The following is a 57671-nucleotide window of genomic DNA, read 5'->3' on the forward strand; positions in this document are numbered from 1 at the left end:
GCAGTTCCGCAACGACTTCGCCGCCGGTGGACCGGTCGATGCCGATGCGGTGCTGCGTTGGTTGGGTTCGGAACAGGGCATCGTTGCGACGCCCCACAGCCAGCGCAGCCACGCCGACGTCAAGGTGCGGCTGGCGTCGAGCGTGAGCGAGTTGCCGATCGTCGACCTCGTCGACCGCATCGAAGGCTCGCTCAAGACGCCCGTGCAGACCGCCGTGAAGCGCGAGGACGAGCAGGCCTTCGCCCGCCTCAACGGCCAGAACCTGATGTTCTGCGAGGACGCCGCTCGCCGGATGCAGTCGGCCCTACAGGCCGATGAGCGCATCGCCGACTTCTGGCTGCGTGCCTCGCATTTCGAAAGCCTCCACGCCCACGATGCCGTTGCGGTGGCCGTGAAGGGCGTCGAGGGCGGCTACGGTCCCCGGGGCTGAGGTTCGCGCGGGAAAACGACCCGGGCCGCCTCAGGGCACCGGGTCGATGCCCCCCGGATGCAGCGGGTGGCAGCGGCAGACGCGCTTCGTACCCAACCACACCCCCTTGGCGGTGCCGTGCTTTTGCACCGCCTCGTACATGTACATGGAGCATGTGGGGTGGAAGCGGCAGTGCTGGCCCAGCAAGGGGCTGATGAAGCGCTTGTAGCCGCGCAGGCTGGCGAGGACGAGGCGCTTCAAGATCGGACTTCCGTGAGACGGCGGGTTGCCCCGCTGGGGCCGAAAGGCTATAACACGCCGCCGCAACGGCTCAACGACCCAGAGGAACCTCGTGGCTGCCAAGAAACCCGCGAAAAAAGTTGCCAAGGCCCCGGCCAAGAAGAGCAGTGCGGTCGGAAAAGTGGCGAAGGCGGTCGGCAAGGTCGCCAGCGCGGTAAAGAAGGCGGTCTCGACCCCGGCGAAAAAGGCGCCCGCGAGCAAGGCCAAGCCGGCTGCGAAGCCCGCCGCCAAGCCGGCCAAGGCCCCCGTGAAGGCTCCGGCGAAGAAAACCGCCAAGCCCGCACCGAAGCCCGCTGCCAAGCCCGCACAGAAAACGATCGCCAAGCCGAAGCCCGCGCCCGTGAAGGCCGCCGCCAAGGCGCCGGCGAAGGCCCCGCCCAAGGCGCCCGCGAAGCCCGTGGCCAAGCCGACGGCCAAAGTCCCGGCGAAGGCCCCCACGAAGCCTGCCGCCGCCCCGGCGAAAGCGGCGGCACCGGTCAAGGCTCCCGCCGCCGTCGTGAAGGCCGCAGCGCCTGCGAAAGCGACCGCCGCACCGCCCAAGGCGAACCCGGCCCCCGCACCCAAACCCACCACCCCCACGGCAACCCCGGCGAAGGCCGGCGTGCGTCCTGCGGAAACGAAGCCGAGCGGCAACCGCGCCGGCTACGTGAAGCCGGAGCGCCCCCGTGAAGAACCGAAGCGACCCAACCAAGTGATTGAACGCGTCACCCTCCCGGCCGGCTACAAGCCGAACCCGAAGGAGGAGTACATGAACTCCTTCCAGCTCGAATACTTCCGCCAGAAGCTCCTCGGCTGGCGTAAGGAGCTGGTCGAAGAATCCCAGCAGACCATCGAGAACCTCAAGGAAGAGGTGCGCGACGTCGGCGATGAAGCCGAGCGCGCCACCCGCGAGACGGAGAACGCGCTCGAACTGCGCACCCGCGACCGCTACCGCAAGCTGATCAACAAGATCGACAGCACCATCCGTCGCCTTGACGAGGGCGACTACGGTTTCTGCGTCGACACCGGCGAGCCGATCGGCCTCGACCGCCTCGAGGCGCGCCCCACCGCCGAGCGCACGCTCGATGCCCAGGAGCGCTGGGAACACATGCAGAAGCAGATGGGCGATTGACCTCGCTGCATTGATTGCGATTCCCGAGAAAAAACCCCGCTCTCGCGGGGTTTTTTCTTTTCGGATCAACGCGCGCTGGCGTTCGCCGGGCTGTCCAGGAAGCGCCAGCGTTCGCCCGGCGCCACGTCGCCCACGCGATCGAACAGGCGCTCGCGCAGGAAGCGGATCGGCATCGAGCCTTCGCGCATCACCCGGTCGTGGAACTCGCGCTCGCTCCAGCCGCCGCGGGTCACGCGCTCCTCGTGCAGGGCGCGGAACTGCCATCCGCCCACGAGGTAGGCCACCTGGTAGAGCGGGCCGTAGTCGCCCGCGATCGAACGCCGCACTTCGGCCTTGGCATTCTCAGGCTCGTGGCCGACGCGTTCGACAAGCAGCGCTACAGCCTCGTCCGGCGTCATGCGCCCCGACTGCACGCCCAGCGAGAAGAGGATCCGTGCTGCACGGTGGCTGCGCCAGAACAGCATGCCGACGCGGTCCTCCGGCGTCGCCGCGAAACCCATGTCGTAGAGGCGGAGCTCCCAGTACAGCGCCCAGCCTTCGGTCCAGAACGGGCTGTCGAAGCTCGACCGGTGGGTGCTATGGCGCTGGGCGTACCAATGCTGCAGGTGGTGGCCGGGGATCAGCTCGTGGTGGACCACGGCGCGGGAGAAATGCCGGTTGTTGCCGCGCAGCGCGTTGAGTTTGCGCTCGTGCGGCATGCCGTCGGTGGGGAACGCCACCCAGACGTCCTGGCCGCCGAGGAAGAACGGTGCCTGCAGTTGGTATTCGGGCGTGAGCATCGTCATGCGCCAGTCGCGCTTCGCACCGTCCGGAACGGTGAGCAGCTCGCGGGCTTCGAGGAAGTGCACTGCCTCGTCCGCCAGCTCGACCACCAGGCCGGGTTGTTCGCCCGGCGCGACATGGCGCTGCTTGACGCGCTCCAGCGCCTCCCGCCAGTCGCCTGCGCCCATCTCGCGAGCGGCCTTGTCCATCTCCGCCTGGCACCAGGCCAGTTCCTTCTCGGCCGCGGCCATCAGCTCCGCCGGGCTGTAATCGACGCCTTCTGCGGCCAGCGCCTTGGCAATCGCCGCGTCGCCGATCGGGTCGGCGCGCAGCGTTTCCGGATCGGCGGCACCGCCCAGCGTGTCGCGCAGCAGCGTGCCGTGCGCTTCGAGCTGCTTGTCGAGCGCGGCGTAGGGCGCATCGACCCACCAGCTGAATTGCGGGTCGTAGCCGGACTGGTAGGTGTGCCAATCCTCCAGCCCACGACGCAGGGCGGAGGCACGTTGCGCTGCGCGCAATGCGAGCGTCGGAGAGACGCCCGGCGCGCCACTCGGGGCGGTGAGGCGGCTGGCGCGTGCCTCGAGATCGCGACGCACGCGCTCAAGGGTGTCGGCCGTGCGGCGCGGGTCGGCCTGGCGCAGGTCGCGGCGGTCCTCGAGCAGGGCGACGAGATCGTCATAGCCCGGAAGCAGCCCGCGAACCGCTTCGTAGCGCTCCTTGCCGAACGCTTGTGCCGTTGCGTCGAGGGTGAGTTCGCGCTGCAGCAGCAGGCGGTCCAGTCGGTCGTCCTGATTCAGCTCGGCCGCGTCGATCGCGGCGAGGCGCGCCTGCCAATCGGCGACGAGCCCGGCCCGCAGCTGTGCCCGACGCGGAGCGTAGAGCGGCTCGCGTCCGTCATCGATGAGGGACCGGACGTGCTCCAGCGCCTCGCGGTCGGCACGGTAGCGGGTGATCAGCGGTCGAAGCCGGGATGCCGGCTCCTCCGGAATGGCCGAGATCGGCGGCGGCGCGAAGAGCGCCGGCTCGATGGTGATCGCAGCCGGTGCAGGCCTGGCGGATGCGGCCTCCGCGCTGCGGGCCGAGGAGCCCTGCGGCGAACTCGCGCACAGGGCCGCCAGCACGGCGAGGGTCAAGGGGCGAAGCGTCATGCGGGATCTCCAGCGCGGCGCGCGGTGTCCTGGATGAAAGCGAGCAGGGCGGCCAGCCCGTTGCTGCGCGTGGGCGACAGATGCTTCGCAAGGCCGATCGCCGCGATGTAGTCGGGCGTCGTGGCGAGGATCTCGGCCGCACCTCGCCCCGAGTAGACACGCAGCGCGAGGTGGATCAGCCCGGAGACGATCGAGGAATCGCTGATCGCGTGGAAGTCGAGCTTGGCGGCATTGCCCTGCGCCACGATCCAGACCTTCGACTGGCAGCCGAGCAGCCGGTGCTCCTCGGTCTTCCACGCCTCAGGCAGTTCAGGCAGCTTGCGGCCGAGGTCGATCAGGTACTGGTAGCGCTCGGTCCAGTCACCGAAGAAGCCGAATTCCTCGGCGATGGCCGCCTGCGCCTCGGCCGACGTGGCCTCCATGGGGAAGGGCGAGGCCGGGGCGCTCACGCGCGCTTCCTCGACCAGCGCACGCCTTGGGGCGTGTCCTCGAGCACGATGCCGGCAGCGGCCAGTTCGTCGCGGATCGCATCGGCGCGAGCGAAATCGCGGGCCTTCTTCGCGGCTGCACGCTCGGCGACGAGGGCATCGATGCGCGCGTCGTCGTCGTTGGCCGTGCCTTTGCCGAACCAGGCCTCCGGGTGCTGCTGCAGCAGGCCGAGCGCGGCACCGGCGCCGAGGAGTTGCGCCTTGGCATCGCGGGTTTTTGCGGTGGCCAGCGCCACGGCGGCATCGCCTGAGGCCTGGACGAATTCGCGCTGCGCAGTTCGAACCTCACCGGCCAGTCGAGACAGCTCGGCCAGCGCCGCCGGCGTGTTCAGGTCATCCGCCAAGGCGAACTCGACCGACTCCGGCAACACCGGGGCCGCCTCCACGTCGACAAGATCGCGCAAGGTGCCGTAGAGGCGATCCAGCGTATTGATGCTCTGTTCGATCAGGACCGGCGACCAGTCCAGCGGCTGCCGGTAGTGGGCGGAGAGCAGTGCGTAGCGCAGGGCCTCGGCCGGGTAGTCCTTCAGCAGCTCATGCACGGTGCGGATGTTGCCCACCGATTTCGACATCTTGCTGCCGTCGAAAGTGAGCATGCCGTTGTGCAGCCACCAGCGTGCGAAGGTGGTTCCATTGGCGCATTGGCTCTGGGCGATCTCGTTCTCGTGGTGCGGAAACTGCAGGTCCACGCCGCCGGCATGAATATCGATCGTTTCCCCGAAGTGCGCTTGGCACATGGCCGAGCACTCGATATGCCAACCCGGGCGACCGCGCCCCCACGGCGACTCCCAACCCGGCAGTTCGGGCGTCGAGGGCTTCCACAGCACGAAGTCACCACCCTCGCGCTTGTAGGGAGCCACCTCGACGCGGGCACCGGCCAGCATTTCATCCGTGCTGCGGCGGGAGAGGGCGCCGTACTGGGCGTAGGTCGAGACCTGAAACAGCACGTGGCCATCGGCGGCGTAGGCGTGCCCCTTCGCGATCAGGCGCTCGATCATCGCGATGATGTCGGCGATGTGGTGCGTGGCATGCGGCTCGATGTCCGGGAGCTTCACCCCCAGCGCGCCCATGTCCTCGCGATAGATCGCGGTGAACTTCTCGGTGATCGCGGTGATCGGAACCTGTTGCTCGATCGCCGACTGATTGATCTTGTCGTCGACATCGGTGATGTTCCGGGCGTAGACCACCTTCGGGTAATGCCGGCGCAGCAGGTCGGCCAGCACGCCGAACACCACGGGCCCGCGGGCATTGCCGATGTGGGCGTAGTTGTAGACCGTGGGGCCGCAGACGTACATCGTGACGCGGTCCGGATGGGCGGGCTGGAAGTCCTCGACCTGTCGGGAAAGGCTATTGAAGAGACGGATCGCCACGGGGCCTCGGGGCTGACTGAACACGGCCTTGGAGTGTAGCAACCGCCCCCTTCGGCTTAACGGAAATCTTAGGCCTCGGTTCAGCCGATCGGTGCTGGAATTCGAACTGTCCGACACACCCGGAGCCCTTGATGATCCTCACCCCGCGCCACGCCTTGGTTATTGCCGTCGCTGTCGCCTCGGGCGCCGCTTCGGCCCAGTACCGCGACGATTACGCGCCGGCCTACGCCTCGGGCCAGGAGAACGTGTCGTACGCGTATGCGCAGGTCACCCGTGTCGATCCGATCTACGAAACCGTTCGCACCCGCACGCCGGAAGAGGTCTGTGGCGGCGAGGAGATCCGCGAGGTGCGCCGTTCGAATGGCGGAACCGTGGTGGGCGCCCTCGTCGGCGCCGCCCTCGGCAATACGGTGGGTAGTGGCGATGGCCGCCAGGCGGCGACCGTGGCCGGTGCCGTGATCGGCGGCGCGATCGGCCGCAATTCCGACAAGAACAACGAACGGGTCGTCGCGCGCGACGCCGGTTGCCGCGTGGTCGACGTGGAGCGCGAGCAGCGCCGTGTCGCCTCCTACGACGTCGAGTACGTCCATCAGGGTCAGACCTACATGTCGCGCCTGCCCTACGATCCGGGTGATCGCCTGCGCGTGCGCGTTGCGGTGACGCCCGTGGACGAGGGCACGGCCTACCGCTGAGGCCTGCGCCCCGCGGTCCGGACGAGGCGCCCTTCGGGGCGCTTCGTCGTTTCAGGGCTTGCACCCGCACGCCGGCTCTGCGACCCTTCGTCCCCTATGTTCACCTTCCTGCCCGCTTTCGGCGTCCTGACCTCGGCCTACATGGCCGCCGGGATGACGTCTCGTGCGCGCCGACCGGAATCCCGCCAAGCCGCTGGGTAACCGGTTCGTTTCGTCGTTTTGAAACCACCAACGCCCAGCCTCGAGCTGGGCGTTGGCGTTTTGCGTCCCCGATTTCCGCCTGTCCGATTTGAATCCTTGGAGTCCCCACCGATGAAGCACTTCCTGAACACCCAGGACTGGTCCCGCGCCGAGCTCGACGCCGTGCTCGACGAGGCCGCGGCCTTCAAGGCCTCGAAGTTCGGCCAGCAGATGGCCGGCAAGAGCATCGCCCTGGTGTTCTTCAACCCCTCGTTGCGCACTCGCACCAGCTTCGAGATCGGCGCGACGCAGATGGGCGGCCATGCCGTGGTGCTGGCGCCGGGCAAGGATGCGTGGCCGATCGAGTTCGATCTCGGCACGGTGATGGATGGCGACACCGAGGAGCACATCGCCGAAGTGGCGAAGGTGCTGAGCCGCTACGTCGACCTCATCGGCGTGCGCGCCTTCCCGAAGTTCGTCGACTGGTCGGTGGACCGGCAGGACAAGGTGCTGGCGGGTTTCGCGAAGTACGCCACGGTGCCGGTGATCAACCTCGAAACCATCACCCACCCCTGCCAGGAGCTGGCCCACGCGCTGGCGCTGCGCGAGCGCTTCGGCAAGGACCTCCGCGGCCGCAAGTACGTGCTGACCTGGACCTACCACCCGAAGGCGCTCAACACGGCCGTCGCGAACTCGGCGCTCACCATCGCCACGCGCCTCGGCATGGACGTGACCCTGCTGTGCCCGAACGAGCAGTACCTGCTGGACGAGCGCTACATGGGCTGGGCGGAGCAGAACGTCGCCGAGAGCGGCGGTTCGCTGCAGGTGTCGCATGACATCGATGCGGCCTACCGCGACGCCGACGTCGTCTACGCCAAGAGCTGGGGCGCGCTGCCCTTCTTCGGCCACTGGGCCGACGAGAAGCCCATGCGCGACGAGTACAAGCACTTCATCGTCGACGAACGGAAGATGGCGCTGACCCGCGACGGCGGGAAGGGGCTGTTCTCCCACTGCTTGCCGCTGCGCCGCAACGTCAAGGCCACCGACGGCGTGATGGACTCGCCGAACTGCATCGCCATCGACGAAGCCGAGAACCGCCTGCACGTGCAGAAGGCCGTGATCGCCCGCCTGCTGCGCGGTTGAGCCGCCGATCGTCAAGAACCCCCGTTTTCCTCTCGAGCATCCGAACCATGTCCAAGAAAATCGTCCTTGCCTTCTCCGGCGGCCTCGACACCAGCTTCTGCGTGCCTTATCTGCAGGAACGCGGCTGGGAAGTGCACACCGTGTTCGCCGACACCGGCGGCGTCGACGCCGAGGAAAAGGCCTGGATCGAAGCCCGTGCGCATGAACTGAAGGTGGCGAGCCACGTCACCGTCGACGGTGGCCCGGCCATCTGGGCCGGCTTCGTGAAGCCCTTCGTCTGGGCCGGCGAGCTCTACCAAGGCCAGTACCCGCTGCTGGTCTCCGACCGCTACCTGATCGTCGAGGCCGCGCTGAAGCGCTGCGCCGAGCTGGGCACGAAGGCCATCGCGCACGGCTGCACCGGCATGGGCAATGACCAGGTGCGTTTCGACCTCGCCATCAAGGCGCTGGGCGACTACGAGATCGTTGCGCCGATCCGCGAAATCCAGAAGGAGCACAAGGAGGTTCGCGCCTACGAGCAGGCCTATCTCGAGGCGCGCGGCTTCGCGGTGCGCGCCAAGCAGAAGAGCTACACGATCAACGAGAACCTGCTCGGCGTGACCATGAGCGGCGGCGAGATCGACCGCTGGGAGGCCCCGGGCCCCGGCGCCAAAGGCTGGTGCGCGCCGCGCAGCGAATGGCCGACCGCGCCGCTGGAGCTGACGTTGGGCTTCGAAAAGGGCGAGGCAGTCACCTTGAACGGCGAAGTCCTGCCAGGCCACGTGATCCTGGCCAAGCTCAACGCGGCGCTGGCGCCCTACGGTGTCGGCCGTGGTCTTTACACCGGCGACACGACGATCGGGCTCAAGGGCCGGATCATCTACGAGGCCCCGGGTCTCGCCGCGCTGCTGACCGCGCATCGCGCGCTGGAGGAGGCCGTGCTGACCAAGAACCAGAACCGCTTCAAGCCCGAGATCGGCCGCAAGTGGACCGAGTTAGTCTACGAGGGTTTCTTCCATGATCCGCTGAAGACCGACGTCGAGGCCTTCCTCGCGTCCTCGCAGCGCACGGTCAACGGCACGGTGACGCTGCGCACCGAGGGCGGCCGCGTGGATGCGGTGGCGATCACCTCCAAGCACATCCTCAATGCCAAGGGCGCGACCTACGCGCAGGCCGCAGACTGGGGCGTGGCCGAGGCCGAGGGTTTCATCCGCCTGTACGGCATGAGCAGCACGCTGTGGGCCGAGGTGAACCGGTGAGCGAGGCCCTCGCCAGCACGCTGAAGCATCTCGAAGCCCTCGTCGGCTTCGACACGCGCAACCCGCCGCGGGCCATCGGCACCGGCGGGATGTTCGACTACCTGCAGGCGAACCTTTCGGGCTTCCGTTTCCAGCTGACCGATTTCGGCGCCGGCGCGGTGGCCCTTCTGGCCGTGCGCGGAAACCCGACCCGGGTGTTCAACGTGCACATGGACACCGTGCCGGACTCGCCGGCGTGGACGGCCAGCCCGCACGTGCTTCGGGTGACGGCGGATCGCGCCATCGGCCTCGGCGCTTGCGACATCAAGGGCGCGGCGGCGGCCATGCTGACGGCAGCGTCCCGCACCACCGGCGACGCGGCCTTCCTGTTCACCACGGACGAGGAAGCCAACGACGCCCGCTGCATCGCTGGCTTCCTCGCCCAAGGCCATGGCTTCACCGAGGCCGTGGTCGCGGAACCCACGGGCTGCGAAGCCGTGCTGGCGCATCGCGGCATCGCTTCTGTGCTGATGAAGTTCCAAGGCCAGGCCGGGCACGCCTCGGCGGCGAACGCGCTGAAGCTGTCGGCCCTGCACCAGGCGATCCACTGGGGAGATGCGGCACTGGCCTTCGTCGAATCGCAGGCGCACCAGCGCTTCGGCGGGCTGACCGGCCTGCGCTTCAACATCGGCCGCGTCGAAGGCGGCATCAAGGCCAACATGATCGCGCCCAGCGCCGAGGTACGTTTCGGCTTCCGGCCGCTGCCCTCGATGGACGTCGCGCAGCTGCACGCGCACTTCGAGGGGCTGGCCGACCCGGCCGCGCTGGCGCACTACGAGGCGACGTTCTACGGCCCCTCGCTGCCCGCGGGCGACGTGGCGCAGGCGGAAGGCAAGCGCCTTGCGGCCCGCGACCTCGCGGACGAGCTCGGCCTGCCGATCGGCAACGCCGTCGACTTCTGGACCGAAGCCAGCCTGTTCTCGCAGGCCGGCATGACCGCCTTCGTCTTCGGCCCCGGCGACATCGCCCAGGCCCACACCGCCGACGAGTGGGTCGCGCTCGACCAGCTCGCCTCGTACACCGACCACCTGATCCGACTGTTCTCGCGGCCATGACCGACCTCCGCACAACGATTGTTCGCCTCCTGTCGAATATGGCGAGCGCCAAGGAAATCCAGCAGTACCTGAAGCGCTTCAGCTCGGTGGACGCCGCGCGCTTCGCCGTCGTCAAGGTTGGCGGCGCCATCCTGCGCGACGACATGGAATCGCTGATTTCCTCGCTCAGCTTCCTGCAGCAGGTGGGCCTGACGCCGGTGGTGATCCACGGGGCCGGCCCACAGCTGGACGAGGAAATGGCGGCGGCCGGCATCACCAAGCAGACCGTCGACGGCCTGCGCGTCACTCCACCCGAGGTGCTGGCCGTGGTGCGCCGCGTGCTTGTTCGCGAGAACCTTCGCCTCGTCGATGCGCTGCAGGAGGCGGGCGTCCGCGCTACCTCGATCCAGACCGGCGTGTTCGAGGCCGAGATCGTCGACCGCGAGCGCCTCGGCCTCGTCGGCGACGTGAAGCGCGTCGAGCGCGAGGGCGTCGAGGCGGCGATCCGGGCGAATTCGATCCCGGTGATCTGCTCGCTGGGCGAGACGAAGGACGGCCAGATCGTCAACATCAACGCCGACTGGGCGGCGAACGAGCTGGTGAAGTCGCTGCAGCCCTACAAGATCATCTTCCTCACCGGCACCGGCGGCCTGCTGGACGGGGAGGGCAAGTTGATCGATTCGATCAACCTCAGCACCGACCGCGAACGCCTGATGGCCGCGCCGTGGCTCACCGGCGGCATGCGGGTGAAGATCGAGCAGATCGCCGACCTGCTGGACGCGCTGCCGCCCTCGTCGTCGGTATCGATCACCAAGCCCGACGAGCTGGCCAAGGAGCTGTTCACCCATCGCGGCTCGGGCACGCTCGTGCGTCGCGGTGAAGCCATCCATGTGTTCGAGCGTTGGGACCAGGTGGACCTGCCGCGCCTCAAGCACCTGATCGAATCGGGCTTTGGCCGGGCGCTGACGCTGGATTACTTCGAGAGCACCGTGCCGTGGCGCATCTATGTGTCGGCCAACTACCGCGCCGCGCTGGTGCTCACGGAAGAAAACGGCATCCCGCACCTCGACAAGTTCGCCGTGGCCGACGACGCCAAGGGCGAGGGTCTCGGGCGCGCGGCTTGGGACGTGATGCGTGCGGAGACGCCGCGGCTGTTCTGGCGTTCGCGCAGCACGAATGCGATCAACGATTTCTACTTCGACCAGAGCGAGGGCGCCCTGAAGGGCGACCCGTGGACGGTGTTCTGGTACGGGCTCGAGGGCTTCGAGGACATCCGCTTCGCCGTCGAGCACTGCCGCACCCGGCCCGCCACGCTGAAGCTGGGGGCCGCCGCATGAGCGCGTGGAGTGCGCTACCAACGCTGAAGGGTAAGCACGTGACGCTGGAGCCGCTGGCGCGCGAGCACGTGCCGGCGCTGCAGGACGCGGTGCGCGACGGCGAGTTGTGGAACCTGTGGTACGCCACCGTGCCGGCGCCGGAGGCCATGGCGGACTACGTCGACAAGGCGCTGGCGCTCCGCGAGGCCGGCCAGGCGATTCCGTTCGTCGTGCGCGACGCGTCCGGTGCCTTGGTCGGCAGCACTCGCTTTGGCGACGTCGAAGCAGCGCACCGGCGTGTGCAGATTGGCTGGACGTGGTACGCGAAGCGCGCCCAACGCACTGGACTCAACACCGAAGCGAAGGCCCTGATGCTCGGCCACGCCTTCGAGACCCTGGGCTGCGGTCGCGTGGAGTTCCGCACCCATTTCATGAACCACGCGTCCCGCGCCGCGATCGCGCGCCTCGGCGCGAAGGAGGAGGGCGTCCTGCGCAACCACATGCGCATGCCGGACGGCAGCTGGCGCGACACGGTCGTGTTTTCGATCATCGATGGCGAATGGCCGGCCGTGCGGAGCCATCTCAGGCACCTGATGGCGCGCCGCGGAGACATTGCATGATCCGCATCGGCCTCGTCGGTGCCCGCGGCCATGTCGGTACCGAACTGATCAAGCTGCTCGCGGCGCACCCCGGATTCGAGATCGCCTTCGTGTCCTCGCGCGAGCGCGAGGGTCAGCGTCTCGACGCGCATGAACCGGCCTACACGGGGGGCCTGCGCTACACCGCCCTCGATGCGGCCGGCGTCGCGGCCAGCGGCGTGGATGCCGTGGTGCTCGGCCTGCCGAACGGGCTGGCCGCGCCCTATGTCACCGCCATCGACGCTGTGGCCGCCGGCATGGTGATCGTCGATCTCTCCGCCGACTTCCGCTTCGACGCGGCGTGGACCTACGGCCTTCCCGAGCGGAACCGGGCGGCGCTGGCCGGCGCGACGCGCATCAGCAATCCAGGTTGCTACGCGACGGCGATGCAGTTGGCCCTGGGGCCGGTTCTCGATCTCGTCGACGGCCCGGCCCAATGCTTCGGTGTGTCCGGCTACAGCGGCGCGGGCACCACGCCCAGCGACAAGAACGATCCCGCGAAGCTGCAGGACAACCTGATGCCGTACGCGCTGGTGAACCACGTGCACGAGCGCGAGGTCACGCGGCATCTCGGCCATCCCGTCGAGTTCATGCCGCACGTGGCGCCGCACTTCCGTGGCATCACCATGACCGTGAACGCCCACCTTCGCGAGCCGACGTCGCTCGACGCGCTCCGCGCCAGATATGCGACGGCCTACGCGGACGAGCCGCTGGTTCGGGTGGTCGATGGCGCCCCGTGGGTCTCGCGCATCGCGAACCGCCACGGCGTCGAGATCGGTGGCCTCGCGCTGGCGGACGACGGTCGCCGGCTGGTCGTGGTCAGCACACTCGACAACCTGCTGAAGGGCGCCGCCACGCAGGCCCTCCAGAACCTCAATCTCGCGTTCGGCCAGGCCGAGACGGCGGGCCTCACCGTGGAGTGGTCGGCATGAGCAACGTGTTGTGGGCCAAGCCCGGCATGGACATCGACGCGGACATCCAGCGCTTCCTCGCTGGCGACGACGTCATCCTCGATCGCGAGTTCATCCGGTACGACATCCGCGCCAGTGGCGCGCATGCCGAGGGCCTCGAGCGCATCGGCATCCTCGCGGCCGATGAGCGGGCCGCGATCACGCGCGAATTGGCTGAACTCGATGCCGATGTGGCGGCAGGCCGCTTCGTCCTCGACGATCGCTTCGAGGACATGCATTCCGCCATCGAAGCCCGCCTGATCGAGCGCCTCGGCGATGTCGGCAAGAAGATCCACACCGGCCGCAGCCGCAACGACCAAGTGCTGGTGGCCACGCGCCTGTGGCTGAAGGACCGTCTCGCGCATGCGGCGGCGCTCTGCCATGCCGCCGCCGGTGTCGCTCTGGAACGCGCCGAGAAGGAAGGCGAACTGCCGCTGCCGGGGTACACCCACCTGCAGCGCGCGATGGTGTCGAGCGCGGCGATGTGGTGGGCCGGCTGGGCCGAGGCCTTCCTCGACGATGCCGACCGCCTTCGTGACACCGCACGCTGGATCGATGCGAATCCGCTCGGTTCGGCGGCCGGCTATGGCGTGAACCTCGCCTTGGACCGCGACCACACCACGAGCGCGCTCGGCTTCGGTCGGCTGCAGGTTGCCGCCACGTACGCGCAGCTCTCGCGCGGCAAGTTCGAGCTCGCCGCCTTGGAAGCACTCGGCTCCGGGCTACTCGACCTTCGCCGGCTCGCGTGGGACCTGTCGCTGTTCGCCAGTGCGGAGTACGCCTTCGTGCGCCTTCCGGCCAAGTACACGACGGGCAGCTCGCTGATGCCGAACAAGCGCAACCCCGATGTCATCGAGTTGATGCGTGGCGTGTATGCCTCCGTCGCCGCGGCCAAGATCGAAGTCGAACAGTTGCTGTCGCTTCCTTCCGGATACCACCGCGACCTCCAGTATTCGAAGGGCGCGATCGTGCATGGCTTCGGCCGCGGCCTCGCTGCGCTGGGGCTGCTGCCGGACCTGCTGCGGGCGCTGGAATGGCAGCCAGCGTCCATGCGCGCGGCGATCGAGCCTTCGATGTATGCCACCGATCTGGCCGTCGAACTCTCCTCCCGCGGCATGCCGTTCCGCGACGCCTACAGGCAGGCCGCCGACCCGACGCAATGGGCCGACCGTGATCCGCAGGGCAGCCTCGAGGCTCGGGTGTCGCCGGGCGCGGCGGGCGATCTCCGGCTGGCCGTTCTGGCCACCCGCTGGGCCTCGGTGAACGGCTGAGGCAGCGACCGCGAAGCCTCGCTCAGCGCAGCATCGAGCGGTTGGCGTCGGCCCGGCGCGATTCGAGGGCGCGAAGCACGCGATTCATCGCATCGCCGATGCGGTCATGCGAATCGCGGGGTTCGCGCAGGCCGAGCGCACGCTCAAGGTCTTCGAAGTTGGCATCGGCCGGAAGGGCGTTGAGCGCGTCGATGATCCGGTTCACGGCGTCGAGCGTCGGCTTCAGCTCGACCGCCTTGAGGTTGGCAAGGACGAGGCTTCCGCCCAGCGCCAGCACCAGCGGCGACCAGGCCGGCTGGGCCGGTGCGACGCCGCCATCCGAGTTCGAGCGCAGGGCAAGGGTGTTCACTCGCTTTTCCGCCGCATGCCAGCCGCTGTGCGGTGCAATGCGGCCGCGTGCCGAGATGTCGAATGCGTCAACGCGGGGAATCGGGGCGATCGCGTCCATGGCTCGTCCGGGTGTCAATAACTGTCAATACGCGCAGTCTGTCACGTATTGCCCCCCTCCCGGATGAATGTTTCGTCAGAAATCAGTCGGAGGGCGGGGACGACCTCAGCAAGCGACCCGCAAGTCCACCGACAACCAGTGCCCCGAGGCCCAGGACAGCCCACAGGCCCCACCGTCCGAGGTCGGTCGGTGGCGCCAGGGCCGCGGCTCCGGCCAGGGTCTGGGCCGCGCCGACGCGGGCCAGCGGCGGCTGCCACTCCGCGCCCTGCCGGCGACGGATGGCCTCGAGGGTGTCGTCCATGCCCACCGGCGCCTGCCGGCGGCGGGCACTGCCGGCCAGCATCCGGAAGGGCGGCGTGCCGTTCGCCATCACGATGACGCGGTCCGGGGCGTAGCCGAGCACGAGGCTTGGGGGCGGTGCGCGCTGCGACAGCTGGATCCGCAGTGGGCCCATTCCGCTGCGCCAAAGGGGCGTCGGGGCGGCTTCGAGCGTTTCGCCGCCAATGGAAAGCCGCCAGGCCGTGCCGCTGGCCACCGTTTGCCAGCGTTCGCCAACCTGTTCCTCGATGCGGTACTCGAGAATCCCATCGCCGCCCTCGAGCCGGACCTCGGCCTGCTGCACGGGAAGGGGGCCGAAGCGGGCGAACGTGATACTGAGTCCGTCTTCCGAGACCGCGACGGCCTCGAGGACACGCGAGGCCAAGGGCGCCGGCTCGGCCTCCTGGCGGCGCAATCCCTGCAGCCCGGCCACCGCAGGCAGGGCCGCTTCCCCGGCGGCGGGGCGCAGCGCGAGGTAGCGATGCGTGGTGCGGGCGAAGCGCAGGTCGAGCCGCTCGATGCGGCGGCCGTCGCTGGAAGCGCGGAGCACGGGGAGGGCGGATTGCAGGTCCTGCCAATGCACCAGGTCATCGGAGCCGCGGATATCGACCAGCGTCCGGAAATCCGCGTCGCCCTTCGGACTGAGGCGGAGGCCGTCGAGGCCCTCCCGCGCCGCGGCGCCGACGTCGATCAGCCATTCGGCGGGCGCCGAGCCGACCGCCATACCGTCGGTACTGCGGAGGTCCAGGGCCGCCAGCCCACCCTCGGCGTCGCGACGCACGTGGAGCTCCAGACCGCCGGGCATCGAGGCGGTCTCGACGGGCACGGCAATCGGCATCGCGAGTTCAATCACCTCCGGCGCTTGCGGCGGGGCGGGCGGCGGTGGGCGATGCAGGCTGATCGGCTGCTCCCGCCCTTGCGCGTCCACCACGACCAGGTCGGCCAGGTCGGAGGTCGTCAGCGTCGCGTAGGCCTCGGGAGGGAGTTCGATCGCGAACACCGGCGCGTCCGCGGGCGCGTCGATGGGGAAGGCGAGCGCGAAGTCCGCGTCGCTGGCGAGCAGCGGCGCGGCGGATACCACCGCGGCCATCGCGAGAATCAAAGAGCGAACGGCAGGGCGGGTCATTCGGAAGCCTCCAGACGGCTTGGGGGACGGGGCGCGAGGCGGCCGACGATCACCAGCAGGCCGCCGACGGTCAGGAAGGACACGATGCCGAGCAGGTCGCCGAGGTTCTCGCGGTCGACCAGCAGCAGCTTCAGGAGCACGGCCACCAGCAGCAGTGCGCCGTAGGTCCACAGCGGGCGGCTGCCTCGGCGCGAGCCGAGGACCCAGCACACCACCCCTGCCAGCGACCACACCACGCTCAGCGCGGCTTGCGAGACGGTCCACGACGCGACATCCCACCAATCCACCGAGGTCATCCACGGCGTGCCTGCGAAGCCCTCGGCACCCCAATGCCACGACGCACGCAGGGTCGCCATGGTCATCAACGTGAACACCGCGGCCCCCAATGCCACGGCCGCGATGGGCCGGGTCGGGGCCTGGGGCGCCAGACTCTTCAGCCACGCCGCCAGCCCCAGTACACCGATCAGCTGGAACAGCTCGACCGGGTTGAGCATCGGCACCCAAGGCAGTGGCGCCGCGGTGCCGGCCACCACCTGGGTCACGACCCAGACCGAAGCAAGCACGAGCAACGCAAGGCCAAGCGCGATGCGGCGGTAGCCCTGGGCATCCGCGCCCACCGGCCATGCCGCGAGCGTCGGGCGACGAAGCAGCAATGCCGTGAGCGCGGCGAGTGGCAGCCACGGCAGGATCCAGCGCCAGCCGTCCCCGAGTGCCTCGGCGTTGATCGCTTCCAGCCCTTCGCGGATCCCCAGGCCCAAGGCCAGCGTGATCGCGGCGAGGGCGGCGATGTGGGTCGACGCCTGACGGCCGGTGAGGCCTCGCAACGCGGGGAGCACCACGACCATCGCCACGGCCAGCGCCAGCAGGGTGAAGCCCCGCGGCTCCGACAACCATGACGACGATTCGAGGTAGGCCACGACGACCGCGAAAACGGCCGTGGGCATGGCCAGCGCCGGCAGCCACGCGGGTTTGCGCCAATCGGAGAGACGACGAAGCCCGGCGGCCAGCAGCGCACTGAGCGCGACGAACACTAGCCAACCTGCACCGAGCTCGAGATCCGCCCCGTCGGTGTAGGCGTGGACGTTGTCGAGGCGCTCCACTTCGCGCGCGCCGGCCCAGAACCACCACCCGAGGGCGGTGGCCGCCAGCAGGGCGCCACCCGGCGAACGCTGGTGCTCGTGCTCGCGATCGAGCAGCCATGCGCACGTGCCGGCACCGGCGACGAGCAGCAGCAGGTTCAGTGTGTGCCCATTGAGGATGGCCATGCCGTCGTGGCCCCACTCGAACGAAGCGACATAGGCCAGACCGGCGAGAACCTGCAGGCCGATGCCCGCCGCCTGAGGCCAACGGCGTTGCTGCGTCTGCCCAAGCCACAGCAGGGCCACGCCCTGAAGGGCCCAGGTGGCCGAGGTCCAACGTGCGGAGAGCGCCAGCGGGACGGCCAGCGTGGCGAAGGCCAATCCAAGCGCAGCGGCGCTCTGGCCGAGCACTCGCAACTTCGCCTCGCGGCGCGACCACAGGGCCAGCAACAGGTACACCGCGGCGACGGCCAGGGCCGAGAACGCCAAGGGCATCGTTTCACCGTCCAGCAGCGCCACCTGCATCGGGAACGCGATCAGCGGCGTGCCGAAGAGCAGGGTCGCGTCGACCTTGCCCGGCTCGCGACCCTTCAGCGCGTAGGCCACGGGGATGGTCACGTACATGAGGAAGAACGCGACCAGGAACGGTTCGGTCGTGCTGAACAGTTCGGGGCGAAAGTACTTCGCTCCCCACAGCGCACCGACGCCGAAGGTGAACACGAAGCCCATCAGGTTCATCGCACGCCACGGCCGCACCCACGCCATGGCGAACACGGCGCCATTCAGCAGCGCGTAGTAGCTGAAGAGCGCGACGTGGTTGCCACTGCCGGTCGAGAGCAGGATCGGCGCGAGGTAGCCGCCGAGGAATCCGATGACCGCGAGCCACACCGCGTTCTGGCGGATGGCCAGAACGGCGGCACCGGCGACCAGCACCAGCACGAGGGCGAACGCGAGGCCGGCAGGCAGCAAGTCCGGCACGCGGAAGCTGCCGAATACCGTGAGCAGCAGGATGCCGATCGCGCCGCCCTGCAGGCTGAGGCCGAAGGCCGGACGCTCGCGCGCCTGCTTCAGTCCGTAGACGAGCATCGCGATGGCTGCCAGCGCGATGCCCGCGTAGCGCATCGACACGGGCACGGTGAGCCAGCCCGCGCTCGCGGCATAGCGGATGAGCGCGGCGACACCGAACAGCGACACGAGCAGGCCGAGCTTGACCGGCACGTTCCCTTCGAACAGGAACGCCCGCAGGCGCGCTGCGAAACGCTCGATCGCATCGGGCTCGGCCGCCGGCGCGCGCGAGGCGGCAGGACGTGGGGCAGGGCGCTCGAAGGCGGGCGAGGGGCTTGGCGTGGGCGCTGGCTTCGCGGCCTCCATCGAGGGGATCGGCGGCGGTTCCTCTGGCGCTGCCGCCGCGGGCGCCATCGATTCCGCCACCGTTCGCGAGGGCTCCGGTGGAGGGGCTTCGGCCGGACGGGCCCGCGACTCGGGCTGCGGGCCACGACGCGCCTCGAGATCGCGAAGGCGTGTCGTCAGTGCGTCGATGCGGCTGGACTGGCGATACAGCAAGCCGAGCGCAGCAACGATGAGAAAGCCCGCGCCGAAGCCGAACATGGCCTCCGCTTCGGACGCCAGGACGGCGCCCACGAGGGCCGCAGCGAATGCGAGCACCCAGATCATTGAACGCGTCTCCCCGCGCGTGAGGTCCGCCGCAGTTCATCCGGAATGACGCAGGACGTCAACGCAGCGTCGACGAGGTGCGCATGCGTCGCGGGTGGCGGCACGCGGAAGCGCGGATTCCGCTACCGGGGGTCGCTGCCGAGGGCTGCGACGTCATCGGGCATGCAAACGCAAAACCCGCCTTTCGGCGGGTTCGGCTTGCAACTTTTGGTCGGGGAGACAGGATTCGAACCTGCGACTTCTACGTCCCGAACGTAGCGCTCTACCAGGCTGAGCTACACCCCGACGGGAGCCGCAAAGAATAGTGGGATTCGCCGCTCATCGCAAGTCCCCCGGTCGCATGACGCGGTGGAACCGCCCTGGCCCAGCCCCGGACGTTCGCGGCCCTCGTGCCACTGCGCCGCCTTGCGGTCGATTTGCGACAATCGGCGGTCTTTCGATATCCCCCGGAGAGTCCGCGTGATCAAGCCCCGCACCCCGCCCGGCGTCCTGGAGCTGCTGCCTCGCGACCAGATCGCCTTCCAGCGCGTGCTCGACGTGATCCGTCGCAACTACGAGCGCTTCGGTTTCCTGCCGGTCGAAACGCCGGTGTTCGAACTCACCGATGTGCTGCTGACGAAGAGCGGCGGAGAAACCGAGCGCCAGGTGTACTTCGCCCAATCCACGGGCGCGCTCGAGAAGAAGGACGAGGGCCTGCCGGAACTCGCCCTGCGCTTCGACCTCACGGTGCCGCTGGCGCGCTATGTCGCCGAACACGAGCACGACCTCGCGTTCCCGTTCCGCCGCTACCAGATGCAGCGCGTGTACCGCGGCGAACGCCAGCAGCGCGGGCGCTTCCGCGAGTTCTACCAGTGCGACATCGACGTGATCGGCAAGGACGCGCTGTCGGTGCGCCACGACGCCGAGATGCCCGCGGTGATCCACGCGATCTTCGCCGAACTCGGCATCGGCAAGTTCACCATCCAGATGAACAACCGCAAGCTGATGCGCGGCTTCTTCGAGCGCCTCGGCGTGGCGGATGGCGCCTTGCAGATGTCGGTGCTGCGCGAGGTGGACAAGATCGACAAGCGCGGCGCCGACTACGTGCGCGACACCTTGACCGGCGAGGGCTTCGGGCTGTCCGCCGAGGCGGTGGCGCAGATCCTCGCCTTCGTCTCGGTCCGCTCGAACGGCCACGACGACGCGCTGGCGAAGCTCGATGCCCTCGGCGGCGGCAACGCCACGCTGGAGCAGGGCGTCGCCGAGTTGCGCGAGGTGCTGTCGCTGGTCAAGGCGCTGGGCGTTCCCGAAGCCGACTACGCCATCAATTTCTCCATCGCACGTGGCCTCGACTACTACACCGGCACCGTCTACGAGACGACGCTCGACGCCCACCCGCAGATCGGTTCGATCTGCTCGGGTGGCCGCTACGACAATCTCGCCAGCCATTACACGAAGTCGCATTTGCCGGGCGTGGGCATCTCCATCGGCGTGACCCGGCTGTTCTGGCAGCTGCGCGAAGCGGGGTTGATCGGCACGGCTGAAAGCAGCGTCGAGTGCCTGGTGGCGCTGATGGACGACGCGGGTCTGGCTGACGCGCTAGCCCTCGGCAACCGGCTGCGCACGGGCGGCATCAATGCCGAAGTGCAGCTCGAGCCGAAGAAGCTCGCCAAGCAGTTCCAGTACGCCGACCGCGCCGGCATCCGCTTCGTGCTGCTGCGTGGCGAGGACGAGCTGGCCAAGGGCACCGTCGCGGTGAAGGACCTCCGTCGCAACGAGCAGTTCGAAGTCGCGGAGGGTGAACTTGTCGCGGCCCTCAAGGTCGAGCTCGCGCAGCAGCGCGCGCTCGCGGGTCGCTGACGTGGCGACCACCGTTCCCAATGCCACGGCCGTCCGCCTGGACGGCGCATCGCTCACGCGCGAGCAGGTCGTCGCCGTCGCTCGCGGCGCGTCGGTCGTGCTCGATGCGACGCAGCTCCGCGCCGTGCAGCGCACGGCGGATTTCCTCGCCGAGCAGGTGCGGCGGCAGGAACCGCTCTACGGTGTCTCGACCGGCTTCGGCAGCAACGCCGACCGGCTGCTGGGCGCGCACCGCCTTCGCGGCGACGGCGATGCCGGCACCACGCTGCACGAGGAACTGCAGGAAAACCTGATCACCACGCATGCGGTGTGCATCGGCGAACCGTTCCCCGAGGACGTCGTGCGCGCGATGTTGGTCATCCGCATCAACACGCTGATGAAGGGCCACTCCGGCGTGCGTTCGAGCACGCTCGAGGCCTACGCCGCGATGCTCAACGCCGGCATCGTGCCGGTGGTGCCGAAGCTGGGCTCCGTGGGCGCGAGCGGCGACCTCGCCCCGCTGTCGCACCTCGCCATCGTGCTGCTGGGGCAGGGCGAAGCCTTCTTCCGCGGCGAGCGCCTGCCGGGCGGCGAAGCCTTGAAGCGTGCCGGGCTGGCGCCGATCCGCCTCTCGTACAAGGAGGGCCTGGCGCTGAACAACGGCACGGCGCAGATGCTCGCCACGGCCGTGCTTTGCGCCGAGCGCCTGGAGAAACTCGTCGAGCTCGCCGACCGCTGCGCAGCCATGACGATCGACGCATTCGCCGGTCGCCGTCGCGCCTTCGATGCGCACGTGCATGCATTGCGTCCGCATCCCGGGCAGGTGGCCAGTGCGGCGAACCTGCGGGCGCTACTCGAAGATTCGACGCTTGCCGACATCGCCTACCACCTCGTGCCACGGGCGAAGCCCTGGCTGCCGTCGAGCTGGCCGAACGCCTCGCTCGCCGCACTGAGCTTCGATATCGGCTGGGACTGGGTGCCGGCCGACCAGCGCCATGGGCGCGAACGCTTCTACCAGCGCTTCAAGCCCTTCCGCGGCGGCAAGAAGCACCAGCCGCAGGACAGCTACAGCCTGCGCTGCGCCCCGCAGGTGCATGGCGCGGTGCGCGACGCCTTGGCCCAGCTGCAGCGCGTCGTCGATGTCGAGCTCAACGCCGTCACCGACAATCCGCTGATCTTCCCGGACCTCGAAGGCGCGAAATACATCGAAGACCAGGTGGTCTCCGCCGGCCACTTCCACGGCATGCCGATCGCGCTGGCGATGAGTTACGTCAAGGCGGCGATCCCGGTGCTCGCCTCGATCTCCGAACGCCGGCTCAACAAGCTGGTCGACCCGGCCACCAACGACGGGCTGCCGGCCTTCCTCAGCGGCAACGAGGACGGCACCGATTCGGGCTACATGATCGTGCAGTACACCGCCGCGGCCATCGTCAACGACCTCGCCTCGCGCGCTCATCCGGCCACGGTGTATTCCATACCCACCAGCGCCAACGCCGAGGACCACGTCTCGATGGGCGCGAACGAGGGGCGCCATGTGCTCGACATGAGCGCAGACCTCGCAAAGGTGCTGGCACTGGAATTGATGACGGCCTCCCAAGCCCTCGACTTCCGCCGCGACATGATCGAAGCCTCGCGGCGACTGGCCCGCGAAGCCGACCTGGCGACGTTCGCGTCGAAGGTGGGCAACGCGCCGCCCGATCCGCATCCGCAACGGGCCCAGTTCCTCGCCGAGTGCGATGCGCTCCGTGCCGAACTCGCTTCGTCGCCGGGCTTCGCGCCGGGCCGCGTGGTTTCCGAACTGCACGCATCCTTCAGGGCCAAGGTGGCCTTCCTCGGGAAGGACCGCGCCCTCGACGGCGATGTCGCCGCCGCCGTGGACTTCGTCGAGGCCTTGCTGGGGCGCTGAATCAGCGCGCCAGCAGCTCCACCCTCGCGACCTGCCCGTTGCGGGCGTCGGTCAGGACATAGAGCGCGCCATCCGGGCCCTGCCGCACGTCGCGGATGCGCTCGTTCCATTCGTCGAGCAGCACTTCGGTATCAGCCACGCGCTCGCCGTCCAGCACCAGCCGCTGGAGGTGCGTCAGCGCCAGCGAGCCCACGAAGGCGTTGCCCTTCCACGCGGGGAAGCGCTCGGCGGTGTAGAACGCGAAGCCCGAGGCGCCGATCGACGGCGTCCACTGGTGCAGCGGCTGTTCCATGCCGGCCATCTCCTTCAGGCCGTCGCCGATGGTCGTGCCGTTGTAGTTGATGCCGTAGGTGATTACCGGCCAACCGTAGTTGCGGCCGGCGCGCGGCACGTTGATCTCGTCGCCGCCGCGCGGGCCGTGCTCGTGCGTCCAGACCAGGCCGGTCTGCGGGTGCAGGGCCATGCCCTGGATGTTGCGATGGCCATAGCTGAACACGCCCGGATGCGTGCCGGCCCGTGCGGCCAGCGGTAGCGCCGTCGCGGGCGTGCCATCGTCGTTGAGCTTGAACAGCTTGCCCTGGCCGCGGGTGAGGTCCTGGGCGCTGTCCTGCATGCCGCGATCGCCGCTGCTTACCCAGAGCTGGCCGCTGCGGTCGAACACCAGGCGCGAGCCGTAGTGGAAGCCGGTGTCGACTTTCGGCGACTGCCGGAAGATCACCTGCACGTCCGTCAGGGTCTCGCCTTCGAGGCGGCCGCGCGCCACCGAGGTGCCGGCGCCGCCGCTGCCCGGCTCCGAGAAGCTCAGATAGACCAGCCCGTTCTCGGCGAACTTCGGATGCAGCACGACATCCAGCAGGCCGCCTTGGCCGCGGGCCTGTACGCGCGGCACGCCGGAGATCGGACGCGACAGGGTGCCGTCGGCATTGACGATACGGAGGCGGCCCGGCCGCTCCGTCACCAGCATGCGGCCGTCGGGCAGGAAGGCGAGCCCCCAGGGGTGTTCGAGGCCTTCGGCCACGGTCGTCACCCGGACCGGGCCGTTCTCGCTCGCGAATTCGCGGGATTCCGCGGCGAGCGTCGTCGCGGCGGGAAGGGCCAAAGCAAGGGCAAGGAAAGCGGCGAGCGGGCGTCGGGACATGGTCGGCGTCGTCAGTGAAGGACGCGCGAGTGTCACGGCGACCGCATCAAGGGCGCGTCACTGCGTCACCCGGACCGACTTGGCGGGAACGCGCACTTCGCCGGACGGGGCCGCCGGGGGCAGGATCGCGGGGCGCTTGCCGCGCGGCGTGACCGTCGGCGGCTCGATGCGGAGCACGCGGCCGTTGCTGTCGTCGGTCAGGGCGTAGACATTGCCATCCGCGCCGACGCGCACATCGCGGATGCGCCAATTCAGGCCGGAAAGCAGCTGCTCCTGGACGACGACGCGATTGTTCGAGTCGAGGCGAAGCCGATGGATGCTGCGCGACACGAGCCCGCCCACCAGCACACTGCCCATCCACTCCGGCGATCGCGGGTGGTTGTAGAAGGCGAGGCCGCTGGTGCCGATCGAGGGCACCCAGTAATGCTGCGGTTGCTCGAGGCCGGCCGCACTGGTGCCCGTGGCCTCCGGAATCGGGCGGTCGTCGTAACCGATACCCCAGGTAATCGTGGGCCAGCCGTAATTGAGGCCGCGACCGACGCGGTTGAGTTCGTCGCCACCTTTCGGGCCGTGCTCGTTCATCCACAGCTGGCCGGTGACCGGATGGAAGGCCATGCCCTGCGGGCTGCGGTGGCCGGTGGACCAGATCTCGGGCAGCCAGGCGCTGTTGCCGACGAAGGGGTTGTCGGCCGGCACCGTGCCGTCGGTGCGGATGCGCACGATCTTGCCCTGGTGCTGGTTCTGGCGCTGGGCGGTGGCGTTGTTCTGGTTGTCGCCCGAGGTGACGTAAAGGAAGCCGTCGGGGCCGAACGCGAGGCGCGAACCGAAATGGCCCTGCGTGTTGAGCTTGGGCGTGGCGCGGAAGATCACGCTGCCGTTCACCAGGCCGGTGCTGCCGGCGTTCAATTCAGCCCTGTACACCGCGGTGCCTGCCGTGCCGTTCGTCCCCGGCTCGGCGAAGCTGAGGTAAACGCGGCGGTTGGTGGCGAACCCCGGATCGAGCGCGACGTCGAGCAGGCCGCCTTGCCCTTGGGCGAACACCGCCGGTAAGCCGGTGAGGGCGGTGGAGACGCCGCCCTGTGGCGTGACAACCCTCAGGCGCCCGGGACGTTCGGTGACAAGGAAATTGCCGTCGGGCAGGAAGGCGAGACCCCACGGGTTCTGCAGTCCGGTGGCGACCGTGGTGACGCGCACCGTGCCGAGCTGGCTGGCGGTGTTCTGCGTGTTGGCTTGTGCGGCAGCGGCTGCGGGCCACAGTGCGGCGGCGAGAACGGAAGCGAGGGTGACGGCAAGGGCGGCGCGGCGCATGGGGATGGCCTCCGGGGGAAGGAGCCCAGAGGCTAGCGCGCTCCCGCTTCGGCGGAGTTAACGCGGCGTTGTTGCGGCGCGACACGCCGATGCGGCGGAACGTCCGGCCACCACCCCGCTCGCGAAGCAGGCGGTGAGGAGGTAGCCACCGGTCGGGGCGTCCCAGTCCAGCATCTCGCCGCAGGCGAACCAACCGGTGAGCGCCTTCACGCCGAGGTGCGCGTCGACTGCCCCCATTGCGAGCCCGCCGGCGGTGCTGATGGCCTCGGCGATGGGGCGCGGTGCACCGAGGCGCAAGGGCAGGCGCTTGATGGCCTGCGCCAACCGCCCGGCGTCCGCGAGGTCGGCGGGCGGCAGCACTTCGCGCAGCAGGGCCGCTTTCGCGCCGTCGAGTTTCAGCCGGCGGCGCAAGACCTCGCTGAGCGAGCGGCCTTCGCGGGGCTTGGCGAGGGCATCGCGAACGCGCTCGATCGGGAGCCCGGGGGCGAGGTCCAGCCCGATGTCCACGTGCCCGTCCCGACGCAAGGCGGCCCGCAGGTCCGGGCCGATCGCATACAGGAGGCTGCCTTCGATGCCATGCGCCGAGAGCACGCATTCACCTTGCAACTGGCGCTCGCGTCCCCCGGCGTCACGCCAATGCGCGATGACCGGCTTCAACGGTGCGCCGGCGAACTTCGTGGCGATGAAGGGGCTCCAGGCCACGTCGAAGCCGCAGTTGGACGCCTCCAAGGGCACCGTGGGCACCGCACGCTCCGCCAACCACGGCAGCCACGCGCCGTCCGAACCGAGCTGCGGCCAGCTGCCCCCGCCGAGGGCGAGCACCACGGCTTGTGCGTCCAGCCGTCGTCGCCCATCCGGGCCTTCGAGCACGGCTCGGCCGTCGGCATCGAATCCCGCCCAACGTTGCCGCATGTGCAAGCGGACACCGTCCTGCTTCAGCCGGGCCACCCAGGCGCGGAGCAGCGGCGCGGCCTTCATGTCGTTGGGGAAGACTCGCCCCGAACTGCCGACGAAGGTCTCCACGCCGAGCTCGAGCGCCCAGGCACGGAGCTGTTCGCTATCAAAGGCGTCCAGCCAGTGTCCGACCTCGCCTGCGCCCCGGCTGTAACGCTGATCGAATCGGGGGCGCGGATCGCCATGGGTGAGGTTCAATCCCCCACGGCCGGCGATCAGGAATTTCCGGCCCACCGACGGCTTGGCTTCGAACAGGTCGACCTCGACGCCCGCACGGCGGGCCGCTTCCGCGGCCATGAGCCCCGCCGGCCCGCCGCCGATGATGGCGACGCCGGGGCAGACCCATGCCTCGGTGTTCGCGTCGCTCACGGAACCACTCTCAACGCGCTGGCTCGACGGCCAGCAACTCGACTTCGAAAATCAGGGGCTGGTGCGGCGGAATCACCTCGCCAGCGCCGCGGCTGCCGTAGCCGAGGTCGGCGGGAATCGCGAGCTCGCGCAGCTCGCCGACCTTCATGCCCATGACGCCCTCGTCCCAGCCGCGGATGACTACGCCACGCCCCAAGGGGAAGTCGAAGGCCTCGCCCCGAGGACGCGAGCTGTCGAACTCCGTGCCTTTCCGGCCGGCGACGCGCTCGTCGTACAGCCAGCCGGTGTAGTGCACGCGGACGGTGTCACCGCTGCGCGCCACGGCACCATCGCCTGCGCGCAGCACGGTGATCTCGAGATCGGCCGGGCTGCCACCGGCGGGAGGTCCCTCGGGAGCGTGGCAGCCGGCGAGCAGCGCGGCCGCGAGGGCCAGCGCCGCGAAGGGCAGGGAACGGATCACTGTTCGGTCAGGGTGATCGTGTAGTTGCCGTTCTGGTTGCCGTTCGTTCCGACGAAGATCTGGTACTGGCCCGGCGAGAACATGCCGCTGATCTCCGCGTCGAGATCGCCGTGGCTGTCGTCGTCGCACCAGGTGCGGTTCGGGCCGACCACCACCAGCGTGGAGTCGGTGGTGCTCTCGACGAAGATCTTCAGGTTCAGGGCGGAGGTCACGGTGAGGCGATGGTCGGGCGAGGTGTCGATCGTGCCCACGCAGGCCTTGCCGAAGCTGCGCGCATCGCGCGAGCCGCCGGTTTCGCCGCGGCTGCGCTGTGGGTCCGGGGTGAAGCCGGCACCGAGCGTGAAGTCACGGTAGGCCTCGATGCTGCCGTCGCCTCCCGGGCCCGGCCCCGTGCCACCGACGTTTTCGGTGAGGGTGAGCGTGTACTGGCCCGTCTGGCCAAGGTGGCCGACATACACCTCGTAGCGGCCGGGGCGCAGCACGGCGTTGATCTCGGCATCGAGTTCGCCGCGGCTGTCGTCGTCGCAGAACGTGCCCGAGGGACCGCGCATCACCAGCGTCGAGTCGGTGGTGCTGGTGGTGTAAAGCTTCAAGTTGACCGCGCTGGTGACCGTGATCACGTGGTCGGGCGTGGTGTCGACGCTGCCACTGCACTGGCCACCAAACGCCTGCGACGCATCGCGCGCGCCACCCGTGGTGCCGGTGCCCGTCTGCGGGTCGGGCGTGAATCCGGCGCCGATGCTGAAGTTGCGATAGTCCGAGGCCGTCGCGAGACCGGCAGCGAGAACGGCGCCGAGCGCGAGGGATTGCGTGGCGGCGCGGCGGAGGGCGAGGCGGTTCATGGCGGCTCCCGTGGTGGATGCCGGGAAGTCTGGCAACGAGAGGATCAATGTCAAGCTGTATCGGGCGCGATCGGCACGGCGATAATCCAAGGCCTCGCCGATGCCCGTTCCCGGCGACCGTCGAGCCCGCATGCCTTCGATCCTCAACATCGCCGCCTACCGGTTCGTGCCGATCGACGACACGGCATCCCTCCGCGGGCCGATCGCCGCGCGTGCGGACGCGGCGGGCCTCAAGGGCACCGTGCTGGTGGCGCCCGAGGGCATCAACCTGTTCCTCGCCGGCGAGCCTTCGGCGCTGCGCGGCTTCCTCGCGTGGCTCGAGGACGACGCCCGGTTCGCCGGCCTGGCCGCCAAGGAGAGCTGGAGCGAGGCCGTTCCTTTCGCAAGGCTCAAGGTGAAGCTCAAGCGCGAAATCATCGCGTTCCGTCGGGAAGGCGTGGACCCGATCGGTTCGCCTGCGCCCTTGGTTGACCCGCCCACGCTGAAGCGCTGGCTCGACGCGGGGCACGACGACGATGGCCGTCCGGTTGTCCTGCTCGACACGCGCAATCGCGAAGAAGTGGACTACGGCACCTTCGACGGTGCGCTCACCCTGCCGATCGACGACTTCGTGCAACTGCCGGAGGCCCTCGAGGCCGAACGCCATCGGCTCGCCGGTGCCACCGTGGTGAGCTTCTGCACGGGAGGCATCCGCTGCGAAAAGGCCGCGCCTCTGCTCCGGACGATGGGCTTCGGCGACGTGCGACAGCTCGAAGGCGGCATCCTCGGTTACTTCGAAGCCGTCGGCGGGGCGCATTGGCAGGGCGGCTGTTTCGTCTTCGACGACCGGGTGGCGCTCGCGCCGGACCTGTCGCCGATGGGCAAGGGCGGCGACCCCGCCTAGACTCCTCGCACCCCCCCACCAGGACTCCAAGGACCAAGGAATGTCGAACCGCCCCCACCATCGCCTGACCGCGCGTTTCCCAGTGGCCGCCGCCGCGGCCTTCGCCATGCTGCTTTCCCTTCCGGTCGCGGCCAGCCGCGTCGTCGAGCGGCCGGGCGTAGGCACGGTCCCCGCATTTGTTTGCATTGCCACAACGGTCACTGCGGAAGGCCACACCAAGCAAAGCCGCATCTCGCGCCGTTCCGGCAATGCCGTGACCGACCGTCATGCGCTCCGTTTCGTCAGGACGCTGACGTTCCGGCCGCCGTCCGGCACCAAGTGGGAAGCGCTCGGTATGGATGAGCGTGCGGCCCACGTCCTCGTCCGGATGCACCAGAACGGCCAGATGGCCTTCAAACTCTTCGAGCTCAACGAACCCCTCCCGGCGATCTGCGGCACGCCCTTCGAAAGCGTCGCCCGCGACCGCGAAATCAACGCCGCCTCCGAGTCCAGTCCATGACCGCCACGCCGCTGCTCATCACCTTCGGCCTCTACCTGCTGGTGATGGTGGGCATCGGCGTCTGGGCCTGGTGGCGCACCCGCAGTTTCGACGACTACATCCTCGGTGGCCGCTCGCTGGGCAGCGTGGTCACGGCACTGTCGGCCGGCGCCTCCGACATGAGCGGCTGGCTGCTGATGGGCCTGCCCGGTGCGCTCTACGTCGGCGGCGCGTCGGAAGCCTGGATCGCGATCGGCCTCGTCATCGGGGCTTGGGCGAACTGGAAGTACGTGGCCGGCCCGCTGCGCGTCTATACCGAGCGCACCAGGAACGCGCTCACGCTGCCGGACTACTTCACCCATCGCTTCGAGGACCACGCGAAGCTGCTGCGGGTGTTTTCGGCGACGGTCATCCTGGTCTTCTTCGCGATCTACTGCGCGAGCGGCATCGTCGCCGGCGCCCGGCTGTTCGAGAGCGTGTTCGGCCTCCCGTACGCCGAAGCGATCTGGTGGGGCGCCGCGGCCACCATCCTGTACACGCTGATCGGCGGATTCCTCGCGGTGAGCTGGACCGACACGGTGCAGGCCACGCTGATGATCTTCGCGCTGATCCTCGTGCCGGTGATGATGGTGCTGGGGAGCGGCGGGCTCGAGGCGAGCCTCACCCTCATCGAACAGACCGATCCGGCGAAAACCGACTGGTTCAACGGCGGCGCGCTTGGTCTGGTCGGCATCGTTTCCCTGCTGGCCTGGGGCCTCGGCTACGTGGGGCAGCCGCACATCCTCGCGCGATTCATGGCGGCCGATTCGCTGAAGACCATCCCGATGGCGCGCCGCATCGGCATGACGTGGATGGTTCTTTGCCTGGGCGGCGCGATGGCCGTGGGGTTCTTCGCCAACGCCTACTTCGCCGTGCATCCGGAGCATGTCGGCCCGGTCGCGGCGAACAGCGAGCGCGTCTTCATCCAGCTCTCGACGGTGCTGTTCAATCCGTGGGTGGCCGGCGTGCTGTTGTCGGCCATCCTCGCGGCGATCATGAGCACGCTGTCCTGCCAGCTGCTGGTATGCAGCAGCGCGCTCACCGAAGACTTCTACAAGGGCTTCGTGCGCCCGCAGGCCGGGCAGGGTGAACTGGTGTGGTTCGGCCGGGCGATGGTCGCCGCCGTCGCGCTGCTGGCGATCTGGATCGCCCGCGACCCCGACAGCAAGGTGCTCGGCCTGGTGGCTTACGCGTGGGCCGGATTCGGCGCCGCGTTCGGGCCGGTGGTGATCCTGTCGCTGTTCTGGGGCCGCATGACCCGCAATGGCGCGTTGGCGGGCATGGTCGCTGGTGCCACGACGGTGATCCTTTGGAAGGAACTCGTCGTCGCGGGGGGCCACAGCAGCCTGTATGAGATCGTTCCGGGCTTCATCGCCGCCACCATCGCCATCGTCGTGGTGAGTCGTTTCGGGGCGGGCCCCAGCGAGGCCATGCGCGAGCGCCATGACGGCGTGCGCGAGACGCTCCGGGCCGAAGGCTACTGAGGCTGAAGGCCATGGCGACGAACAAGACCCAGGCAACCGCGGCCAGCGTCGAGGCCTACTTCGACGAGCGCGCGTCGGAGGCTCAGCGGCCGGACTGCGAGGCGCTGGTCGCGATGCTGTCCCGCCTGACTGGCGAACTGGCGGTCCTGTGGGGTCCGAGCATCGTCGGGTTCGGCCGCTACCGTTACCGCTACGAGAGCGGTCGCGAAGGCGAGATGTGCCTGGCCGGCTTTGCCGTGCGCGGCAAGGACCTGGTCGTCTACGTCGATGTGGAAAGCGAGGCTCAGCAGGCGCGCCTCGCCTTGCTGGGGAAACACCGGATCGGCAAGTCCTGCCTGTACGTCAAGCGACTGGCCGATGTGGACGGGGCCGTGCTCGAAGCGTTGGTGGCGGCATCGATCGCCGAAACGCGGCGCCGCTACGGGTGAGCCGGTGGGCCGGGCGCGATGCACCGCGCCCGTGGCGGATCACTCGCCGCGCGGCTTGCCCTTGAAGCCCGGCTTGAAGTTGCCGCCCTTGAAGCCGCCGGGCTTGAAACCGGGCTTCTTCACGAACGGACGCGCCGCGCCTTCCAGCTCGCCGCTGTCGTCCTTCGACGGGTCGTAGGCCTTCAGCATCAGGGCCTGGCCTGCGACGCGCACCTTCTTCAGGTGGGCCATGATCTCCTTGGGCATGCCCTCCGGCAGATCGACGAGCGTGTCGTTGGTGCGGATGTTGATGCGGCCGATGTGCGCGGCTTCGAGGCCGGCCTCGTTGGCGATGGCGCCGACGATGTTGCCCGGCTTCACCTGATGGGCGTGGCCCACGGCGATCCAGTAGGTCGCGAAACCCGGCTCCGGCGCGCGCGGGGCGTCGAACTTGGCCGGACGCGGCTTCGGCGGGCCGTCCTCGCGCGGGGTGCGCATCTCGGGGCGCCAGCTCATCGGCTCGCCGCGCGGCTGGCGCGGCAGCTTGTCGAAGTCCACGCGCTCGCGGCGCTCCGGACGCTCGCCGCGCTCTTCCCGCTCCATGCGCGGCTCGCGGACGTTCGGATCGAGCAGCAAGGACGTATCGCCCTGCACCAGGCGGGCCAGCGCCGCGGCGATCTCGATGGCCGGCACGTTGTGCTCGGTCTCGTAGCGCTCGACGAGGGCGCGGAAGGGCTCGATGCCCTCCAGCTGGCGGGCCTGGGTGATGCGGTCGAGGAAACGGCTGATCCGCGAATCGTTGACGGCCTGCACCGAGGGCAGGGTCATCGGCTCGATCGGCTGGCGCGTGGCGCGCTCGATGGCCTTCAGCATGCCGCGCTCGCGCGGGCTGACGAACAGGATGGCCTCGCCGCTGCGCCCGGCGCGGCCGGTGCGGCCGATGCGGTGGACGTAGCTTTCCGTGTCGTAGGGGATGTCGTAGTTCAGGACGTGGCTGATGCGCTCCACATCGAGGCCGCGGGCCGCGACGTCGGTGGCCACCAGGATGTCGATCTTGCGGTCCTTGAGCTGCTGGATCGTGCGCTCGCGCTGCGCCTGCTGCACGTCGCCGTGGATGGCGGCGGCGGCCAGGCCGCGGGCGGCCAGCTTCTCGGCAAGCTCCTGCGTGGCCTGCTTGGTGCGCGCGAAGATGATCATCGCGTCGTAGGTCTCGGCCTCGAGGATGCGGGTGAGGGCATCGAGCTTGTGCAGGCCGCTGACCATCCACATGCGCTGGCGGATGTTGGTGGCCGTGGTGGTCTTGGCCTTGATGGCCACTTCCACCGGGTCCTTGAGGTAGGTCTGGGCGATGCGCTTGATCGGCGGCGGCATGGTCGCGGAGAACAGCGCGACCTGGCGTTCCGGCGGCGTCTTCTTGAGCACGGCCTCGACGTCGTCGATGAAGCCCATGCGCAGCATTTCGTCGGCTTCGTCGAGGACGAGGGCCTTCAGCTTCGACAGGTCCAGCGAACCGCGCTCAAGGTGGTCGATCACGCGGCCGGGCGTGCCGACGACAACGTGGACACCACGCCTGAGGGCACTCAGCTGCGGCCCATAGGCCTGGCCGCCGTAGATCGGCAGCACCTGGAAGCCGGGGATGAACGCGGCGTACTTCTGGAAGGCCTCGGCGACCTGGATCGCGAGTTCGCGGGTCGGGGCGAGCACCAGCACCTGCGGCGCGCCGGCGGCGCTGCTGCCGATGCGAGTGAGCAGGGGCAGGGCGAAGGCGGCGGTCTTGCCGGTGCCGGTCTGCGCCTGGCCGAGGACGTCGCGGCCATCCAGCAGCGGCGGGATGGTCGCGGCCTGGATGGGCGAGGGCGACTCGTAGCCCACGGCGGCGAGGGCCTTCATCAGGGCATCGGACAGGGCAAGGTCGGCAAAGCGCAGCGAGGGCGCTTCGTTGGAGGTTTCGGTATCGGCGCTCATGGCGGCCTCGAGAGTGCCGGCTGAAGCGCCCGGCGGGAAGGGCGCGGAGTTTACCCGACCTTCGAGCCCGCCACCCCAACGGGAGCCAACCGGCGGTTCAGCCGGGCGGGGAGGTTCTGCGGCCACCGCGTAAACTGCGACCCATGCCTCTGCTCACCTTGAATCGCCTCGACTACGGCGTCGGCGGCCCGCGCCTGCTCGACGGTGTCGACCTCGCCATCGAACCCGGCGAACGCATCGCCCTGATCGGCCGTAACGGCGCCGGGAAGTCCACGCTGCTGAAACTGATCGCGGGGGAGATCGTCCCCGACGACGGTGAGCGCCGCCTCGAAGGCGGGGTGCGCGTGGCCCGGCTCGAGCAGGAGGTGCCCGCGCATCTCGAGGGTTCGATCTACGACGTCGTCGCCGACGGCCTCGGCTCGGTGGGCCACGACATTGCCGAATTCCACCACCTCAGCCATGCCGACGAGATCGACATGGACGCGCTCGGCCGCGTTCAGGCCCGCATCGACGCCGCCGACGGTTGGCGGCTCGAGGCCAAGGTCGACGCCACCCTGACCAAGCTCGGCCTCGACGGCGAACTGCCGTTCTCCGCGCAATCGGGCGGCCTGAAGCGCCGCGTGCTCCTGGCCCGCGCCTTCGTGGCCGAACCCCAGATCCTCCTGCTCGACGAGCCCACCAACCACCTGGACATCGCGGCCATCGAGGCGCTGGAAGCCGCGCTGCTCGACTACAAGGGCACGATCGTCTTCGTCACCCACGATCGGCGCTTCCTCAAGGCGCTGGCCACCCGCATCGTCGAGATCGACCGCGGTTTGTTGTCGAGCTGGCCGGGCGACTGGGCGAACTACCTGCGCCGTCAGGAGGAGCGCGCCCATTCGGAAGCGCAGGAGAACGCCAAGTTCGACAAGCTGCTGGCGCAGGAGGAAGTCTGGATCCGGCAGGGCATCAAGGCCCGCCGCACCCGCGACGAGGGGCGCGTGCGCCGCCTCGAGGCGATGCGCAGCGAGCGCGCCGAGCGCCGCGACAAGACCGGCAACGTGAAGATGGCGCTGGCCGAAGGCCAGCAGAGCGGCCGCAAGGTCATCGAGACCCAAGGACTCACCTTCGGCCACGGCGAGCGGACGCTCGTCCGCGACCTCGACCTCACGGTGATGCGCGGCGACCGCATCGGCCTGATCGGTCCGAACGGCAGCGGCAAGACCACCCTGATCAAGCTGCTGCTGGGCGACCTGCAGGCGCAGGCCGGCGAAGTGAAGCAAGGCACCGGCCTGCAGGTGGCCTATTTCGACCAGTACCGCATGGCGCTGCGCGAAGACTGGAACGCGCTCGACAACGTGTCGCAGGGTGCGGAGTTCGTCGAGGTCGGTGGCCAGCGCAAGCACGTCATGGGCTACCTGCAGGACTTCCTGTTCACGCCGGAGCGTGCCCGCGCACCGATCCACAAACTCAGCGGCGGCGAGCGCAACCGCCTGCTGCTGGCGCGGCTCTTCGCGCAGCCCTCGAACCTGTTGGTGATGGACGAACCCACCAACGACCTCGACGTCGAGACGCTGGAACTGCTGGAGGAACTGCTCGGCGAGTACCCGGGCACCCTGCTGCTGGTCAGCCATGACCGCGACTTCATCGATTCGGTGGTGACGTCAACGCTGGTCATGGAAGGGAACGGCCGCGTCGGCGACTACGTGGGCGGCTACACCGATTGGCTGCGGCAGCGCCCGGCGGCGAGCGTGGTCGCGACCTCGGGGGCCGTGGCCAAGTCCGCACCGCCAGCGCCCGTAGCGCGCGCGGTGCCGGCGCCTGAACCGGCCAAGCCCGCTGCACCGAAGCGCAAGCTCGGCTTCAAGGAGCAGCGCGAACTCGAAGCCTTGCCGGGGCGCATCGACGCCCTCGAGAACGAGATGGCGTCGCTCACTGATGCCCTGACAGCGCCGGGATTCTATGCGAAAGATAGTGCGGCCCAAGCCGCGCACCATTCGCGGATGGCCGCCGCACAGGCGGAACTGGATGCCGCCTTCGCTCGCTGGAGCGAACTCGACGGCTGAGGCGCGGCCGGCCGCCGTCGCGGCGGTTAAGGCTCAGGCCACGCGCTCGAGCACGAGACCAATTGAACGGGGCGGTTCGCCGCGATTGCGCAGCGCGTCGCCGAGCGAGGCCTGTTCCGAATAGGCGTTCGCGGCGGCTTCGCGGCGGGCCAGCTCGGCCCGTGCGCGCTGCTCGATCCGGGCGCCCAGTTTGGCGATGGCCAGGTCGGCCCCCGAAGGTTCGGCTGGAGCGAGCGCGGCGGCTTGGATCCGCTCGCCTTTTTCGAGATTCGCCTCGGGGTCGTCGCTGGTTTCGCTGGTGTCGATCTCGACGCTGCCGCCCACGGCGTAGCGCTTGCCGTCCGGGCCGGTGATGTAGCTGTAGTTGGGGCCGGACTTCAGCAGGCCGCCGGCGGCCGCCATGTGGGCCTGTTCGTGCTGGCGCACTTCGCGGTCGCGGGCCTGGAGCTGCTGGATCGCTACCCGGGTGCGGGCGTCCTCGAGCGGGTTCCGCGGGCTGCCGGCGGTCACCGGGACGGCGGCACGAAGGGTCTGCGGCTGGGTCGATGCCGGCGCCAGGGCCACCGCCGGCAAAGGCGCAGCCACCGCCTCCGTCTTGGACGGGGCGGACGCGGGGGCCGAAGGAGCGATGGACGGGCCGATCAGCATGGGCAGTCCGGTGCGCGGAACCCCGGCACCCTACGCCCGCCGGAGCCCCCGTGTCGTGATGCGGCGCACGATCGGCCGGGGTCAGCCCCCGGCCATGCAGAAGGCGTTGAACTTGTTGCCGTCGAGGTCCCGGAAGTAGGCGGCGTAGAAGCCGCCGCCGCGGGGGCCGGGCGCCCCTTCGTCCGCGCCGCCGAGCGCCAGGGCCTTCGCGTGAACCGCGTCGACGTGGGCCGGGTCGCGGCAGGCCAGGGCCAGCATGCTGCCATTGCCGACCGTCGCCGGCTGGCCATCGAAGGGGTAGAGCACACCGAAGCCGGTGCCGCCGTCCTTGCCCTCCCAGGCCTTGAACTTGCCCGGCTCCTCCATGAACACCTTGGCGTCCATCAGTGCGAGCAGGGCATCGAAGAAAGCGACGGCGCGATGGATGTCGCGTGTGCCAATGGTGGCGTAGCCGATCATGGTGGCGCTCCTCGTTGGGTCGCCCCAGCCTAGCGACGATGCTTGCGGGCCACCACCGCGCGGCGCAGAGTCGGGGCATCTTCCGGGGAGAGCGACGATGGCGAAACGGGCGGCCCGCGCGGCGATGTGGATCGGATGGGCCCTCGTGGCGGCAGGCGCGGCCTCGGCCGCCGAAACGTCGAATCCGCGTCGATGGGTGATCACCGTCGACAACGGCACGGTGGCCGGTGAACAGACGCTCGCCTGCGACGCCGCCGGCGAATGCCGTGGGCGCTTCATCTTCAAGGACAACGGCCGCGGGCCGGAGCTCGACGAAGTGTTCCGGATCGCCGACGACGGCAGCTTGCTCAGCTACCGAGCCACGGGCTCGACGACCTTCGGTTCGAAGGTGGACGAGCGCTTCGACGTGCGGGGCCGGAAGGCGAGCTGGTCGAGCAGCACGGAGCAGGGCGAGAGCGACGCGCCGGGTGGACGCCTGTACGTGCCTTTCAGCCAAAGCGTGGCGCTCGCTGAATTGATGTTCCAGACCGCGGCGCGTCGAGGGAACACCCTCGACCTGCTGCCCTCTGGCCGGATGACCCAGCGGGAGATCACGCGCACCACGGTCGGCGAAGGGGCGAGCCGTCGCGAGGTCGCGCTGATCGCGCAGAGCGGCTTGGGCCTCACGCCCTCGTTCGGCTGGGTCACCACGGGCGACACCCCGACGTTCTTCGGATTCATCATCCCGGGCTACCTCGCCGCGCTGCCCGAGGGCTACCAAGCGGAGGAGAAGCGCCTCGGCGAACTCCAGCTGGCCGCGGAGGCCGAGATCCTCGCCGGACTGAACCAGCGGCTCGCGACGCCGATGCCCGGTCTCTCGGTCATCCGCAATGCCCGCGTGTTCGACAGCGAGGCTGCCAAACTCGGCGAGGAACTGAGCGACGTCTACATTCTTCGGGGTCGCATCGCCGCCGTGCTGCCCGCCGGCAGCGACAGCCGCGGCGCCGCGCGCACGCTCGATGCCGAGGGGCGCGTCCTCCTTCCCGGCCTGTTCGACATGCATGGCCACGTCGGTCGCTGGGAAGGTGGCCTCAACCTCGCGGCCGGCGTCACCACGGTGCGCGACATGGGCAACGACAACGCCACGGTGCAGCGCATCATCGACGAGACCGCGCGCGGCGAGGTGTTCGGCCCGCAGGTCGTACCGGCCGGTTTCCTCGAGGGCGAGAGCCCGTACTCGGCGCGGAACGGCTTCGTGGTGAGCACGCTGGAGGAAGCGAAGTCCGCCGTCGACTGGTACGCCGCCCGCGGCTATCCGCAGATCAAGGTCTACAACAGCTTCCCGCGCCAGCACCTGCGCGAAACCGTGGCTTACGCCCATTCCCGTGGCCTGCGGGTCAGCGGCCACGTGCCGGCCTTCCTGCGCGCGCGCACCGTGGTCGAGTACGGCTTCGACGAGCTGAACCACGTCAACCAGGTGCTGCTCAACTTCCTCGTCAACGACAAGACCGACACGCGCACGCTGGAGCGCTTCTACCTCCCGGCGGCGCGCACCGGCGAGATCGACTTCGACAGTGCGCCGGTCCAGGACTTCATCCGCCTGCTCGTCGAGCAGAAAACCGTCGTCGATCCGACCCTCGCCACCTTCGATTTCCTTCGGCAGAAAGACGGCACCCTTTCGCCGGCCTACGCCGCGGTGGCCGACCACTTCCCGCCGAGCGTGCAGCGCAGCTTCCGAAGCGGCGGCATGGAGATTCCGGACGACGCCACGCAACAACGCTACGAGAAGAGCTACCTGGCGATGATCGACTTCATCGGCCGCCTGCACCGGGCCGGCGTGCCGCTCGTGGCCGGCACCGACGCCATGGCCGGGTTCACCCTGCAGCGCGAGCTCGAGCTGTACACGATGGCTGGCATCCCCTCGAACGAAGTGCTGCAGATCGCCACGCGCAACGCCGCCCGCTACAGCGGACTCGCCAGCGAGCGTGGCCGCATCGCGAAAGGCTTCGTCGCCGACCTTGCCCTCGTCGACGGCGACCCGACCGCGGACATCACCGCACTCCGGCGTATGGTGACCGTGGTGACGCAGGGCAAGCACATCGAACCGACGTCCGTCTACCGAGAATTGGGCATCAAGCCCTTCGTTGATGCCAGTCCCCAATGGGTGGAAACCGGCCCCACGGCGGCTCCGGGAGCATCGGGCCGACGTTGAGACCGCGTACACTTCGAGCTTTCACTCAGTCGCCGGATCGACCGACCCCATGAGCGCCCCGAACGCCGCCCCCAACCCCGAACTTTCCGCCCTGGCCTCGGCTGCAGCGAACTCGGGACCTGACGGGGCGGCGCTGTCGCGCTTCGTCGAACGGTTCTACGCCCGCGTGCCACAGGAAGATCTCGTGCTGCGCCCCGCCGACGCCTGGTTGGCCGTGGCCCGGGACATGCTGGCCTTCGCCGCGGGTCGCGCCGCCGGCGCGCCGAAGCTCCGGATGCTGAATCCGGAGACCTCGCCGCAGGGCTTCGGCAGCTCGCCCACCGTGCTGCAGATCGCCAACGACGACATGCCCTTCCTCGTCGACTCGGTGAGCATGGCGCTGGCCGAGCGCGGCATCGGCATCCACCTGCTGGTGCATCCGGTGATCGACGGCGAATCGTTGATGCACATCGAGATCGACCGCCAGGCCACCGAGGACTTCGCCGGCATCCAGCAGGGCATCGAAGGTGCCCTCGCCGACGTGCGCGCCTGCGTGCAGGACTGGGCGGCGATGCGCGACATCATGGTGCGCGCCGCCGACGAGATGTCGACCCGCGCGCTGCCCGTCAATGACGTCATCCGCGCCGAATCGCAGGACTTCCTGCGCTGGGCTGCGGACAACCACTTCACCTTCCTCGGCTACCGCGAGTACCGGGTCTCGGGCGACGGCGCGGAGCGCACGCTGGCCGCGGTGGAAGGGAGCGGCCTCGGCCTGATGCGTCACGCGTCGGCGCAGCCGCCGCGCGCGGTGAGCGAATTCGTGGCGCCTCGCCAGGCAGGCGAACGCGACGTGCTGATCCTGACCAAGACCAATGCCCGCGCGACGGTCCACCGCCCCGGTTACATGGACTACATCGGCGTGCTGGTTTACGACGAGAACGGCGTGGCGGTCGCCGAACAGCGCTTCCTCGGCCTCTATACCTCGGGCGCCTACAACCGCCGCCCGTGGGAGATCCCGCTGGTGCGCCGCCGGCACGACCAGATCATGGAGCGCTCCGGCCTGTCCGCCGCGAGCCACAGCGGCAAGGCGCTCCGGCATATCCTCGACACGCTGCCGCGCGACGAACTGTTCCAGAGTTCGGCGGATGAGCTCTTCACCACGGTGATGGGCATCCTCGCGCTGCAGGAGCGGGTGCGCAGCCGCCTCTTCCTGCGCCGCGACCGCTACGGTCGTTTCTTCTCGGCGCTCGTGTACATCCCGCGCGACCGCTTCAGCGGCGAAGTGCGCAATCGCATCGAAACGCTGCTGCGCGACGCGCTGCAGGGCGAGCGCATCGATTCGGGCATCAGCATCGGCGAGTCGCCGCTGGCGCAGATGTACCTCGTCATCCGGCCAAAGGCGGGCGCCACCGTCGCCGCCGACGCGACGGCGCTGGAGCAACGCATCGCCGCCATCGTCCGCAATTGGCAGGACGGGCTTCGCGATGCGCTGGTGCGCGCGAAGGGCGAGAGCGATGGCTTGCGTTTGGCCCGCCGCTTCGCCAAGGGCCTGCCGCCGGGCTACATCGACGCGGTCACGCCCGAGATGGCGGCGCAGGACCTCGTTCGCACCGATCAGCTCGCTTCCGAGAAAGACCTCGCGCTCTCGCTGTACCAGAACGAGGAAGGCCTTCGCTTCAAGGCCATGCGCCTCGACCGAGTGATCGCGCTCTCGGACGCGCTGCCGATGCTGGAAAACCTCGGCTTGCGCATCCTGTCCGAACACCCCTTCGAACTCGAAGCCGACGGTCGCCTCGTGGCGATCCAGGACTTCGTGGTGCAGGCCCAGCGCCCGCTCGGCAACCTCGCCGCGGCACGTGCCGATTTCGAGGAAGCCTTCGCCCGCATCTGGTCGGGTGATGCAGAGAACGACGGCTTCAACAAGCTCGTGCTCGCCGCCGGCTTGACGTGGCGCCAGGTGGCGATGCTGCGCGGCTACGCCAAGTACCTGCTGCAGACCGGCGTGCCGTTCTCGCAGACCTACATGGAAGAGACGCTGGTGCGCTACCCGCTGGTGGCTCGCCTTCTGGCGGAGCTCTTCGAGGCGCGCTTCAACCCTGCACGCGGCGACGCCGATGCCGCCCGCAGCGCCGCGGCGCGCGATTCGCTCGGCCGCGTGCTGGCCGGGCTCGCCGAGGCCGACCGCACCGCGCTCACTGCCGCCGTCGACGCCGCAGCACAGGCCACGGGACTGGAACGCAATGCCGCGATGGCGGGCATCGAAGAAGCGATGGGGGCCGTGCTGGAGAAGGTTTCGAGCCTCGACGAAGACCGCATCCTGCGCAGCTTGAAGGCGGTCATCCAGGCCACGCTGCGCACGAGCTTCCACCAGACCAAGGGTCGCGACTACATCAGCTTCAAGTTCGACCCGTCCAAGGTGCCGGACCTGCCGAAGCCCAAGCCCTACCGCGAGATCTTCGTCTATTCGCCGTGGGTCGAAGGCGTGCACTTGCGCTTCGGGCCCGTGGCGCGCGGCGGCCTGCGCTGGTCGGACCGCCGCGAGGACTTCCGCACGGAAGTGCTCGGCCTCGTCAAGGCGCAGATGGTGAAGAACACGGTCATCGTGCCGGTCGGCTCGAAGGGCGGCTTCTTCCCGAAGCGCCTGCCGTCGAGCGCCGATCGCGACGCGTGGATGGCCGAGGGCATCGCCAGCTACAAGCGCTTCATCAACGGCCTGCTGGACATCACCGACAACATCGTCGAAGGCAAGATCGTCCCGCCGCTCGACGTCGTTCGCCATGACGCGGACGATCCGTACCTCGTCGTCGCCGCCGACAAGGGCACGGCCACGTTCTCCGACATCGCCAACGGCATCAGCGCCGAGCACGGCTTCTGGCTGGGCGATGCCTTCGCCTCGGGCGGCTCGGTCGGCTACGACCACAAGGGCATGGGCATCACCGCTCGCGGTGGTTGGGAGTCGGTGAAGCGCCACTTCCGCGCCATGGGGCGCGATTCGCAGACGCAGGACTTCACCTGCGTGGGCGTGGGCGACATGTCGGGCGACGTGTTCGGCAACGGCATGCTGCTGTCGAAGCAAATCCGCCTGCTCGCGGCCTTCGACCACCGCCACATCTTCCTCGACCCGAACCCGGATTCGGCGAAGTCCTTCATCGAGCGCGACCGCCTGTTCAAGCTGCCGCGTTCGAGCTGGGACGACTACGACAAGGCGCTGATCTCGGCCGGTGGTGGTATCTATCCGCGTTCGGCGAAGCACATTCCGGTCAGCCCGGAAGTTCGCGAGGCGCTCGGCATCGAGGGCGACGCCGAGCAGGTGACGCCCGCCCAACTGATGAACGCCATCCTCAAGGCGCCGGTGGACCTGCTGTGGAACGGCGGCATCGGCACCTACGTCAAGGCCAGCACTGAGACGCACGCCGACGCCGGCGACCGCGCCAACAACGGTCTGCGCGTCGACGGCCGCGAGCTGCGCTGCAAGGTGGTGGGCGAGGGCGGCAACCTCGGCATGACGCAGAAGGGCCGCATCGAAGCCTGCCTCGCCGCCGGTGTGCTGCTCAACACCGACTTCATCGACAACTCGGCCGGCGTCGACACCTCGGACCACGAGGTCAACATCAAGATCCTGCTGGGTGGGGTGATGGCGCGCGGTGGCCTGACGCTCGAGCAGCGCAACACGCTGCTGGCGCAGATGACCGACGAGGTCGGCGAGCTGGTGCTGAACGACAACTACCGGCAGAACCAGGCCATCAGCCTGATGGAGCGGATGAGCATTCCGCGCCTCGGCAGCTTCCAGCACCTGATCCGCACGCTGGAATCGCAGGGCCTGCTCGACCGCGCCATCGAGTTCCTGCCGTCCGACGCCGAATTCAGCGACCGCCGTTCGCGCGGGCTCGGCCTGACGCGACCCGAACTGTCGATCCTGCTCAGCTACGACAAGATCGTGATCTTCAACCAGCTGCTCGACAGCGACGTCCCGGAAGATCCCTACCTGTCGCGTGAGCTGCAGCGCTATTTCCCGAAGGCGCTGCAGGAGCGCTACGCGGCCGACATGGAAGGCCACCGCCTGCGCCGCGAGATCATCGCCACGGCGGTGACCAACTCGATGGTGAACCGCATGGGTTCCACCTTCGTGCTGCGCATGCAGGAAGACACCGGTGAACAGCCGGCGCAGATCGCCAAGGCCTACACGATTGCCCGCGAGATCCTCGACGCGCGCCAGTGGTGGTCGGCGATCGACGCCGCGGACCTCAAGGTGCCGGAATCCGCGCAGATCGACGCGCTGATGGCGGTCTGGAACCTGCTGCGCCAGTACACCCGCTGGATGCTCAACCTGCCGGGCGAGCACTTGGTCATCGCTTCGATGGTCGAGCGCTATGCAGCCAGCCTCAACGAACTGCGTGCCGTGCTGCCGAAGGCGCTCCCCGGCGAAGCCAAGGCGCAGTACGAGGCCAGTATCGAGGCTTGGACGCGCAAGGGCTTCTCGCCGGCGCTGGCGGCCGACTTCGCGGCCCTGCCTTTCCTCGCCTACGGGCTTGACGTCGCGCAGATCGCCCTGCAGCGCAAGCTGCCGGTGGCCGACGTGGCGCGCGTCTACTTCTCGCTCTCGGACGCGCTGCACACCAAATGGCTGATGGACCAGGTCGAACTGCTGCCGGTCGAGGGCCGTTGGCACGCCCAGGCCCGCGGCGCGCTGCGTGACGAGCTGCAGCAGCAGCAGAGCACGCTGGTCGGCCAGGTGCTCGCCGGCACGCCGGCCGGAAAGGGCGCCGCCAATGCCGTGGGTGCGTGGCTCTCGCGCGAGGATTCGACCCTGCGCTACACGCTGGCCATGTTCGCCGACATGCGCAACCTGCGCGGTATGGACTACGCGACGTTGCTGGTCGCCGTGCGTCGCCTCGGCCAGATCGCCGCGGCCGGCGGGCGCGTCGGCTGACCGGGCGGGCAGGGATGGCCTTCTCACGGATCGCCTTCCTGGCGAGCCCCACGGCGGAAGCCGAGGCGGCCCGCCAGGCGCTTGAGGCCGCGCACGGCCCCTGCACCCCGGCCGACGCCGAGGTGATCGTGGCGCTCGGTGGCGATGGCTTCATGCTGCAAACCCTGCACCGGCACGGCGGGTTGGGCATCCCGGTCTACGGGATGAAGCTCGGCACGGTCGGGTTCCTGATGAACCAGTACCGTGCCGACGGGCTGCTGGAGCGCCTCGCTTTCGCGCGCCACAACGTGCTCCGGCCTCTTGAAATGGAGGCCGTCACCGAAGGCGGGCAGACGATCACCTCGCTCGCCTACAACGAAGTCTCGCTGCTGCGGCAGACGCGCCAGACGGCGCACCTTCGCATCGCGGTGAATGGCCAGCGCAAGCTCGACGAACTGGTGTGCGACGGCATGCTGGTGGCAACGCCGGCCGGCTCCACGGCCTACAACTACTCCGCGCACGGCCCCATCCTGCCGCTCGGCTCGGAGGTGATCGCCATGACGCCGATCGCCGCGTTCCGCCCACGCCGTTGGCGCGGTGCGTTGCTGCGATCCGACGCCGAGATCGGGATCGAGGTGCTGGACGCGCTGAAGCGCCCGGTCAGCGCCACCGCCGATTCGCATGAGGTCCGCAACGTGGTCGAAGTGCGGATCCGCGAATCGCGCACGCACACCGTGAACCTGCTGTTCGACCCCGAGCACGACCTCGCGGACCGCATCCTCAACGAGCAGTTCGAGAGCTGATGCGTCCTCTGGTCGTCGCCATCACCGCGCGGGCGCTGTTCGACCTCGAGGACGGCCATGCGCTGTTTGAACGCGAGGGCCTCAAGGCCTATGCGGCCTACCAGCGCGAGCGTGAGGACCAACCGCTACAGCCGGGCATCGCCTTCCCGCTGGTGCGAAAGCTGCTGGCGCTGAACGCGCTGCTGCCAGCCGGCGTGCCGCCGGTCGAAGTGATCCTTCTGTCGCGAAATTCCGCCGACACCGGCCTGCGCATCTTCAACGCCATCGAGTATTACGGTCTCGGGATCGTGCGCGCGGTGTTCACCAGCGGCGCCGACACGCACCCCTACATCCAGCCGTTCGGCGCACAGCTGTTCCTCAGCGCGAACCCCGCCAGCGTGCGCAGCGCGCTGGAACATGGCGTGGCTGCGGCGACCATCCTGCCGACCGGCCTCCCGCCGGTGGACCGCCATCCGCAGTTGCGCATCGCCTTCGACGGCGACGCCGTGATCTTCGGCGACGAGAGCGAACGCGTCTCGCAGGAGGAGGGGCTGCAGGCCTTCCACGACCATGAGACCGAACGCGCGCTGGAGCCGCTTTCCGGCGGCCCGTTCCGTGGGTTTCTTTCGGCGCTGCATACCTTGCAACAGGCCCTGCCGGCCGCCGATCCACCGATCCGCATCGCCCTGGTCACCGCGCGTTCGGCACCGGCGCACAAGCGAGTGATCCTCACGCTGCGCGAGTGGGGCATCCGCCTCGACGAGGCCTTGTTCCTCGGGGGACGCCCGAAAGGGCCATTCCTCGACACCTTCGGTGCCGATATCTTCTTTGACGATTCGATGCACAACATCGAAAGCGCGATGCAGCACGTGGCCACCGGCCACGTGCCTCACGGGGTCTCGAACGAGTAACGCCCCACGCGTCAGGGGGCCGCCGGCTTCGCTGCGTTGGGCCGTGGCTCCGTGCGCCGGAGCAAGTGCAATCCGAGGCCGGCCGCCGTGAGTGCCGCGCCCCCCAGGAAGGCCGCGACGCCACCCTGCCATTCCCACAGCACCGCCGCGAGCAGCGCGCCGACCACGCCACCGAGTCCGGACGAAAAGCCATACAGCAGACCTTGGCCCGCGCTCGCTTCGTGGCCGGGGAACAGCGCCGCCATGCGCTGCATCAGGCAGGCATGGAAGAGCGCGAAACCGAGGGCATGCGTCAGTTGCGCCGCGACCATCAGGGCCATCGATGCCGGGAACAGCGCGACCACGATCCAGCGGGCGACGGTGAGCCCGAGGCACAGCGCCATCAATGCATGGACACCGTGGCGGCGGATCAGGCCCGGGGCCCACCAGAACAGCACGATCTCAGCGAACACCCCGACCATCCAGAGCAGGCCGACCGCGAGACCGTCATGGCCGTTGGCCCGCAGGTGCAGGGTATAGAACACATAGAACGCACCGAAGCCGGCTTGAACCAGCAAGGCGAGCAGCAGCAGAGGCCGCGTGCCGGGACGGTTCCACAACTCGCGCATGGCGACGCGAACGGTCCCCGTTGCAGCGCCCGATCGTGCTTCATTCCGGAAGGGCCAGGCCGCCCAGACCATCAACGCGAACCAAGGCAACGTGGCCCACACGAACCAGGCTTCGCCCCAGGCATCGAGCAAGGCGCCGTAGCTCCCGGCAACAACAAGGAAGCCGACCGATCCCCACACGCGCAGTCGGCCATAGCCCTCGGTCTCGCCGGCGATGGCCCCGAGGGTCATGGCCTCGAACTGCGGCATCACTGCGTTGTAGAACGCGCCGAAAAACAGCATGGCAGCGAACAAGCCGGTGACGCTGGACACCGCGCCGAACGACGCGAAGCCCAGGCTGGCCAGCACGCAACCAGCCAAAAGCCAAAGGCCCGGCCGCGCGCTCTGCGCCACCATCCGCGACCACAGCGGGGGTGCCACGATGCGCGACGCGTACCACAGGCCCAGCATGCCGCCCGCTACGAGACCGCTGAAGCCGAGGTGGTCGACGAACCGCGCCACATAGGGCGTGTACGCGCCGAGAGCCGCGTAGAAACAGAAGTAGAAGACAGCGTAGCGACGGAGCGGGGAGGGCATGGGCGGCGGGAGGACGACGGCCCGAGGATGATCGCACCGTCGGCCCTGCCGAGGCGCCACCTTCGGTCCCAACCGCTATTCGGGCTTGAATTGAATTCCATAGTTCTGGAATCATGGAACCAATGAAAGCCCCCGCCGCCCTCGAAACCCTGGACGCATTGGCCCATGCCACGAGGCTGGCTGCCTTCCGCGCGCTTGTCGTGGCCGGTGCCGACGGCTTGGCGGTCGGCGAACTGCGCGAGGCATTGCGCGTGCCACCCGCCACGCTGACGGCGCACCTCAACGTACTGCGGGCCGCGAAGCTCGTGATCGACCGCCGCGAGGGGCGGAGCATCGTGGTTCGCGCCAACTTCGCGCGGATGAACGACCTGGTCGCCTACCTCACCGAGAACTGCTGCGCCGGTGCCACCTCGTGTGGTCCCGGTGTGATCTGCCCACCTGCCCCGAGATCGTCCCCATGAAGAAGCGCGTGCTGTTCGTCTGCGTCGAAAACGCCAATCGCAGCCAGATGGCCGAGGCGTTCGCCCACATCCATGGCGGTGACGCCGTGGAGGCCCTGAGCGCCGGCTCGAAGCCTTCGGGCGTCATCAACCCGAAAGCCATCCGCTTCATGGCCGAGCTGGGCTACGACCTCGCCAGCCACGATTCGAAATCACTCGACGAGATCGACGGCGAGTTCGATGCGGTGATCACCATGGGCTGCGGCGACAACTGCCCGTGGATCCCCGCCAAGCGCCGCGAGGACTGGGGCTTGCCCGATCCGAAACACATGGACGACCCGGAGTACCGCGTGGTCCGCGACGAGATCTCGGCGCGGGTGAAAGCGCTGCTGGATTCGCTGTGAACCTGCTCGATCAACGGCTACTGGCCGAGGGCCTCGGAACGGCGCTGCTGCTCGCGACGGTCGTCGGCTCCGGGGTGATGGGCGTGGCGCTCGCCGACGGCAACGACGCCGTGGCGTTGCTGGCGAATGCCGGAGCGACGGCGGGGATGCTGTACGTGTTGATCACGATCCTCGGGCCGATCTCGGGGGCGCACTTCAACCCTGCGGTGACCCTGGTGATGGCGATGCGCGGCGAGATCGGCGCACGACAGGCCGCGGCCTATGTGTCCGTCCAGCTGCTTGGTGCGCTCGCCGGCGTAGTGCTCGCCCACGCGATGTTCGATCTCGACCTGTTGCAGCCGGGAACGCGCGTGCGCACCGGCGCATCGCAATGGTTGAGCGAAGGCGTGGCCACCTTCGGCCTGCTGCTCACCGTCCTCATTGGGGCGAAGCATCGCGCCGCGGCGCTGCCGGCACTCGTGGCGGCCTACATCTTCGCTGCGTACTGGTTCACGTCGAGCACGTCCTTCGCCAATCCCGCGGTCACCGTGGCACGCGGCTTCACCCAGACTTTCGCCGGCATCCGCCTGCAGGATGTCCTCGGATTCGTGCTCGCGCAGGGCGCGGGCGTGATCGCCGCTGTGGCGATCGCGCGCGCGCTCGGCGTCAAGGAACCGCGGCCCACTTGAGTGCTTGGCAGGATGGGGTGCGGAAGCGAAACTAGAGCCCCCACGTTTCCGCGACACACCCAGCCGATGCCTCTCCAGGCCTTTGCCCAACGCCTCGTCCAGTCGGCGCTGTTCCAGCGCGTCATCACCGGGGTCATCCTGTTCGCGGCGGTTCTTGTCGGCGTGGAAACCGACAAGGCGATGGTGGCCGCACACGGCGACCTCCTGCATGCGCTCGACCGCATCGTGTTGGCGATCTTCTGCGCGGAGATCGTGCTCAAGATGGTCGCCCTCTCGCCGAAGCCATGGCACTACTTCCGCGACCCGTGGAACGTGTTCGACTTCGCCATCGTCGTGGCCTGCCTGCTGCCGCTCGGATCGCAATCGGCCACCGTCCTGCGGCTGCTTCGCCTCCTGCGCGTGCTGCGCCTCGTGCACGCCTTGCCGCGACTGCAGATCCTGGTCGGAACCCTGCTGAAGTCCCTGCCCAGCATGGGATACGTGGGGCTGTTCCTCGCCATGCACTTCTACGTTTATGGCGTGGCCGCGGTGTTCCTGTTCGGCGACAACGACCCGGTGCACTTCGGATCGCTGCCTTTGGCCGTCCTCACTCTCTTCATCGTGGTGACCGGCGAGAACTGGTCGACGACGCTGTACACCCAGATGTACGGCTGCGAGCGCTTCGGTTACGACGGCATGGAGGCGCTCTGCACCGCCTCGAACGCACAGCCCGTGCTCGCTTCGTTGTTCTTCGTATCGTTCATCGTGCTGGGCACCATGGTGATCCTCAACCTCGTCATCGGCGTGGTGATGAACTCGATGCAGGAAGCGCAAATCGAGAACGAGCGCATGGACGAGGCGAACCGTGGCGGCGACGAGCACCATCCCAGCCTTGAGCACGAGCTTTTCGAACTGCGCCAGTCGATGGCCGCCACCTTGGAGCGGATGGAACGGCTCACCGAGCGGGCGAAGGCGGAAGAGCGCTGAGCCCGAAGCCCTGCATCGGGGCCACGTGGGAATCGCGGGTTCAGGGCAGCCGGGCGATCGCGTTGAAGTCGAGAGGGCGATGGAAGAGGAAGCCCTGGAACTCCGGCGCCCCCAGTTCCACCAGCCGCGCGAACTGGCCCTCGGTTTCGACCCCTTCGGCCACCACCTGCATGTCGAGGGCCGAGCACAGGTCGACAACCCCAGCGATGAGCCGGGCTGCGCGCGCGTCCTCGACGACATCCTTCACGAAACTGCGGTCGAGCTTCACTTTGTGGAAGGGCAGGGTCTGGAGGTAGCTCAGGGACGAGTACCCCGTGCCGAAATCATCGAGCGCCAGGGTGAATCCTTCGCTGCGCAGCTGGGTGAGTAGCCGGTGGGCACTTTCGATGTCCTGCACCAGGCCGCTCTCAGTCACTTCGAGTTCGATGTCTTCAGGGCTGGCGCCTCCGGCCGCCAGCTCGGAGAGCAGGATCTCGCCGAGCATCGGGTCCTGCAGTTGCTTCGCCGCCAGGTTGACGCTGACCAAGGCGGGCCGCCCGGATCGACGCAGTTGCGCCGCCAGCGTGACCGCGGCGCGGATGGCCGACCGACCGATGCGATCGATGAGACCGTTGTCTTCCGCCAGGGGGATGAACTGCACCGGGCTGACCCAGCCCAGTTCCGGGGAGTGCCAACGCACCAGCACTTCGTACCCGACGATCCGACGTTCGGCATCGACGCGGGGCTGGGCCACGAAGCGGAAATCTTCGCGATCGCAGGCGCGACGCAGCAGGCTGACCATCGTGAGGCGCTGCAGGCCATGCTCATCGAGGCTGGGCTCGTAGGCCTCCAAGCGCGCCCGTCCGCGGCGCTTGGCGTAGCGCAGCGCGGTTCCGGCGTTGAGCACGAGCACCTCCGCCGACTCACCGTCCTCGGGATACACCGCGAGGCCGGCGCTGGCGGTGAGTGACAGGGACGTGCCCGCCACCGCCAAGGGCTCGGCCAGCGCGGCGAGCAGGGCCCGTCCCACGGAGAATCCTTGCTGGGCATCCTGACCGGGCGGGCCAATGGCCAGCAGTTCGTCGCCGCCCCAGCGCGCCAGCAGCCAACCGGCCGGCATGACGCCCAGCGCGCGTTCGGAACATTGCGTCAGCACGCCGTCCGCCTCGCGGGCGCCGAGCCCGTCGTTCACGACCTTGAATTCATCGAGGTTGAGCCAGAGCGTCGGCACCGGTCGGTCGCCAGCCTCGGCGATCCGCGCCAGAAGGGCTTCCATGGCCGCCGCCCGGTTGATGAGGCCGGTCAGCGCGTCGATGCGTGATGCCGTCGCCAGCTCGATCTCCAGGCGCTTCGCCTCGCGAAGGTCCTTGATCGACACGATCCACTGCGCGGATCGCTGGCCGGATCCCGGGAGCATGGTCGCGGAGACGTCGACCGGAATGCTGGCGCCCGGCAGCTGCAACCGGCAATCCGGCACCCACAAGTGGGTCGCGCCCGCGCCCTCGCGGGCGAAGGCCTCGACGAGCGCCGGAATAGCATGGGCGATCGCGACGCGCCGCGCCGAATCATGGGTGAATCCCGAAAGGGCGTGGAACGCCGCGTTGGATTCGAGCAAACGCCAGGATCCGTCGCACAGGACCAGCGCGTCGCGCGAGTTGGCGAACGCGTGGCCAAGGACACGAAGGGACTCGTCCTGTTCGCGCTGGCGGGTGATGTCCTTGGTGGTGCCGACCATGCGGCGGGCGATGCCGGACGCATCGCGTTCGATGACCCGGCCGCGGCTGCGGCGCCATGACTGGCCGTCGCGCAGCCGGTACTGCATGTCGTACTCGGCCGAACTGCCGGCAAGGTGGAGCCGCCATGCCAGCACGACCGATTCAACATCGGCCGGATGGATCGCATCCAGTACGTCGATCAGGAGGGCCGAGGCCTCCTGGGGCGGCGCATCGAGGGCGACGTAGCGGGCACTGCGCACGAGATCGGTCTCGGCGTCCCACTCCCAGATCGATTCACCGCTTGCCCACAGCGCGAGCTCGAGCCGCCGCTGCGAACGCTCAGACGCCTGCAGCGCCTCGAACAAGGCCAGGCTCTTGCCCTCGAGAAGCCGTTCGGCCTCCTTGCGCGCAGCGCGCTCCCGCGCCAGACGGCGCTCGAGCAATTCATCCGCCTTGCTGGCGTCCTCAGGGAAGGGGACGGACATGGAACACCGAAACCGGGCGGCCTTCGTACGTTCCGTGTTCCCAATCCACCTGCAGCGACTCGCCGAAATGCCGGATGGCGCCGACGATGAGTCCCTGGGCCAGTGCTTCCATGCCACGCGGCGACTCGTACGCCAGATGGAGCGTGTCGCCTTCGCGGGACATCACGTGGAAGCGCGGCAAGCGCGCTTCCGGATAGAGCTTTCGCACGGCGACGTGGATATCGCCATCCAACTGGCAGAGCAAATCAATGGTGCCGCGCCGTCCATCGATCAGGGACGCGTAGCCTTGGGTGAAGCGGCCGAAGAGATGCTCGCCGAAGGCCTGCACCAGCGCCCCGGCGGGAAGGCCGGTCTGCTCGGACAACGCGACCACGAGGGCAACGATCTCCTCGTGCGGGTAGTAACCCACGGCGGTGTAGGCGCCCTGGTTGGCCGGCGCCGCTTGTTCGATGATCCGATCGAGCACCTCGGGCGAGAAGCGCTCTTCCACCATTTCCATGAATTCGGTGAACACGATCCCAAGCATCGACGCGCCTCCTCAGGCAAGGGTGTCGGGAATGTCGATCCCCACTTCGGCCAGTCTCTCGCGGACCCACTGATCGGCCGCACGAAGGGCGGCATTGTCACCGGTGCCAGCGAGCATCGCCTGCGCAGCTTCGCGTTCCGTGAGGTAGCTCGCAAGCGTGCCCTCGGCCGGCGCCGAAGCGTGAAACCGGTCACGGCGCCACGCGTCCCACGCGCGCCGCTGCTCCACGTCCAGGGTCTCCGGCCAGTTCCGTGCCTGGTAGCGGAAGAGCAGGGCCTTGAGCCGGGGATCCTGCAGTTGGGCCTCGAAGGCCGGCAGGCTGGCCGGTGCGGCGGTGCGGATCCGCGGAAACAGCCGGCGATCCGCGTCGCCGATGAAACCGCCGTAGAGATCACCGTCGGCATCGGTCTCACCGAAATCGCGCGATTCCGAAAACAGCGACACGCAGCGTGCGATGAATTGGGGGTGGGCGGCCAGCCATCCTGCGCGCTCCTGTGCCACCGAGGCATCGAGCTGCAGGCGCTCGAGCTCCGCCGGCCGCACGTGGGCCAAGGGCAGCACTGCCGGGCAGCGGTTGGTGTGGATCTCCTTCAGGGGCAGGCGCTGGACGCCCTCGGGCAGTTGGGCGCGCGGCGTGAATAGGCGGGCCTTCAGCGTCGCGTCGTCCAGCAGCGCGAACCCGGCGGGATCGACCCCGAGGTCGTAGGCGATCACGCGCGTGCCGATCACCGGATGCACGGCGAGCGGCGCCACCAGCGCGGCGTGCCGCTGCCCGGGCGGGAAACGCCCCGAGACGTGCAGCATCGGCGTGTGCGCGACGAGGTCGCACAGGCCGCGCACGGTCTTCTTGTCGCGCAGCTTCAGCACGTAATCCCAGAAGCGGGGTTGGGCGTCCTTGAGCTTCCGCGCCAGCGCGATCAGCGCGCGGACGTCGCTGAGCGCTTCGTGGGCCAGGCCTTCGCGGACGCCATTGGCGTTGGCGAGTTCCTCGAGCTTGAAGCTCGCGTGCCCATCCTCGCGAAGCGGCCATTCGAGGCCGTCGGGCCGCAGCGCGCGGGCGAGACGCAGCACGTCCAGCAGGTCCCATCGGCTGTTGCCGTTTCGCCACTCGCGCTCGTAGGCATCGTAGAAGTTGCGATACAGCCCGAAACGGATGAATTCGTCGTCGAATCGAAGGCTGTTGTAGCCCACGGCGCAGGTGCCCGGTTCGGCCATCAGCTCGTGGACACGGGCGAAGAACTCGGCTTCGAGAAGGCCCTCAGCCATGGCCCGCTGCGGCGCGATGCCGGTGATCGCCGTGGCGACCGGGGAGGGCAGCACGTCGCCAGCTGGTTGGCAGAACAATGAAACGGGCGCGTCGACCTCGCGAAGATCGTCGTCGGTGCGGATCGCGGCGAACTGCGCGATGCGCGAGCGGCGCGGATCGCGGCCAAAGGTTTCGAGGTCGTACCAGAGGAAGCTCAACGCGCCAGCTCCAGCCAGTCCTCCGGCAGGGGCTCGAGGCCATCGACGATGCGCGCATCGAGCGCCGCAAGGTCGATCGCGGAGAGGTCATCGATGCCGCGGTTTGCCTCCACCAGCAGTTCGCGCTGCCAGCGGCCGCGGTCCAGCGCAACGGCATAGGGCGTGCGGGTGAAGCTGACCATCGAGTAGCGCGGGACGAAGCGGCCGGGATGGCGCTCGGCGAGTTGCAGTTCCAGCGCCCGCTGGCGCCGCCAGTCCGGGTTGTCCACGGAATCGCGCATCTCGACGTAGTTCTCCAGCGCCATGGTCTGGATCGCTTCCGCGTTCGGCCGGCGGTCGGCCTCGAAGGCGGCGAACCCGTCGGCGCTGTCGTCGTGCTCGGCCATCAGGCGGTCCAGCGATGCCACGTCCTCGAACGCACAGTTCATCCCTTGGCCGTGGAAGGGCACCATGGCGTGGGCCGCATCGCCGATGAGCACGGCGCGCCCGTCGAGATGCCAGCGCTTCAGGCGCAGCGTGGCGAGGCCACTGGTGGGGTTGTCGGCCCAGTCGGCGGCCAGGCCCGGCATCAGCGCCAGCGCATCGGGGAACTCGCGTTCGAAGAATTCGCGCGCCGCGGCCGCGTCGGGCAGCTGCTCGAAGTTCGGCGTGCCGTCGCGGTGGGCGAGGAAGAGCGTGGCGGTGAAGGTGCCCTCGGTGTTCGGCAGCGCGATCAGCATGTAGCCACCGCGCGGCCAGATGTGCAGCGCGTCGCGGGCGATGCGGAAGCCGCCATCTTCGAGCGGCGGGATCTCCAGTTCCTTGTAGCCGTGCCCGAGCGGCTCGAAGTGCTCGTGCAGATCGACATGGCGCTGCATGGCCGCGCGCAACGCGCTCCCCGCGCCGTCGGCGCCGATCAGCGCATCGAAATCGATCCACTGCACGCTGCGGTCGTGGTCGTTGACCAGTTCGGCGCGACGTGCGGCGAAGTCGACGTAGTTCAGGCGCTGGAGGAAATGCAGGCGTGCTCCGGCACGTTCGGCCGCGTCGAGCAGCAAGAGGTTGAGATTGCCCCGATGCACCGACCAGATGCATTCACGATCGACACGGCCATACGGCTGGAAGTTGATCTGCCCTTCGCGCGGATGGACCATGCGACCGCGCATCGCCACCGCCTGCGCCAGTACGGCGTCACCGAGGCCGGCTTCGCGCAGCACGGCAAGGCCACGCGCCGCGAGCGCCAGGTTGATCGAGCGCCCACCCTCGTAGCCCCGCAGCCGCGCGTCCGGACGGCGCTCGAACACATCGACCCGGTGGCCGCGACGGGCGAGCAGGGCGGCGAGCAGCGCACCGGCCAGTCCGCCGCCAACGATCGTGTAGGCGCGGCTCATGAGGGGCTCCAGTCGCGCACGGCGCGGACGAAGGCGAGGACGTCGGTGAAGCGGTTGTAGAGCGGCGCCGGGCTGATACGGATGACGTCCGGCTCGCGCCAGTCGCCGAGCACGCCGTTCGCGGCCAGGTGCTCGAACAGCGCACGCCCCATGGCGCGGCCGCCGACCACGCGCAGCGACAGCTGGCAGCCGCGGCGCGCGGGATCGGCAGGCGTGAGGATCTCGATGCGCCCAGCGAGATGCGCGTTGACCAGCGCTTCGAGGTAGCCCGTCAGCGCCAGTGACTTCGCGCGTAGGGCCGGCATTGTCGCGGCGTCGAACAGTTCGAGCGAGGCCCGGATCGGTGCCATCGCGAGGATCGGTGGATTGCTCATCTGCCAGCCTTCGGCGCCCTCCGCGGGCTCGAACTGCGGCGCCATCAGGAAGCGCGTGTCGGCGCGATGCCCCCACCAGCCCGCGAGTCGCGGCAGGTCGCTGCGGCGGCCGTGGCGCTCGTGGACGAAGGCACCGGCGACCGCACCCGGCCCGCTGTTGAGGTACTTGTAAGTGCACCAGGCGGCGAAGTCGGCACCGCTGTCATGCAGGGCGAGCGGCAGGTTGCCGGCGGCATGGGCGAGGTCGAATCCCACGGCGCAGCCCTGCGCCTTGGCCAGCGCGGTGATCGCCGCGAGGTCGAAAGCCTGGCCGGTGCGGTATTGCACGCCCGGCCACAGCACCAGCGCGATGCGGGAGCCGTGCTCGGCCAGCACGCGCTCGATGGCCGCCATGCTGATGAGGCCGTTGGGCTCGTCGCCCTCGAGCTCGATCAGGTCGGTGGCGGGATCGAAGCCGTGGAAGCGGATCTGCGACTCGACAGCGTGGCGGTCCGACGGAAACGCGCCGGCTTCGATGAGGATGGCCGGCCGTTCGCGCGTCGGGCGGTAGAAGCTCGCCATCAGCAGGTGCAGGTTGACGGTGAGGGTGTTCATCACCACCACTTCCGAGGGCAGCGCTCCGACAACGCGCGCCATCGGCTCGCGGAGCGTGGCGTGGTAGTGCATCCACGGACGCTCGCCGCGGAAGTGCCCTTCCACCGCATTCGTCGCCCAGCTCGCCAGCTCCTCGGCGATGGCCGTGGCCGCGGCGCGCGGCTGCAGGCCAAGCGAATTGCCGACGAAGTAGTGCAGGTCGCGGCCGTCGTGCTGGGGCACATGGAACGCGGCGCGATGGCGCGCCAGCGGGTCGGCGGCATCCTGGGCGAGGGCCCAGGCGTCGTGGTCGAGCGAAAGATCCATCGAAATCCTCAAGCGAATCGTGACGCCGGCAGGCCGAGCCAACGCAGGGCCGTGCCGTGGAAGAGTTGGGCCTGCTCGGCCTCGCAAAGCCCGAGCGCGGCGATGCCCGAGCCGGGCTCCTGCTCGCCGAGCGGGAAGGGGTAGTCGGTGCCCAGCATGACGGTGTCGGCACCGGCGACGTCGATCAGGTAGCGCAGCGCGCGCGGGTCGTGCACGCAGGAGTCGAAGAACAGTCGGCCGAAGTACTCGCGCGGATTGCGCGGGTTGTCGGTGGCGACGAGGTCGGGCCGCATGTGGAAGCCATGCTCGATGCGTCCGATCGTGTACGGGAAGCTGCCGCCGCCATGGGCGAGGCAGACGCGCAGGCGCGGATGGCGTTCAAGCACGCCGCCGAAGATCAGCGCGCAGGCGGCGCGGGACTGCTCGGCCGGCATGCCGACCAGCCACGGCATCCAGTACTTGGGCATCGACTCCGCGCCCATCATGTCCCACGGGTGCACGAGGATGGCGGCGCCGAGGTCCTCCGCCGCCTGCCAGAACTCGGTGAGTTCCGGCGCATCGAGGTTCCATTCGTTGATGTGGGAGCCGATCTGAACGCCCTGCAGTTCGAGGCCATCCATGCAGCGCTCCAGCTCGCGCACCGCGAGGCTGGGCGACTGCAACGGCACCACGCCGAGCCCCGCGTAGTGGCGCGGATGCTCGCGGCAGGCCTCGGCGATGTGGTCGTTCAGCGCGACATGCAGCTCCAGCGCCTGGTGGCCCTTCGCCCAGTAGCTGAACATCACCGGCACCGTGCTGATCACCTGCACCTGCACGTCGAAGCGGGCGTAGTCGGCGATTCGGATGGCCGGGTCCCAGGTCTTCGGCCAGATTTCGCGGAAGAACTTGCCGTCCTTGTAGATGCGGCACCGCCCGTCATCGCCGTGGTGGATCACCGGGAAGCGGGCATCGCCGTACTTGGCCGCGAGATCGGGCCAGCGGTCCGGGAGGTAGTGCGCGTGGGTGTCGATCTTCAGCATGTCAGGCCCCGAGCCAGGCGGCGAAGGCGAAATACAGCGGGATGCCGATCGCAAGGTTGAACGGGAAGGTGATGCCGAGCGCCGCGGTGATGCAGCGGCCCACGTTGGCTTCCGGCAGTGAAGCACGCACCGACGCTGGCGCAGCGATGTAGGACGCGCTGGCGGTCATCGTGCCGAACACGGCGGCGCCGGCCGGCGACAGGCCCGCCAGATGCCCCAGCGCCGTGCCGATGATTCCGTGCAGCAAGGGCAGCGTCACGCCGTAGACGACGAGGCGGAAGGCGCCGCGGCCGATGCCACGCAGCTGCGCGGCGGCCACCATGCCCATGTCGAGCATGAACAGCATCAGCGTGCCCTGGAACAGCTGGCCGTACATGAGGTTCACCGCGTCGGTGCCGTGCTTGGTGGCGATGGCGCCGATGACCATGCCGCCGATCAGCAGCAGGGCGGTCTTGCCGACAAGCACTTCGCGCACCTGGTGCCACTGCAGCCCGGCGTCGCGCTTGGCAAGGGTGAGGCCGAGCAGGATGGCCGGGATCTCCAGCGCCACCACGAGGGCCACCAGAACGCCTTCCGGCGCCTGCCCACTGCGTTCGCCGAACTGCTGCGCGGCGATGAAGGTGACGGCGGACACCGAGCCGAAATGCGCGGCAATGGCGCCGGCCTCCAGCGGGCCGTCCTTGAGCCACAGGCGCGCCATCGCGTAGGCCGACGCGCAGGTGACGATGCCAGCGATGATGGTGACGGCAAGCAGGATCGCCACGTCGCCGAAGGAGGTGCTGCGAAGTGCGACGCCGCCTTTCAGGCCGATCGCGAGCAGCAGGAAGATCGACAGGTAGCTCTGGATGGCGGGCGGGATGGTGAGATCGCTGCGCAAGGCGCGGGCGATCAGGCCCAGCGCGAAGGCCAGCACCACCGGCGAAAGCAGGTTGCTGACGAGGAGTTCCGGGGAAAGGATCACGTCGTCGCCTCGGCATAGCGCGCCGGGGCCGGGTTCACGTTGCCGCATTGGCCGCAGGTGCGGTGCGCGATCGAACGGTAGTACCGATCGAAGACCGCGCCGAACTGCGTTTCGATGTTGTCCAACACGAAGAACTCCTCGTAAACGGCGTGGTTGCAGGCGGCGCAGTACCAGCGCAGCCCGTCCAGCTCACCGGCCGTGCGCTTGCGTTCGATCACCAGGCCGACCGATCCGGGCTTTCGCTGCGGTGAATGCGGCACGCGCGGCGGCAGGTAGAAGCATTCACCGGCACGGATCGGGATGTCGCGCACGCGGCCGTCCTCCTGCACGCGCAGCACCATCTCGCCCTCAAGCTGCTGGAACCACTCGGGGCCCTCCTCGATGTGGAAGTCGTCGCGCTCGTTCGGCCCGCCGACGATCATCACGATGTAGTCGCCTGCGACGATGCACTTGTTGCCCACCGGCGGCTTCAGCAGGTGGCGGTGCTCGTCGATCCAGGCTTGAAGG

At 68.9% G+C, this 57671-nt stretch carries 49 protein-coding genes and 1 tRNA gene (1 of these 50 running past the window's edge); 25 read left to right on the forward strand and 25 right to left on the reverse strand.

The window, feature by feature from the left end:
- Positions 1-430 (forward strand): GTP cyclohydrolase, FolE2/MptA family (locus ACIQ6S_RS05875; protein ID WP_397607540.1); only part of this gene is annotated, 430 nt, incomplete at its 5' end.
- A gap of 30 nt (positions 431-460) precedes the next feature.
- Here ACIQ6S_RS05875 and yidD read toward each other — a convergent pair.
- Positions 461-670 carry a membrane protein insertion efficiency factor YidD gene (yidD, locus tag ACIQ6S_RS05880; RefSeq protein ID WP_397573234.1) on the reverse strand — a complete coding sequence of 70 codons (210 nt, stop codon included), beginning with the start codon at positions 668-670 and terminating at the stop codon, positions 461-463.
- Between the two features lie 91 nt (positions 671-761).
- On the opposite strand from yidD, the gene dksA reads away from it, so the two are divergent.
- Positions 762-1820 (forward strand): RNA polymerase-binding protein DksA, encoded by a 1059-nt coding sequence (dksA, locus tag ACIQ6S_RS05885; protein ID WP_397607541.1) that lies wholly within the window; start codon positions 762-764, stop codon positions 1818-1820.
- A gap of 65 nt (positions 1821-1885) precedes the next feature.
- Here dksA and ACIQ6S_RS05890 read toward each other — a convergent pair whose 3' ends face one another.
- Genes ACIQ6S_RS05890 through cysS form a run of 3 tightly spaced genes read right to left on the reverse strand, consistent with a single transcriptional unit; the run spans position 1886 to position 5588 of the window.
- On the reverse strand, positions 1886-3730 hold the full coding sequence (locus tag ACIQ6S_RS05890) for a DUF885 family protein (RefSeq protein WP_397607542.1): 1845 nt from the start codon (positions 3728-3730) through the stop codon (positions 1886-1888).
- Positions 3727-4152: a SufE family protein gene (locus tag ACIQ6S_RS05895; RefSeq protein WP_397607640.1), complete on the reverse strand. Its 426-nt coding sequence runs from the start codon at positions 4150-4152 to the stop codon at positions 3727-3729. Before ACIQ6S_RS05895 ends, ACIQ6S_RS05890 begins: the two co-directional genes overlap by 4 nt.
- Positions 4153-4175: 23 nt before the next feature.
- Positions 4176-5588, reverse strand: a complete 1413-nt coding sequence (gene cysS / locus ACIQ6S_RS05900; RefSeq protein ID WP_397607543.1) for a cysteine--tRNA ligase — start codon at positions 5586-5588, stop codon at positions 4176-4178.
- Between the two features lie 131 nt (positions 5589-5719).
- Here cysS and ACIQ6S_RS05905 point away from each other — a divergent pair, with 131 nt between their 5' ends.
- The 8 genes from ACIQ6S_RS05905 to argH all read left to right on the forward strand — a co-directional run bounded on the left by ACIQ6S_RS05905 (position 5720) and on the right by argH (position 14089).
- Entirely contained in the window at positions 5720-6280 is a 561-nt protein-coding gene (locus tag ACIQ6S_RS05905; RefSeq protein WP_397607544.1) for a glycine zipper 2TM domain-containing protein, read from the forward strand.
- 312 nt (positions 6281-6592) lie between these two features.
- Entirely contained in the window at positions 6593-7603 is a 1011-nt protein-coding gene (locus ACIQ6S_RS05910) for an N-acetylornithine carbamoyltransferase (RefSeq protein ID WP_397607545.1), read from the forward strand.
- A gap of 47 nt (positions 7604-7650) precedes the next feature.
- Complete coding sequence (locus ACIQ6S_RS05915; protein ID WP_397607546.1) at positions 7651-8841, forward strand: argininosuccinate synthase; 1191 nt, start codon at positions 7651-7653, stop codon at positions 8839-8841.
- Positions 8838-9935: an acetylornithine deacetylase gene (locus ACIQ6S_RS05920; protein ID WP_397607547.1), complete on the forward strand. Its 1098-nt coding sequence runs from the start codon at positions 8838-8840 to the stop codon at positions 9933-9935. Before ACIQ6S_RS05915 ends, ACIQ6S_RS05920 begins: the two co-directional genes overlap by 4 nt.
- Positions 9932-11251: an acetylglutamate kinase gene (locus tag ACIQ6S_RS05925; protein ID WP_397607548.1), complete on the forward strand. Its 1320-nt coding sequence runs from the start codon at positions 9932-9934 to the stop codon at positions 11249-11251. Before ACIQ6S_RS05920 ends, ACIQ6S_RS05925 begins: the two co-directional genes overlap by 4 nt.
- A complete protein-coding gene (locus ACIQ6S_RS05930) occupies positions 11248-11850 on the forward strand; it encodes a GNAT family N-acetyltransferase (protein ID WP_397607549.1) in 603 nt (200 codons plus the stop codon). Before ACIQ6S_RS05925 ends, ACIQ6S_RS05930 begins: the two co-directional genes overlap by 4 nt.
- Positions 11847-12800 carry an N-acetyl-gamma-glutamyl-phosphate reductase gene (argC, locus tag ACIQ6S_RS05935; RefSeq protein ID WP_397607550.1) on the forward strand — a complete coding sequence of 318 codons (954 nt, stop codon included), beginning with the start codon at positions 11847-11849 and terminating at the stop codon, positions 12798-12800. The genes ACIQ6S_RS05930 and argC overlap by 4 nt, the downstream gene beginning before the upstream one ends.
- Positions 12797-14089, forward strand: coding sequence for an argininosuccinate lyase (gene argH / locus ACIQ6S_RS05940; protein ID WP_397607551.1), 1293 nt, complete (start codon positions 12797-12799; stop codon positions 14087-14089). The genes argC and argH overlap by 4 nt, the downstream gene beginning before the upstream one ends.
- Before the next feature lie 22 nt (positions 14090-14111).
- On the opposite strand, the gene ACIQ6S_RS05945 is transcribed toward argH, so the two are convergent.
- The 4 genes from ACIQ6S_RS05945 to ACIQ6S_RS05960 all read right to left on the reverse strand — a co-directional run bounded on the left by ACIQ6S_RS05945 (position 14112) and on the right by ACIQ6S_RS05960 (position 19019).
- The gene (locus ACIQ6S_RS05945) at positions 14112-14537 is read right to left on the reverse strand and encodes a hypothetical protein (RefSeq protein ID WP_397607552.1); all 426 of its coding nucleotides are present in this window, start codon (positions 14535-14537) and stop codon (positions 14112-14114) included.
- A gap of 82 nt (positions 14538-14619) precedes the next feature.
- On the reverse strand, positions 14620-15981 hold the full coding sequence (locus ACIQ6S_RS05950) for a DUF3999 family protein (RefSeq protein WP_397607553.1): 1362 nt from the start codon (positions 15979-15981) through the stop codon (positions 14620-14622).
- Complete coding sequence (locus ACIQ6S_RS05955; RefSeq protein WP_397607554.1) at positions 15978-18734, reverse strand: DUF2339 domain-containing protein; 2757 nt, start codon at positions 18732-18734, stop codon at positions 15978-15980. Before ACIQ6S_RS05955 ends, ACIQ6S_RS05950 begins: the two co-directional genes overlap by 4 nt.
- A gap of 208 nt (positions 18735-18942) precedes the next feature.
- Positions 18943-19019 (reverse strand) — tRNA-Pro (locus ACIQ6S_RS05960).
- A 174-nt stretch (positions 19020-19193) separates the two neighbouring features.
- Between ACIQ6S_RS05960 and hisS the strand changes: the two genes are divergently transcribed.
- Both hisS and hutH read left to right on the forward strand, forming a co-directional pair.
- Positions 19194-20573 (forward strand): histidine--tRNA ligase, encoded by a 1380-nt coding sequence (gene hisS / locus ACIQ6S_RS05965; protein ID WP_397607555.1) that lies wholly within the window; start codon positions 19194-19196, stop codon positions 20571-20573.
- Position 20574: 1 nt separating this feature from the next.
- Complete coding sequence (hutH, locus tag ACIQ6S_RS05970) at positions 20575-22458, forward strand: histidine ammonia-lyase (protein WP_397607556.1); 1884 nt, start codon at positions 20575-20577, stop codon at positions 22456-22458.
- 1 nt (position 22459) lies between these two features.
- Here hutH and ACIQ6S_RS05975 read toward each other — a convergent pair whose 3' ends face one another.
- Genes ACIQ6S_RS05975 through ACIQ6S_RS05995 form a run of 5 tightly spaced genes read right to left on the reverse strand, consistent with a single transcriptional unit; the run spans position 22460 to position 27529 of the window.
- A complete protein-coding gene (locus ACIQ6S_RS05975) occupies positions 22460-23596 on the reverse strand; it encodes a PQQ-dependent sugar dehydrogenase (protein WP_397607557.1) in 1137 nt (378 codons plus the stop codon).
- A 57-nt stretch (positions 23597-23653) separates the two neighbouring features.
- Positions 23654-24904, reverse strand: a complete 1251-nt coding sequence (locus ACIQ6S_RS05980) for a PQQ-dependent sugar dehydrogenase (RefSeq protein WP_397607558.1) — start codon at positions 24902-24904, stop codon at positions 23654-23656.
- A 57-nt stretch (positions 24905-24961) separates the two neighbouring features.
- A complete protein-coding gene (locus tag ACIQ6S_RS05985) occupies positions 24962-26227 on the reverse strand; it encodes a TIGR03862 family flavoprotein (protein WP_397607559.1) in 1266 nt (421 codons plus the stop codon).
- Between the two features lie 10 nt (positions 26228-26237).
- Positions 26238-26675, reverse strand: coding sequence for an FKBP-type peptidyl-prolyl cis-trans isomerase (locus ACIQ6S_RS05990; RefSeq protein WP_397607641.1), 438 nt, complete (start codon positions 26673-26675; stop codon positions 26238-26240).
- An 8-nt stretch (positions 26676-26683) separates the two neighbouring features.
- Entirely contained in the window at positions 26684-27529 is an 846-nt protein-coding gene (locus ACIQ6S_RS05995) for a hypothetical protein (RefSeq protein ID WP_397607560.1), read from the reverse strand.
- 130 nt (positions 27530-27659) lie between these two features.
- On the opposite strand from ACIQ6S_RS05995, the gene ACIQ6S_RS06000 reads away from it, so the two are divergent.
- The 4 genes from ACIQ6S_RS06000 (at position 27660) to ACIQ6S_RS06015 (ending at position 30841) form a co-directional block, all read left to right on the forward strand.
- On the forward strand, positions 27660-28412 hold the full coding sequence (locus tag ACIQ6S_RS06000; protein ID WP_397607561.1) for a sulfurtransferase: 753 nt from the start codon (positions 27660-27662) through the stop codon (positions 28410-28412).
- 82 nt (positions 28413-28494) lie between these two features.
- Entirely contained in the window at positions 28495-28911 is a 417-nt protein-coding gene (locus ACIQ6S_RS06005) for an energy transducer TonB (RefSeq protein ID WP_397607562.1), read from the forward strand.
- On the forward strand, positions 28908-30413 hold the full coding sequence (gene putP / locus ACIQ6S_RS06010; RefSeq protein ID WP_397607563.1) for a sodium/proline symporter PutP: 1506 nt from the start codon (positions 28908-28910) through the stop codon (positions 30411-30413). Before ACIQ6S_RS06005 ends, putP begins: the two co-directional genes overlap by 4 nt.
- Positions 30414-30424: 11 nt before the next feature.
- Entirely contained in the window at positions 30425-30841 is a 417-nt protein-coding gene (locus ACIQ6S_RS06015; protein ID WP_397607564.1) for a DUF1801 domain-containing protein, read from the forward strand.
- A gap of 39 nt (positions 30842-30880) precedes the next feature.
- On the opposite strand, the gene ACIQ6S_RS06020 is transcribed toward ACIQ6S_RS06015, so the two are convergent.
- The gene (locus ACIQ6S_RS06020) at positions 30881-32785 is read right to left on the reverse strand and encodes a DEAD/DEAH box helicase (protein ID WP_397607565.1); all 1905 of its coding nucleotides are present in this window, start codon (positions 32783-32785) and stop codon (positions 30881-30883) included.
- 143 nt (positions 32786-32928) lie between these two features.
- On the opposite strand from ACIQ6S_RS06020, the gene abc-f reads away from it, so the two are divergent.
- Complete coding sequence (abc-f, locus tag ACIQ6S_RS06025; RefSeq protein WP_397607566.1) at positions 32929-34830, forward strand: ribosomal protection-like ABC-F family protein; 1902 nt, start codon at positions 32929-32931, stop codon at positions 34828-34830.
- A 33-nt stretch (positions 34831-34863) separates the two neighbouring features.
- Here abc-f and ACIQ6S_RS06030 read toward each other — a convergent pair whose 3' ends face one another.
- Together ACIQ6S_RS06030 and ACIQ6S_RS06035 are read right to left on the reverse strand one after the other, a co-directional pair.
- Positions 34864-35478, reverse strand: coding sequence for a putative metalloprotease CJM1_0395 family protein (locus ACIQ6S_RS06030; RefSeq protein WP_397607567.1), 615 nt, complete (start codon positions 35476-35478; stop codon positions 34864-34866).
- 81 nt (positions 35479-35559) lie between these two features.
- Positions 35560-35937, reverse strand: a complete 378-nt coding sequence (locus tag ACIQ6S_RS06035) for a VOC family protein (RefSeq protein WP_397607568.1) — start codon at positions 35935-35937, stop codon at positions 35560-35562.
- A 97-nt stretch (positions 35938-36034) separates the two neighbouring features.
- Here ACIQ6S_RS06035 and ACIQ6S_RS06040 point away from each other — a divergent pair, with 97 nt between their 5' ends.
- From ACIQ6S_RS06040 to ACIQ6S_RS06055, 4 genes are read left to right on the forward strand one after another with little or no spacing between them, the layout of a single operon-like run.
- Positions 36035-38128, forward strand: a complete 2094-nt coding sequence (locus ACIQ6S_RS06040) for an amidohydrolase family protein (protein ID WP_397607569.1) — start codon at positions 36035-36037, stop codon at positions 38126-38128.
- A gap of 49 nt (positions 38129-38177) precedes the next feature.
- Positions 38178-43037, forward strand: a complete 4860-nt coding sequence (locus ACIQ6S_RS06045) for an NAD-glutamate dehydrogenase (RefSeq protein WP_397607570.1) — start codon at positions 38178-38180, stop codon at positions 43035-43037.
- Between the two features lie 14 nt (positions 43038-43051).
- The gene (locus tag ACIQ6S_RS06050; protein WP_397607571.1) at positions 43052-43819 is read left to right on the forward strand and encodes an NAD kinase; all 768 of its coding nucleotides are present in this window, start codon (positions 43052-43054) and stop codon (positions 43817-43819) included.
- Positions 43819-44709, forward strand: coding sequence for a 5'-nucleotidase (locus ACIQ6S_RS06055; protein ID WP_397607572.1), 891 nt, complete (start codon positions 43819-43821; stop codon positions 44707-44709). Before ACIQ6S_RS06050 ends, ACIQ6S_RS06055 begins: the two co-directional genes overlap by 1 nt.
- A gap of 11 nt (positions 44710-44720) precedes the next feature.
- Here the strand turns inward: ACIQ6S_RS06055 and ACIQ6S_RS06060 are convergent, their stop codons facing one another.
- Positions 44721-45893: an MFS transporter gene (locus tag ACIQ6S_RS06060; protein WP_397607573.1), complete on the reverse strand. Its 1173-nt coding sequence runs from the start codon at positions 45891-45893 to the stop codon at positions 44721-44723.
- A gap of 122 nt (positions 45894-46015) precedes the next feature.
- Between ACIQ6S_RS06060 and ACIQ6S_RS06065 the strand changes: the two genes are divergently transcribed.
- From ACIQ6S_RS06065 to ACIQ6S_RS06080, 4 genes are all read left to right on the forward strand, one after another.
- Positions 46016-46354 (forward strand): ArsR/SmtB family transcription factor, encoded by a 339-nt coding sequence (locus ACIQ6S_RS06065; RefSeq protein WP_397607574.1) that lies wholly within the window; start codon positions 46016-46018, stop codon positions 46352-46354.
- Positions 46351-46737, forward strand: a complete 387-nt coding sequence (locus ACIQ6S_RS06070) for an arsenate reductase ArsC (RefSeq protein ID WP_397573093.1) — start codon at positions 46351-46353, stop codon at positions 46735-46737. Before ACIQ6S_RS06065 ends, ACIQ6S_RS06070 begins: the two co-directional genes overlap by 4 nt.
- The gene (locus ACIQ6S_RS06075; protein WP_397607575.1) at positions 46734-47405 is read left to right on the forward strand and encodes an aquaporin; all 672 of its coding nucleotides are present in this window, start codon (positions 46734-46736) and stop codon (positions 47403-47405) included. Before ACIQ6S_RS06070 ends, ACIQ6S_RS06075 begins: the two co-directional genes overlap by 4 nt.
- Before the next feature lie 66 nt (positions 47406-47471).
- On the forward strand, positions 47472-48371 hold the full coding sequence (locus ACIQ6S_RS06080; protein WP_397607576.1) for an ion transporter: 900 nt from the start codon (positions 47472-47474) through the stop codon (positions 48369-48371).
- 40 nt (positions 48372-48411) lie between these two features.
- On the opposite strand, the gene ACIQ6S_RS06085 is transcribed toward ACIQ6S_RS06080, so the two are convergent.
- The 8 genes in view from ACIQ6S_RS06085 to ACIQ6S_RS06120 are tightly spaced (at most 12 nt apart) and all read right to left on the reverse strand, a layout consistent with a single transcriptional unit that may run on beyond the window.
- Positions 48412-50550: a putative bifunctional diguanylate cyclase/phosphodiesterase gene (locus tag ACIQ6S_RS06085; protein WP_397607577.1), complete on the reverse strand. Its 2139-nt coding sequence runs from the start codon at positions 50548-50550 to the stop codon at positions 48412-48414.
- Complete coding sequence (locus ACIQ6S_RS06090) at positions 50531-51076, reverse strand: heme NO-binding domain-containing protein (RefSeq protein ID WP_397607578.1); 546 nt, start codon at positions 51074-51076, stop codon at positions 50531-50533. Before ACIQ6S_RS06090 ends, ACIQ6S_RS06085 begins: the two co-directional genes overlap by 20 nt.
- Before the next feature lie 12 nt (positions 51077-51088).
- A complete protein-coding gene (gene sbcB, locus ACIQ6S_RS06095; RefSeq protein ID WP_397607579.1) occupies positions 51089-52540 on the reverse strand; it encodes an exodeoxyribonuclease I in 1452 nt (483 codons plus the stop codon).
- The gene (locus ACIQ6S_RS06100) at positions 52537-53922 is read right to left on the reverse strand and encodes an FAD-dependent oxidoreductase (RefSeq protein ID WP_397607642.1); all 1386 of its coding nucleotides are present in this window, start codon (positions 53920-53922) and stop codon (positions 52537-52539) included. Before ACIQ6S_RS06100 ends, sbcB begins: the two co-directional genes overlap by 4 nt.
- A complete protein-coding gene (gene kynU / locus ACIQ6S_RS06105) occupies positions 53907-55184 on the reverse strand; it encodes a kynureninase (protein ID WP_397607580.1) in 1278 nt (425 codons plus the stop codon). The genes ACIQ6S_RS06100 and kynU overlap by 16 nt, the downstream gene beginning before the upstream one ends.
- An 8-nt stretch (positions 55185-55192) precedes the next feature.
- A complete protein-coding gene (locus tag ACIQ6S_RS06110) occupies positions 55193-56203 on the reverse strand; it encodes an amidohydrolase family protein (RefSeq protein ID WP_397607581.1) in 1011 nt (336 codons plus the stop codon).
- Position 56204: 1 nt separating this feature from the next.
- Positions 56205-57164, reverse strand: coding sequence for a sodium-dependent bicarbonate transport family permease (locus ACIQ6S_RS06115; RefSeq protein ID WP_397607582.1), 960 nt, complete (start codon positions 57162-57164; stop codon positions 56205-56207).
- Positions 57161-57671, reverse strand: the 3' portion of a protein-coding gene (locus ACIQ6S_RS06120; protein WP_397607583.1) for a 3-hydroxyanthranilate 3,4-dioxygenase. It continues 20 nt past the right edge of the window; 511 of the gene's 531 nt are visible here — the last part of the coding sequence; the start codon falls outside the window, past its right edge; the stop codon is at positions 57161-57163. The genes ACIQ6S_RS06115 and ACIQ6S_RS06120 overlap by 4 nt, the downstream gene beginning before the upstream one ends.

The sequence above is a fragment of the Silanimonas sp. genome (genome assembly GCF_044377035.1).
Lineage (GTDB): Bacteria > Pseudomonadota > Gammaproteobacteria > Xanthomonadales > Xanthomonadaceae > Silanimonas.

Coding starts and splice junctions, on each gene's coding strand:
- ACIQ6S_RS05950 (WP_397607553.1), bottom strand. CDS start 15,981: ATGACCCGCCCTGCCGTTCGCTCTTTGATTCTCGCGATGGCCGCGGTG.
- ACIQ6S_RS05890 (WP_397607542.1), bottom strand. CDS start 3,730: ATGACGCTTCGCCCCTTGACCCTCGCCGTGCTGGCGGCCCTGTGCGCG.
- argC (WP_397607550.1), top strand. CDS start 11,847: ATGATCCGCATCGGCCTCGTCGGTGCCCGCGGCCATGTCGGTACCGAA.
- ACIQ6S_RS06070 (WP_397573093.1), top strand. CDS start 46,351: ATGAAGAAGCGCGTGCTGTTCGTCTGCGTCGAAAACGCCAATCGCAGC.
- ACIQ6S_RS05930 (WP_397607549.1), top strand. CDS start 11,248: ATGAGCGCGTGGAGTGCGCTACCAACGCTGAAGGGTAAGCACGTGACG.
- ACIQ6S_RS05895 (WP_397607640.1), bottom strand. CDS start 4,152: ATGGAGGCCACGTCGGCCGAGGCGCAGGCGGCCATCGCCGAGGAATTC.
- ACIQ6S_RS06060 (WP_397607573.1), bottom strand. CDS start 45,893: ATGCCCTCCCCGCTCCGTCGCTACGCTGTCTTCTACTTCTGTTTCTAC.
- putP (WP_397607563.1), top strand. CDS start 28,908: ATGACCGCCACGCCGCTGCTCATCACCTTCGGCCTCTACCTGCTGGTG.
- ACIQ6S_RS05955 (WP_397607554.1), bottom strand. CDS start 18,734: ATGATCTGGGTGCTCGCATTCGCTGCGGCCCTCGTGGGCGCCGTCCTG.
- ACIQ6S_RS05995 (WP_397607560.1), bottom strand. CDS start 27,529: ATGAACCGCCTCGCCCTCCGCCGCGCCGCCACGCAATCCCTCGCGCTC.
- ACIQ6S_RS06085 (WP_397607577.1), bottom strand. CDS start 50,550: ATGTCCGTCCCCTTCCCTGAGGACGCCAGCAAGGCGGATGAATTGCTC.
- abc-f (WP_397607566.1), top strand. CDS start 32,929: ATGCCTCTGCTCACCTTGAATCGCCTCGACTACGGCGTCGGCGGCCCG.
- ACIQ6S_RS06045 (WP_397607570.1), top strand. CDS start 38,178: ATGAGCGCCCCGAACGCCGCCCCCAACCCCGAACTTTCCGCCCTGGCC.
- ACIQ6S_RS06065 (WP_397607574.1), top strand. CDS start 46,016: ATGAAAGCCCCCGCCGCCCTCGAAACCCTGGACGCATTGGCCCATGCC.
- ACIQ6S_RS06090 (WP_397607578.1), bottom strand. CDS start 51,076: ATGCTTGGGATCGTGTTCACCGAATTCATGGAAATGGTGGAAGAGCGC.
- ACIQ6S_RS06030 (WP_397607567.1), bottom strand. CDS start 35,478: ATGCTGATCGGCCCGTCCATCGCTCCTTCGGCCCCCGCGTCCGCCCCG.
- ACIQ6S_RS05925 (WP_397607548.1), top strand. CDS start 9,932: ATGACCGACCTCCGCACAACGATTGTTCGCCTCCTGTCGAATATGGCG.
- ACIQ6S_RS05975 (WP_397607557.1), bottom strand. CDS start 23,596: ATGTCCCGACGCCCGCTCGCCGCTTTCCTTGCCCTTGCTTTGGCCCTT.
- ACIQ6S_RS06110 (WP_397607581.1), bottom strand. CDS start 56,203: ATGCTGAAGATCGACACCCACGCGCACTACCTCCCGGACCGCTGGCCC.
- ACIQ6S_RS06040 (WP_397607569.1), top strand. CDS start 36,035: ATGGCGAAACGGGCGGCCCGCGCGGCGATGTGGATCGGATGGGCCCTC.
- ACIQ6S_RS05910 (WP_397607545.1), top strand. CDS start 6,593: ATGAAGCACTTCCTGAACACCCAGGACTGGTCCCGCGCCGAGCTCGAC.
- ACIQ6S_RS05915 (WP_397607546.1), top strand. CDS start 7,651: ATGTCCAAGAAAATCGTCCTTGCCTTCTCCGGCGGCCTCGACACCAGC.
- ACIQ6S_RS06020 (WP_397607565.1), bottom strand. CDS start 32,785: ATGAGCGCCGATACCGAAACCTCCAACGAAGCGCCCTCGCTGCGCTTT.
- ACIQ6S_RS06050 (WP_397607571.1), top strand. CDS start 43,052: ATGGCCTTCTCACGGATCGCCTTCCTGGCGAGCCCCACGGCGGAAGCC.
- kynU (WP_397607580.1), bottom strand. CDS start 55,184: ATGGATCTTTCGCTCGACCACGACGCCTGGGCCCTCGCCCAGGATGCC.
- ACIQ6S_RS06055 (WP_397607572.1), top strand. CDS start 43,819: ATGCGTCCTCTGGTCGTCGCCATCACCGCGCGGGCGCTGTTCGACCTC.
- ACIQ6S_RS06080 (WP_397607576.1), top strand. CDS start 47,472: ATGCCTCTCCAGGCCTTTGCCCAACGCCTCGTCCAGTCGGCGCTGTTC.
- ACIQ6S_RS06000 (WP_397607561.1), top strand. CDS start 27,660: ATGCCTTCGATCCTCAACATCGCCGCCTACCGGTTCGTGCCGATCGAC.
- argH (WP_397607551.1), top strand. CDS start 12,797: ATGAGCAACGTGTTGTGGGCCAAGCCCGGCATGGACATCGACGCGGAC.
- ACIQ6S_RS06015 (WP_397607564.1), top strand. CDS start 30,425: ATGGCGACGAACAAGACCCAGGCAACCGCGGCCAGCGTCGAGGCCTAC.
- ACIQ6S_RS06035 (WP_397607568.1), bottom strand. CDS start 35,937: ATGATCGGCTACGCCACCATTGGCACACGCGACATCCATCGCGCCGTC.
- ACIQ6S_RS05905 (WP_397607544.1), top strand. CDS start 5,720: ATGATCCTCACCCCGCGCCACGCCTTGGTTATTGCCGTCGCTGTCGCC.
- ACIQ6S_RS05945 (WP_397607552.1), bottom strand. CDS start 14,537: ATGGACGCGATCGCCCCGATTCCCCGCGTTGACGCATTCGACATCTCG.
- ACIQ6S_RS05980 (WP_397607558.1), bottom strand. CDS start 24,904: ATGCGCCGCGCCGCCCTTGCCGTCACCCTCGCTTCCGTTCTCGCCGCC.